Below are 57217 nucleotides of genomic sequence, written 5' to 3' on the forward strand. Positions count from 1 at the left end.
GCTCTCGCTCACCTGCGCAACGGCGACACCTACACCCGCCTCGCCGCAGGCTTCGAGATCGGCCTCGCCACCGCCTGGCGCTACGTCCAAGAGGCGATCGCCCTGCTCAGCGCGGCCGCCGAAGACCTCGACACCGCCATGCGGCGCATCCAGCTCCTCGCGTACACGATCCTGGACGGCACGCTGATCCCGATCGACCGGGTCGCCGACCAGAAGCCGTACTACTCCGGCAAGCACCAACGTCACGGCGTAAACGTGCAGGTCATCGCGAACGCAGCCGGTCGGCTCGTCTGGGCCTCAGCAGCACTGCCCGACTCGACGCATGACCTGACCGCCGCCCGAACTCACGGCATCATCGCCGCTCTGACCAGAGCAAACGTGATGACCTTCGCGGACAAGGGCTACCAGGGCGCCCGTGGCAGCATGCGCACCCCGTTCAAACGACGCCGCTACCGGCCGAAGCTGTCTCACGCCGGCAGAAAGCCGTCAACCGGGCACACGCGAAAATCCGCGCCCGCGGTGAACGCGCGATCGCGACCCTCAAGACCTGGAAAGTCCTGATCAAGCTGCGCTGCTGCCCGCGCCGCGCGACCGCGTTCGTGCAGGCCATCCTCGTGCTGCACGGCGTCGAAGCCAACCGCTACGCAGGATGAAAAGGCTCATGAATGAGAATTTTGTTCGGCATTCCAGGGTGTTGGCGAGTTTCGGTACTACCTGCCCGGCGGGGTGCTCTACGCCGCGCCGGCGATGGTCGTGCACTACGTCGAGCAGCATGGCTATCGGCCGCCGGCGGATTTGCTGAATGGCTTGTCCGCGGCGATACGGCCGCGATGGGACTGGCGTGCCGAACGCTTGTGCTCGATCCTGCTCGACGAGAATGCGGACTGCGGCTGGAGAGCTGACGCGGCCATCGATCTGGCGCGCTGGGATGATCCTCGGGCGCACGAAGCGTTGCGGAGCGCCCTGATCGACGACGAACTGGTGGAGTGTGCGGGCGATGACATCGGACGCTCGCTGGCCGCCTTCACCGGGCGCGCCCATGCGGGTGATCTTGACGAAGAAGACCTACATCCGATGATGCGTCACGGCATTGAGAAAGCGTTACAAATCGACTGTCAGGTCTTCATCCGGCTTGTTCCGCCGTCGCGAATGTGACCGGCTGCGCACATCTGTACATCGACACGTGACGCGTCTTGGGCGCCACGAGTTCGACGCCTTACGGACCGCGTACGGCTGCCGATGCGTCCTGGGAGCTTTCGGCAGCATGCGTGCTCGGCCACCGACCATGTCCGAAGCGGGCAGCCGGTGCCGGGGTACGGTGTATCGCCCCTCGGCAGTCTCCGAGACCGACCCGAGACCGTGCTCGCCCAGTACGCCTCGGGGTGGTGGTCCTGGCGGCCAGATCTATCGCTGGACCTACATGGCGGGCACCTTGGCGGCCAGCACATCGGCCGGCAGGATCTCCGGTGGCGCGGCGAGCAAGCGGTCGGCGTTGGCCATCAGCGCCTTGGCGATCGGGCCGTTGAGGTGTGCTTGACGGGCGTCTTCGTTCGGAAAGGCGTCGACGATCCAGAACGTCGACGCGTCGGTCCGTAGAGCGAACCAGACGATCGTGCCGGCCTCGTCGTTGGCGAGCCCGAGAGCGCCGGTGAGAAGGTCGGCGACCTCCCGCTCGAGCCCGGACCTGGCGACAAGCTTGACGACGAATGCAAGGCTGGTGCTGGAAGTGGTCACACCAAGGACATTAGGCTGTCAGCGGGCGCTTGACGGCAGAATTGCCCACATCCAATACCGCACGACTCGCGATCTCGGAATTGCTGCGGTCCGCGGGGCGATCGCAGCACGGAATCGTCGTCGGCCGGCCTCGTTACGGCCCCTCTCCTCACCGCATCCGGAATCCGTCTATGGCTGTTCCGGCTGGAAGACGCGTAATGGACAGCTATCCAGTCGGTCGAACCCGGACCGCGAAGAACGCGGCCCCTCGAATCCGAAATCCGACCAGGCGGGTCTGCCGGAAATCGTGTGCCCTCTTCCGCCGTCCGGGCACGCCGGTCCGCGCGGGCGTCACCTTCCGCAGGGCAGGGTCCGGCGGTGCCGCTCTTTCCTGTAGTGCATAGGTGATAAGGAAGGCCGTGCTGCGCAGGAACATCGGACCGGAGGACGTCCTCGACCGGCACGCGAGCCGGCATTACCCGGCCCAGGGTCATGGCGTAGTGACGACGAACGACAAGGCCGGCCGGCTCTGGCGAAGGAGGCAGCCGGGACGAGGTGAACCGCGCCCTGCCGGTCGGGACGCCGGGCCGCCAGGCCCGCTCGGGACCGAGGCCGCCCGACGTCCCGGCACCACGGTCAGTGGCAACGCATCCAGGAAAAGTGGTAGATCGTCTCGATGCTGCCGTCGGTGGAGTCCATCGTCAGGTAGCTGACGTCGGTCGAGGTGCCCTTGGTGACCCGCAACTCGGTGTTGATGTTGAGGTTGCGCTGCTCGCCGCAGGGACGGAAGACCTGCGACGCGATCGGGATCTCGTCCGTGGCGATCCAGTTGTCATCCAGGGGCGCGGCGATCGGGTGGTTGGCATAACTGCCCATCGACATGCCCTGGAAGTAGTAGTTCGCCCGCTGCTGGGCGGTCGCGCCGCGCTGCAGGAATCCGTATCCCCGGTAGTCCACCTTGGCGATCGCGAAGGTGTACCCGGACGGCGCGTTGACCAGCACGTTGAGCTGGCAGTTCTTGCGGTTTTCGGTGACCGGGACGCTGGGGCCGGCCTGCGCCAGGTAGGCACTGTAGATCGCGGTGAACGCGGAGTGGTCCGGCGAGATCGCGACGTCGGCGGTCCCCGGCGCGCAGCCCGAGCCCGCCATGGCGACCAGTTGGATGGAGATCTCGTCGGTGGGCGGCGGGTCGGTGAGAATGAGCCCCGCGGACGCCGGCGATGCCATGAGCAGCGAAGACGTGAGGACCGCGAGCGCAAGGCCGGCACGAGTTAACAAATCTTTCATTCTTTATCCCTTCGAGTTCGAGGCTGGCCGGAGTCAAGCTATTGATTGGCTTCAATGTAAGTCAATAGCCACCGCCTGGGTCGGCGAGGTTCTTGATGCCCATCGAGAAAGAGGTCGACGAGGCACGAACCCGGCCATAAGCCGCTTAAACACTGACTCGTTGCCGTGTATATCCACTTTTGGACGAGATCTCGGCCCACCGGCGGCCACCTGCACCGCACGCTTCACAGTTCGATATAGATCAATACAAAATTGATGCTTGTGTATGACTGATCAGCGCTACTACGGTTGTCGCGGATGTGACGGCAGCCGTTCTGGAATGACTCAAGAGTCAATGCGGTCGTCCCTGATAAACCCATGCCCGGAAGGATTTTTATGAAAAACAGCAACCGCGTCTTGGCGGCCGCGCTGGCCACGGCCCTCGCGCTCCCGCTCGGCACCCCCGCACACGCCGCCACCGGAGCCGCCGCGGCCAGGATCACCGTCGAGGTGATCGCCGCCAGCGGATCGGGCTGCGCCCCGGGCACCGCCTCGGTCTACAGCAACGGCGACGACACCGGGTTCCGGGTCAGATATAACGACTTCGTCGCCGCGGCGGGCGGGGACGCCGACGTCGTCGACCGGCGCAAGAACTGCCAGCTCGGCGTCCTGGTGACCGTCCCGGACGGCTGGACCATCGCCATCGCCTCGGCCAACTACCGTGGCCGGGCGAACCTGAAGTCCGGAGCGAGCGCCCTGCAGCGCACCAGCTACTACTGGCAGGGCTCCTCGGCGACCGAGCGCAAGGACGTGACGTTCAGCGGGCCCTGGTCCGGCCTCTGGACGACCTGGGACGTGGCCCCCGTGCTGACCTACACCGAGTGCGGCGCACAGAGCGTTCTCAACGTCAATACGGAGTTACGGGTCAACGCCGGCTCCTCCACCGGCACCAGCACGATGTCGATGAACACCACCGAGGGCGATGTCGACACCCTCTTCAACTTCAGCCTTTCCTCCTGCTGACCTCGATGAGCGGGCCTTCCCGGAGACGGAGGGCCCGCTGAGTCGACCGCCCCCGGCGGACGAAGCAGCAGGCGGCCAGTCGCGCCGCTGTCAGCGGCCGGCGGCGGGCCCATCACCGACAGTTCGCCTACGCGCCAGCGCCCCCGGCCGCGCAGGGTGGCGGCGTCGAGAAACGCCGCGCTGGTCCCCACCGGCATGCGGTGACAAAAACCCAGATTTTGTACGACATAGCCGTTCGCAAATGAGTCGCCTGTCGGGGCGGCCCTGATCGGCGGGGTGGTCAACCGCCTGGCACTGGTGCAGGCGACCCGATGACGAAACCGCGGCGGTTACCGGCGCTGCCGGACGATCGCCTCGGCCAGGACCTCCTCCAGGCTCTCGTACCAGGTGTTGTCGTAGTTGCTGATCTCCAGGTAGATCGTGCCGTTCGGGGACGTCACGAACGGCTGTGATGTCCCCGAACCGGAGGGGGGCGAGAAACGCGCGTCGCCGTAGAGGTACGGCGGGAGCTCCGTCGGCGAGGCGTACATCTTGCTGCGCAGATCCACTTTTTCGAAGTACTTTCCGACGCCGGAGCCCAGAACAATGACCTGGTCGCCGGGGACAAGCCCGAGCTTGAGCAAGCCTCGGACGGCCGACGGGGTCGGCGCCCGCTTGGCGTTCCTGGCTTCCTCCAGCGAATGAATCTGGTACTGCTGCTCGCCGCTCACCCGGTAGACATGACCGTCGGCGCCGAGGAAATACCGGTCGAACCGCCAGGCGTGTATCGCCTTCTCAAAACGGTCTTCCGGCGGATCGAGCTTTTCCCTCAGGCTGCCCCACATCCCGGGACTGGGGGTCCGCCAATCGCTATGGAGAACACGAAGGATGTGTGTCGGCGGCGCGCCCACCGCCTCGAATTGCCGTGCGGCCTCGCGGAACAGCCGCTGCGCGGTCTCGACACCGCGCGGCAGGTTGGCCGCCTGGTAGGCGGCCGCCGGCTCGGAACACCGACCCTGCCCGAGTGCGCCCGGGACCACAATCGGCGGATGGGACGGATCAGGGACGGTTGCCTGGTCGCGCGGCCAGGCCACGCCTAATCTCACCGATACGACAGGCACGTACGGCGAGGGAGGAGACCGGTGACTTACACGTTGCTGCAGGGAAAGTTCGTCATCCGGTATCCCGACCTGCCCCGGCAGGGCCCGGAGCCGGACGGCGACACCGTCAAGTTCCTTCCGGACACCCCGGCACTGGTCCAGACGCTGCCGCGCCGCTCGGGCGCGCCACCGGACATCAACCGCCGGGGCATCTCGGTGCGGCTGGAGGCGGTCGACGCCCTGGAGACGCACTTCGGCGCGACACATCAGGAGTTCGCCGGGGCGAACGCGGCCCGGGACCACTTGCTGAACCGACTCGGCTTCACCAGCGTCAGGTTCTTCCCCGACCTGCCGAACAAGATCGAATCAGCCGACCAGGACACCGTACGCGGGCACGTGCTGTCCAACGGCATCGACGCCAACGGTCGAATGATCGGGTTCGTGCACGCCGGCGAGCACAGCGACCCGGACGGATCGAAGATCTTCGTCGACGAGGCGGGGGTCGACCGCTCGATCAACGCCGAGTTGCTCGGCATCGGTCTCGCCTACCCGGCCTTCTACACCACCTTGCCGACCACGCTGCGCACCCACCTCGCCCAGCAGTCGATCACGGCCCGCGCCAAGGAGTCGGGGCTCTGGCCGCGAGCCAGCGCCGACCGTGACGGGGCGGCCACCGTCACCGGCCTGGACACCCTGCAACAGCTGGTCATCTGGCCCAAGCTCTTCCGCCGGATCGTGCCCTACCTCGCCGCCGGCCATACCGGCTTCGACGACTTCGACGCGTGGCTGCGTGACGACCCGGTCAACCGCGATGACCGGGTGTTCCGGCTGGACACACTCGAGGCCGCCCGCCTCCACGACATCATCGAGGGCTACGGCGACACCGTCCGGATGACCGTGTGGCCCGAGGACTTCGTCATCGACCCCGACCCCACGCCGGCCCCCGGCGTGCGCTGAGACGCCCAGCCGGTCGTCGCTGACCGGCTGGGCGCCCGCCTCACTTGCCGGACTTGTACTTGTCGTACGCCTGCTGGTTGAGCTCGAGGTACCGCTTCATCCCGACCCCGTCCAGGCCGCCGACCCAGGTGTCCCACTCGGTGTCGATGTTCTTCGTGCCGGTGATGAAGCCCAGCTCGCCCTGGCTGACGTAGCTGTCCAGGTTCGTCTTCAGGGTGCTCAGCTCCGAGACCGTGCTCGGGTCGGCCCAGACCTGCGCCTCCGGGTAGACCTTGGCCTTGTCCACGTGCGGCTCGTAGATCTTCGACGCCTCGAACAGGCGCCGTTCGAGGCCGGTCTCGTCGTAGATGTCCTTCGGTACGGCCTGCGCGTTCCGCAGCGCGAGCGTCATGTTGTACTGCCCCAGCGAGTCCCAGGTGACGTTCTTCGGCACGTCCGCCGACGGCAGCGACTTCCAGGTCGGCTTCACGCCCTCGTCGAGCGCGATGTCGGTGGCGCTGGGCTTGACCCAGCCGACACCCTCCGGCCCGGCGTTGACGACCAGCTGGCCCTCGTCGGTGTAGATGTAGTCGAGCATCTTGATCGCCGCGATCCGGGCCTCTTTGCTGGACTTGTTGGTCAGCATGAAGGTGTAGCCGGTCGAGGTCGGGTTGTTGTACGCGGTGTAGCTCTTGCCGGCCGGCCCGGTCAGCGGCGGTGCGGCGTCGTACTGCTTGTCGCGCCCGTCCTTGGAGCCGAGCTGGACGAAGATGCCGGGGTAGAGCACCGGCGAGGAACCGACCCGGACCGCGGCCGGGTTGTTGCCGGTGGCCTGCAGCGCCTCGGCGTTCTGGGTGAAGGAGGCCTGGTCGATCAGGCCCTCCTTGTAGAGCGAGTTGATGTACTTGAGGCCCTCGCGCCACTCCGCCTTGTCGACCGGCGTCTCCACCGTGTCGCCGTTGAGCTGCAGCAGCGACGGGATGCCGTTGCTGGCACCGAACGGCGCGTAGGCGAACGCGCCCATCAGGTACCCGATCAGCGTGCTGTCCTGCGTGTCGGTGGTCAGCGGGATCTCGTCGGCCTTGCCGTTGCCGTTCGGGTCCTTGGTCTTGAAGGCCTGCAGGACGGTCCGCAGCTCCTCGGTGGTCTTCGGCATCTCCAGGTTCAGCTTCTTCAACCAGGAGGAGTTGATCCAGAGCTTGTTCCAGTAGGTGCAGTGGTAGCAGTCGGACCACTGCGGCAGGGCGTAGATGTGCCCGTCCGGCGCCGTCGACATTCCTTTGAGTACGGGGTTGGCCTCCAGCGCCTTCTGCAGGTTCGGCGCGTTCTCCTTGATCAGATCTTCCAACGGTACGGCGACACCCTGCTGGCCGAGCTTCTGCACCTCGGTCTTGGTGAACGCGTCGACGTACGGGATCAGCAGGAACATGTCCGGATAATCGCCGCTGGAGATGGCGATCTGGCGCTTCTCCTTGGCCGGCCCGCCGTCCATCGTGGTGGTGTCGAACTGGAACTTGATCTTGAACTTGTCGCTGAGCATCGTGGTGATCGCGTTGGTGTCGAGCTTCTTGTCCGGGTCGGCCGGGGCCAGCGCCGTGATGACGACCTTGTCGCCGTCCATCTTCGCCGCGGGGGCGCTGTCCTTGTCGGCCGAGCTGCAACCGGCCGCGACCAGGGTCGTGGCGACCGCCATGGCGCTGACTGCTCTTCTCAGGGAACGGGTTGCCATATCTGCTCCAATCGTGAAATTGCGACTAGCCCTTGACCGCGCCGACCATCACGCCCTTGGTGAAATGGCGCGCCACGAAGGGGTAAATGATCAGTACCGGCAGGCTCGAGATGACGATGAGCGCGTACCGCAGCACGTTTGCCAGCTGCTGCTGGCGCATCGACTCCGCGAGGTCGATGGCACCGGTACGAGGGGTGTTGAGAATGAGGATGTTGCGCAGCACGATCTGCAGCGGGAACAGATCGGGGTCCTTGAGATACACCAGCGCGTCGAAATAGGTGTTCCACTGGTAGATCGTGTACATCAGCGCGAGCACGGCCAGCAGCGGTTTCGACAGCGGCAGCACCACCGAGCGCAGCACCCGCAGGTCACTCGCCCCGTCCAGCGCGGCCGCCTCGTAGAGCTCGTCCGGGATCGAGTTGGCGAAGAACGTGCGGGCGATGATGACCTGCCAGACGCCGATCGCGCCGGGGATCAGCAGCGCCCAGCGGGTGTTCAGCATGCCGAGGTCGTGGACCACCATGTAGGTCGGGATCAGGCCGCCGGAGAACAGCATGGTGAAGATGAGCAGCGTCATCACCACGTTGCGCCCGTAGAACGTGGTGCGCGACAGCGGATAGGCGATGGCCACGGTCAGCGTCACGCTGATCGCCGTGCCGGCCACCGCGTAGATCAGCGAGTTGTAGTACCCGCTCAGGACCTCGGAGTTGCTCAGCGCCGAGCGGTACGCCTCGAGCGAGAACTCGACCGGCCAGAAGCTCACCCGGCCGGCGTTGACCGCGGCCGGGCTGCTGAACGAACTGGCCACGATGTAGACCAGCGGCAGCAGGACCAGGCCCAGCACCACGGCGAGCATGACCTTGATGACGATCAGGGAGAAACGGTCGCGGAACGGCTCGCGGATCTTCGTCGTGCTCATCGCCACAATCCGTTCCCGGTGACCCGCTTGGCGACGAAGTTGACCGCCAGCAACAGGCAGAGATTGACCACTGAGTTGAACAGCCCCACCGCGGTGGCCATGCTGAAGTCCGCGTTGATCAGGCCGGTCTTGTAGACGTACGTCGGGATGATTTCCGATTGGGCGAGGTTGAGATTGTTCTGCAGCAGATAGGCCTTCTCGAACCCGATCGCCATCATGTTGCCGACGCCGAGGATCAACATGATCACCGCGGTCGGCATGATGCCGGGCAGGTCGACGTTCCAGATCCGCTGCAGCCGGCCGGCCCCGTCGATCTTGGCGGCCTCGTGCAGCGCGGGATCGATGCCGGCCAGCGCGGCCAGGTAGATGACGGCCGAGTAGCCGGCCGTCTGCCAGACGTCGGTCCAGACGTAGATGTGGCGGAAGAAGTCCGGCTCGGCGAGCAGGTTCATCGGCTCGACGCCGACCAGCCCGAGCCCCTTGCTGACCAGGCCGACCTGCGGGGACAGCACCAGGATGGTCATCGAGACGACCACCACGGTGGAGATGAAGTACGGCGCGTAGGTGACCATCTGCACGGTGCGCTTGAACCACCCGGTGCGGATCTCGTTGAGCGCGAGCGCCAGCAGGATCGGGATCGGGAAACTCGCCAGCACCAGGTAGAAGGCCAGGATGAAGGTGTTCTTCAGCAGGGAGCCGAAGACCGGGTTGGTGAACAGCAGCTCGAAGTTGCGCAGGCCCACCCACTCGCTGCCCCACGGGCCGAGGACCGGGCTGTATTCCTTGAACGCGATGACGTTGAAGGCCATCGGGATGTACTTGAAGATGACGAAGTAGGCCATCGGCACGCTGACCAGCAGGTACAGCTGCCAGTGCGTTCGCCAGGCCTGCTGCGCCTGGGACCAGCGACTGCGCCGCGGCGCCGCTGGCGGTGACGGCGCCGCCGACCGGCCGCCGATCTCGGGAAACATGGCCGAAACCTAGGCTCAATAATTTCCTTCGTCAAGTATTGATTTTCGCCGAAGCGCTGTCCTACCGTTCGGCCATGTTCGCCGAGCCCGAAACCACCGCACCGGCGATGACCGCCGTGCTGGCGGCCGTGCTGACCGGAGGTCCACTGAGCCGGGTCGCGCTGGCCCGCCGGCTCGGCCTGTCGCAAGCCGCCATCACCCGGGCGGCCCAACCCCTGATCAAGCGGGGCTACCTGCGGGAACTGGCCGCCACCGAACGCTCCGGGCCCGGCGCCGGGCGACCGGCCAGCCCGCTGGCCATCCGGCCGGACCGGGAGTTCTTCCTCGGCGTGAAGATCACGGCCGACGAGCTGATCGGCGTGGTCTGCGATCTCGGCGCGCGGGTCCGGGCCGCCGCCCGCCGGCCACTGACCGGCACGGACGTCGAGCACGTCCTCACCGAGCTGGGCGCGCTCGTCGACGAGCTGCTCGACGGCCCCGGCAACCTGCGCGCCCGGACCCGCCGGCTCGGCCTGGCCGTCTCCGGCGACGTGCACCGCCCCACCGGCCTGGTCCGCTACTCACCGTTCCTGCGCTGGCACGACGTCGCGCTGCAACACCGCGCCGAGCAGCTCACCGGACTGGCCGTCACGGTCGAGAACGACGTGAAAGCCCTGACCATCGCCGAGCACTGGTTCGGCGACGGCGCCGGGGCGGAGTCGTTCGCCCTGGTCACCGTCGGCACCGGGATCGGGTGCGGGCTGGTCGTGGACGGCAAGCTGGTCTCCGGCGCGCACGGGGTGGCCGGCGAGATCGGGCACCTCGGCGTCGACGTCAACGGGCCGCCGTGCCACTGCGGCGGGCGCGGCTGTGTCGAGGCGATCGCCGGCACCGACGCGATCGTCGGGCGGGCCCGGGAGCGTTCCGGGCGGCCGGATCTCACCTTCGACGACGCGGTGGCCCTCGCGCGCTCCGGGAACGTACGGATAAATGCAGTTTTTGCCGAAGCGGGCCTAGCCATCGGCTGCGGTCTCGCGGCCGTCGCGAACCTGGTCGGACCGGCCCGGATCGTCGTCTCCGGCGAGGGCCTGGCCGCCTACGACCTGTTCGACGAGCACATCCGCACCGGTTTCGAACGCCAGGCGTTCGGCGCCGCCGCATGCCCGCTGACCATCCGGCCGCTGCCCTTCGAGCAGTGGGCGCGCGGCGCGGCGACGGTGAGCATCCAGACCTTTGTCACGTCCTGACAACTCTCCCCCGCTCTCGTTCACCAGGAGGTTCGACCGTGCGGTCACCGATACGTTCCATCGGCGCCCTGGGCGCCACGATGCTCATGCTGCTGGGAAGCCATCCGGCACAGGCGGCTCCATCGCCGAAGCCGAGTCCGCCGCGGGTCCCGGCGCCGCTGGCCACCTCGGGCGACACGCCGTCGGCGTCCACGCCCGACCCCTGGGCGGTGAGGCCCTACATGGGCTGGAGCAGCTACAGCATGCAGGTCTACTCCGGCAACGGTAAGTGGATCACCGGCGACCAGCTGATCAAGCAGTCCGACGCGATGCACGCCAAACTGCAGAAGTACGGCTACAACTACATCAACGTCGACGCCGGCTGGAACGACGGGGTCGACGCCAACGGCCGGCCCACACCCAGCGCCACCCTCTACCCGAACGGCCTGCAGAAGGTCATCGACCACGTGCACAAAAACGGTCAGAAGTTCGGGCTCTACATGATCCCGGGCATCTCCCCGGCCGTCTACGAGGCGAGCCTGCCGATCGCCGGCGCGCCCGGCTGCACCACGCACGACATCGTCAAGCAGCCGGTGCAGCAGGCCGACTACTGGAAGATCGGCTACCGGATCGACTTCGCGAACCCCTGCTCGCAGAAGTACATCGACTCGATCGTCGACACGTTCGCGCAGTGGGGCGTCAACTTCGTCAAGTTCGACAGCGTCACGCCGGGCTCCGGGATCAGCGACCTCTCCCTCGACGCCCGCGACGACGTGGCCGCCTGGTCGTCGGCGCTCAAGAAGCACAAGATCTGGTTCGAGCTGTCCTGGGCGCTCGACCCCACCTACGCCGACTACTGGCGCAGCAAGGCGAACGGCTGGCGAATCGACTGGGACGTCGAGTGCTACTGCGCCAACGAGGCGCTGACCCAGTGGCAGAACATCGCCCGGCTCTTCCCGGACGTCGCGACCTGGTGGCGCCACGCCGGCAACGGCGGATGGAACGACCTGGACTCGCTCAACATCGGCAACGGCGCCATGGACGGCCTGACCCAGGACGAACGGCGCACCGCGATGACCCTGTGGGCGGTCTCCGCCGCTCCCCTCTACCTCGGCAACGATCTGACAAAGCTCGATGCGTACGGACTGAGCCTGCTCACCAACCCCGAGGTGATCGCCGTCGACCAGGCCGGCACCCCGGCGCGCCCCGTCTCCGCGACCGCGCAGCAGCAGGTCTGGTACGCGCTCAACGCCGACGGCAGCTACACCGTCGCACTGTTCAATCTCGGTCGCACCGACAAGGACATCACCGTGAACTGGTCGGACATCGGCCTGACCGGCGCGGCCACCGTCCGTGATCTGTGGGCCCGCAAGGACCTGGGGCGGTTCCCGGGCACGTTCACCGCGGCGACCGTCCCGATCCACGGCGTACGCCTGCTCAAGGTCACGCCGCAGCCCGGCGCCGCGATCGCGGTCAACGACGACGCGCTGCGCGTGAACTACCAGGGTGAATGGACCCGCAACGGCGGCACCGAGGTCGCCGCCACCACCCAGCCGCTGAACCTGACCCTGACCGACACCGGCACCACCGCGCTGCCGTCCACCACCGGCCCGGTCCGCACCGTCACCCACGACGACACCGACCAGGGCATCGCCTACGCCGGGACGTGGTCGCAGAGCACCGGCCGCGGGCTCGGCGACTACCAGGACAACGTGCACTACACCGAACGTGACGGTGACTCGTTCCAGTACACGTTCCAGGGCACCGGCGTCTCCTACGTCACCGAGCTGGACACGTCGCAGGGTGACGTCGACATCTACCTCGACGGCCAGTTCGTCAAGACCGTCAGCGCCGCCCGCGAGCAGGGCCAGCCGCGCCTGGCCCAGCAGACCGTGTTCACCGTCAACGACCTGCCGAACGGCAGTCACGTGCTGATGGGCGTCAAGAAGTCCGGTTCGTACCTGCTCGTCGACCGGATCGACGTGCTGCAGCCGAGCCTGCTCGACCCGCCGGCGGCGACGTTCGACCGCAAGGCGCCCGCTGACGTACCGGTCAAGCTGCTGCGCGACGGCAGCGAGTTCACCGGCGTCGCGCTCGCCGGCACCGCCCTCAAGCCGGGCACCGACTACACCCTGTCCGGCTCGACGGTCACGCTGCGTGCGGCCTTCCTCGCGAGCCTCCCGCTCGGCGCGGCGCAGCTCGACTTCACCTTCCGCGGCGACTATCTGGACGACGTGCACACCACAAAAATCAACGGCAATGCGATTTCGTACGCCTTCGTGGGCACCGGCGTCGACTGGATCACCGCGACAGGTCCCGACCAGGGCCTGGTCGACATCTACATCGACGGCACGTTGGCGCGCCGCGTCGACACGCACAGCACGGTGCGCGCCACGCAGCAGCTCGCCTTCAGCGTGTCAGGCCTGAAGAACAAGCAGCACACCATCAAGGCGGTAAAGGTGTCCGGCGACATGATGCGCACCGACGTCCTCCGCTACCGCATTCGCTGACGAGGAGAGGTGGGCCGGTCCGCCGGCCCACCTCTCCTCGTGGGCACACCGTCATTTCGCCCGTGGCCCTTCGAGAGCGTGATCCTCCTGCTGGCCACCGGGGCGGCCCTAATCTGGGGAGGCTCGATGCTGCTGCGTGTACCAGGCTGACGGTTCTACAGGTAGTCGAAGAACCGCCGGAACCACGTCACCGCGGAAGGCCCGAACACCCATTGATTCGGGCCTTGATAGAGCCCGTCGAGGATGTGCTCCGGGACGAGCCGGAGCTGCAGCTCGGCCGACACCCGCTCGACACGGCGGTAATCGTCCTGATCTACCGGCGGTGTCCGGCCGTAGCCGGGCGCGGTCCGGTACGACAGGCAAGCGGTCAGGTCACCGAAATTACTCACCACGACTGCCAGCGGAAGCCCGTCCCCACTCCGTTCGTCACGGATCCGGATGATGCCGAAGCGAGCGGCATCCTCCTGCGGACCGCGCCCTCCGGCCAGCGGACAGTCGAACTCGTGACTCAGACCCTCAACCAGCTGATCGAACCGACTCTGCGTCGCCGCACGATCGAAATTTACCCGGGAAGTACAGGCCTTCGGCCCGGCCCGATCTGCCCGGCTCGTCCAGAGCACGCAGCACCGACGACCAATCCGCATCATCCGCCGCCATGGTGGACCCGACACCGGCGCCCGGAGGCGGGATCGGGTCGACCAAGGCGGCGTGCACGTCGCCGAGCTCCCGTCCCGCCGCGGGGGTTCGCGGATGGCGCAAAGCGTTCGTTCGCACGCTATGGTCCGCGTCCTGTAGCAGTAGTCCGAGGGCATCCGGCGGCGTGTTCGCATTCCGAGCGACCCACAGCCGCACCGCCCGAATCGGATCGACCGCCAGCTCCCGAAGGCGCTGCACCGTCGTCTCGGCGGACCGCGCCTCATACACCCGAAGAAGCCCAGGCTCACGTTCGGCAGCAGTTCGCACCGCCGCATGGTCTCAACAACGAGCTAGCCATGCACCGACATATCAGCGCGCGTCCCGGCGGATCGCCGCGAACAGGTCAACCTTCGACATCGGCAGCATCGTTGTCCCCGTCCAGGCCACCCCTCAAGGTGGGTCCGAAACTGGCGAACATCGAATCCACCCGAACGAGGTGGGACCCGAACCGGTGGACACATCGCAGGCCAACGCCGGTCCCAGCGCCTGTCTTTGACCGTCATTGCCTCAATCTGCTCTCCATGGCAGAGTTCTCCCCCATGGAGAGTGTTTTGTACGATGAACGCCGTGAGCTCGATCAGCTGCGCGACCGCGTGCGTGCCACGCGCCGGGCTACCTCCGGGCCGCTACTGGTGTTCGGGGTGCCGATCACGGTCTTTGCCATCTGTGACGGCACGGTCAACTACGCGTTCGTGCCGTTGCCGCTCTACTGGCCGCTGTGCACGCTTGTCGCGCTTCTCGCGCTCACTGGCATCGACCGGATGCGCCGCGGGCGCACGGGGGTGGGTGCGGGTCCTTTCTCGTATGGGAAAGCGGCCGTCCTCCTGGCGGCGGTCGTCCTCGCCGGAGGCACCGTGTGGTTCTTCCCGTTCGCGAAGTTACTGCTCTGGCCCGCGACAGTGCTGACCGTCCTGGCTGTGCGGCAGGGTAACCGGCCACTCGCGGTCTGGTCCGGCATCATCGGCGCCGTGATGATCGCCGGGTGGGCCTTCGACGGCCCGGTGCCCGGCGGCTGGTTGCACCCCTTCGTGATGGGTGCCGGCGGAGTAGCGCTGATCGTGCTGGGTCTCGTGTGGCGCGGACGCGAGCGGACGATCGCATGATCGAGCACACTCAGCGGCCCCCCTCGCTGCTCGAGCCAGGACCGCCGGCCGCTCCGCTGCGACGTTCCGAGTCCGGGGCGCTTCCTGTTCCTGAGTCGCTTCCCGCTTCCGAGCCGGCGTCGCATCCTGCGCTTGAGCTGGATGAGCTGGTGCATCAGAAGACCCGGCTCGCTCTGCTCACCGTGCTTGACGAGGCGGGCCGTGCCGATTTCCCCTATCTCAAGCGGCTGCTCGGCCTTACCGACGGCAACCTCGGCCGGCACCTGGAGACCCTCGCCGGTCAGTCGCTGATCGCGATCGAGAAGGGACACGAGGGCAAACGGCCACGCACCTGGGCGGCGATCTCTCCGGCCGGACGGGCGGCACTGACCGCCGAAATGGACCTGCTGGCCGCGATAGTCGAGCGTTTCCGCAACGCCCGCGACTGACGGCCGGCACCATGCCGGGCGCGGTCCGGTGCGTGCGGTGAGGCATCGTGGGCGGCAAGCCAGGACGTCTGCAGTTGATCACGGCATCGCCCAGGGCTCACCGGTAGGGGAAACCGCTGGTCGCTGGTCGCGCTCAGTGACACAAGGCGGAGGCTGATTCCGCCTCCGCCCACGTGTACAGCTACCGCAGAGCCGGCAACACCTTGGCCCCGAACGTCTCGATGAACGGCATCAGATCCTGCCCCACATGATGCAGATAGATACGGTCGAAGCCCAGCTCCGCGTACCCCCGCAACCACTCGACATGAGCCTCGAGGTCGGCCGAAACGTTCACCACCTCGCGCACCTGCTCGATCGTGACGTTCTCGCCGATCACGTCGAACTGTTCGACCGTCTCCAGGTCCCAGCAGACCGGCGGCCGGAAGACGTTGCTGCGCCACTGGTCATGAGCGATCGCCTCGGCCTCGTCCTGCGTCGGCGCCCAGCTCAGATGCACCTGCAGGCAAACCGGCCCCTTGCCACCCGCATCCCGATACGCAGCGATCATCGCCTGCAGCTGCTCGGTCGGCGCGTTCACCGTGACCAGCCCATCAGCCCACCCCGCGCACCACGCCGCGGTCTTCGTGCTCACCGCGGCGCCGATCAACGCCGGCGCCTCAGCAGGCCGGGTCCACAACTTGGCCCGGTCCACGGTGACCAGCCCGTCCCGGGTGACCTCCTCACCGGCCAGCAGCGAACGGATGACGTCCACCGACTCCAGCAGCCGCGCCTCCCGCACCTCTTTCCGCGGCCACGGCTCACCGGTGATGTGCTCGTTGCTGTACTCCCCGCTGCCCAGTGCCGCCCAGAACCGTCCCGGGAACATCGACCCGAGCGTCCCGATCGCCTGCGCGATGATCGCCGGGTGATAGCGCTGTCCCGGAGCGTTGACCACACCGAACGACAGGTTCGTGGCCTGCAGCGCCGCACCCAGCCACGACCAGGCGAACGCGGACTCACCCTGCCGGCTGCTCCACGGCGAGAAATGGTCGGAACACATCGCGGCTTCGAAGCCGTGCCGTTCCGCCGCGATCACCGCGGCGAGGAGGTCGGCGGGCGGGATCTGCTCGTGCGAGGCATGGATTCCGTACTCCGTCATGACCCTGGCGGTACCCCGCCGTCCCCTTCCGCAACCAACCACCCGCACGACCGGCGAGCCGTGGCGCGTATGGTTCGGGCGGTGAATCCCGCTGACCTGCAGGGCCTTCGATCGGGATCTCTCGAGACCCGCGAAGCCCACCTCACTCTTCTGCTCGACCGGGCGCGCACGCACGGTGACGAGTCAGCGATCGCGGCATTGCACGCGCTCGTCCGCGACTACCGGGATTTCCACCGCTCGCTGTATTCGCGGGCGATGAACCACGCGGACGTCTTCGCGGACGCGAGCCTGCAGGAGCCGCTGCTGGCCGCGCTCGCCGACACCCGTTACAACTGCCAGGCCTGGGCCGTCATGGGTTGCACCGCCATGGAGATCCGCGCTGCCGTCCCCCAGTTGGTCACCCTCCTCGACCACCCGCAGTGGCTGGTCCGCGGCGAGACGGTGACCGCGCTGTCCGCTCTGGGCGACGCCTCGGTAGTTCCCGCACTGCGCCCGCTGCTCAGCGACGAGGCCGACTGGCTTCGCCAGCGAACCGCCGACGCCCTGGCCCACATCGGCGGCGACGCGGCGCTGGAAGCCCTCTGGTACGAGTTCGAGCACCGCCAGTTCCCCCGGATCGGCTACATCGCCAGCACCCTGGCCTTGTTCACCCCGGAGGTCGTCCCCCGCCTGCTGACCGCCGCCGACAGCACCGACCCGGACCAGCGTTATTGGGCGGCCGTGGCCCTCGGCTCAACCGGCGACGACCAGGCAATCCCGACCTTGGAACGCCTGATGGCCACCGACCGCGGCGTGACCGTCTTCGACGGCGAAGTCCGCACCGCGGCCAAGAAAGCCCTACGCACCCTCCGCCGCATCAAGGCCGCCATCGCCGAACGAGACGCCGCCAAACCCGAGCCCGCCCCCCACTGACATCCCCACAACCAGATCAAAAACCCCACTTTGGTACGAAGGAATCACCGCGGCGGGGGCAGTCGCAAGCCCGACATCCCCCCGTCCACGGCCAGGGACATGCCTGTGGTCGCAGCTGAGGCGGGGGACGCCAGATACGCGACCGCGCCGGCCACCTCCGCGGCCGTCACCAGGCGGCCGATCGGCTGACGGCCCGACAGCCGGGCGCGCTCCCCGACCGGATCGTCGGTGCGGGCCAGCAGTCGCTCCACCCACGGCGTGTCCACCGTTCCCGGAGCGACACAGTTGACCCGGATGCCCTCGCCGACCAGGTCCGCGGCGGTCGAGAGGGTCAGAGCGTGCACCGCGCCCTTCGACGCCGAATACAGCGCCCGCTGCACCAGCCCAGCGGTCGCCGCGATCGACGAGACGTTGACGATCGAGGCGGCCGCGGACGAGCGCAGATACGGCAAGGCGGCCGTCGTCGCGCGGGCGATGCCGATCACGTTCACGTCCAGGACGCGGTGCCATTCGGCGTCGTCGTTGGTGTCGATGCCGCCGACCGCGCTGATGCCCGCGTTGTTGACCAGGATGTCGATGCCGCCGAACTCCTGGGCCACGGTGGCCATCGCCGCGGTCAGCGAGTCCCGGTCGCCGACGTCGGCGATCACCGGCAGCAGGCCGTCGGCCGGGTCGCCGGGGTTGAGGTCGAGCACGCCGACCCGGGCGCCGCCGGCCCGCAGCTCGGCGGTGACTGCCGCGCCGATGCCCGAGCCGCCGCCGGTGACGACCGCGACCAGGTTGGTGAACGATGTCATGTACGAACCTTTCGAGAGGTCAGGCCCACGCCGGCCCGTCCGGATAGGCGAAACGGTGCAGGGTCTCGGGGCGGATCTCGGCCGAGAAGCCCGGTGCGGTGGGCAGCTGGTAGGCGCCGTTGCGGATCACCACCGGGTCGAGGAAGTGCTCGTGCAGGTGGTCGACGTACTCGATGGTGCGGTCCTGCAGGGAACCGGAGACCGCGACGAAGTCGAAGACCGACAGGTGCTGGACCAGCTCGCAGAGGCCGACCCCGCCGGCGTGCGGGCAGACCGGGCGGCCGTATTTCGCGGCCAGCAGCAGGATCGCCACGTTCTCGTTGACGCCGGCGACCCGGCAGGCGTCGATCTGCACCACGTCGACCGCGTCGGCCTGCAGCAGCTGTTTGAAGACGATGCGATTCTGTACGTGCTCGCCGGTCGCCACCCGGATGCCGGCCGGGCGGAGCTGCCGCCGGATCGCCGCGTGCCCGAGCACGTCGTCGGGGCTGGTCGGCTCCTCGATCCACCACGGCCGGTACGGGGCGAGCGCGGTCATCCACTCCACCGCCTGCGCCACGTCCCAGCGCTGGTTGGCGTCGACCGCGATCCGTACGCTGTCGCCGACCGCGCCCCGGGCCAGCCGCAACCGGCGGATGTCGTCCTCGAGGTTGTCACCGACCTTGAGTTTGATCAGGGTGTAGCCGTCGGCGACCGCCTCACCGGCCAGCCGGACCAGCTTCTCGTCGCTGTAGCCGAGCCAGCCCGGTGACGTGGTGTACGCCGGATAGCCGTGCTCGCGCAGCAACGCGATCCGGTCGTCGCGGCCGGGGCGGGCCGCTTCGAGCAGGTCGATCGCCTCGGCCGGGGTGAGCGCGTCGCTCAGGTAGCGCCAGTCGACCAGGTCGGTGACCTGCTGCGGGGTCATGTCGGCGAGCAACTGCCAGACCGGTTTGCCGGCGGCCTTGGCGGCCAGGTCCCACGCCGCGTTGATCAGCGCGGCCGCGGCCAGGTGGACGACACCCTTCTCCGGGCCGAGCCAGCGGATCTGCGAGTCGTGGGTGAGCCGGCGCGCGAACTCGCCGAGGTCGTCGATCGACTGGCCGATCACGAACGGCACGAGCGCGTCGATCGCCGCCCGGCAGATCTCGTTGCCGCGCCCGATGGTGAACGTGAACCCGTGTCCGGCCAGGCCGTTGTCGGCGCGCAGGATCACGTACGCGGCCGAGTAGTCCGGGTCGGGGTTCATCGCGTCCGAGCCGTCGAGATCCCGGGAGGTGGGGAACCGGATGTCGTGCGAGGTGACCGCCGTGATCTTCACTCGGTCACCACGCTGCGCTGCCGGCCGAGCCCGGTGATCTCCATCTCGACCACGTCGCCGGCGCCGAGGTACGGGAACCGCCCGCTCAGCGCGACGCCCTCCGGTGTCCCGGTGTTGATCAGGTCGCCGGGTTCGAGGACGGTGAACTGGGACAGGTGCCAGATCAGGTACCCGACGTCGAAGATCATGTCCGCGGTGCTGGAGTCCTGCCGGGGCGCGTCGTTGACCCAGGAGCGCAGCCGCAGCGGGAAGCCGACCTCGTCCGGGGTGACCAGCCACGGCCCGAGCGGGTTGAACGTCTCGCAGGACTTGCCCTTGGACCACTGCCCGCCGGACCGGTCGAGCTGGTATTCACGTTCGGACACGTCGTTGGAGAGCACGTAGCCGGCAATGTGCGCGGCGGCGGAGGCGGGCGAGTCCAGATAGCGGGCGGTCCGGCCGATCACCACGCCCAGCTCGACCTCCCAGTCGGTGCGCCGGGAACCCCGCGGCAGCCGGATGTCGTCGTCCGGGCCGATCACGGTGTTCGGCGCCTTGTAGAACAGGATCGGTTCGGCGGGTGGCTGCGCGCCGGACTCGGCGGCGTGCGCGGCGTAGTTCTGCCCGACGCAGAGCACCGCACCGGGCCGGCTGATCGGCGCGCCGCGGCGCTCACCGGTGATGTCGATGTCGGGCAGTCCGTCGACGGTGGTGATACCGCCCGCGGCGAGGAACGCGCCGGTGATGTCGGCGGTCACCGCGGACAGGTCGTAGAAGCGGCCGCCGCTCTCGGCGATCGGCCGCTCGTGCCCGGCAGGGCCGACTCGCAGGTACTTCACATCGTCTCCAGGTGGTAGGTGTCGATCGCGGTGCCGCCGAAGACGTCCGCTCGCAGGCCGCCGAGCAGGCCGGCCAGTGCGTCCTTGACCTGCGGGTAGGTCGCGGCGACCCCGAGGACGGGCCAGTCCGAGCCGAACATCAGCCGGGTGGTGCCGAACAGCTCGACCGCGGTGTGCACGTAGGGGCGCAGGTCCTCGGGCGTCCAGGTGTCCCAGTGCGCCTCGGTGACCAGGCCGGACAGCTTGGCGACCACGTTCGGCCGGGCGGCGACCGGCGTGATCAGTTCGCGCCACCGGTCGAACTCCCCGGCGGCGATCGGCGGCTTGCCCAGGTGGTCGAGGACGAAGGTGGCCTCCGGCAACGCCGCGGCGACGCGGGCCACCGACGGCAACTGCGCGCTGCGGACCACCAGCTCGTTGACCAAGCCGGCGGCCGCGACCGCGGCCAGCCCGGCGCGCACGTCCGGCCGGTCCAGGTGGTCGTCCGGCGCGGCCTGCACCTGGTCGCGGATGCCGACGAGCAGGTCGCCGCCCGGGGCGGCCCGGTGGCCGGCGATGGTCGCGGACAGATCAGGATCGGTCAGCGCGGCCCAGCCGACCACGCCGGCGATCTCCGGGGTCTGCTGCGCGAGACGCAGGAACGACCGCGTCTCGTCCGCCGTGCAGCGGCCGGCTTCCACCAGTACGGTGCGGTCGACGCCCGCACCCCGGATGACGGTGCGCAGGTCGTCGACGGTGTAGTCCCGGCGGATCCGGGTCAGCGACGGGTCCTGCAGCCAGGGGTAGTCGGCGGTCCACAGATGATGGTGCGCATCGACGATCATGCGAGCAGCTCCTCGGCGCGCAGGTCGGTCCAGAGTGCGGCCGGGATCGGGGTGGCCGCCATCCGTACCGCGTCCTCGACCTCGGCCGGGGTGCGCGCGCCGACGAGCACGCAGGTCACCGCGGGGTGCTCGGCCGGGAACTGGATCGCGGCGGCGCGCAGCGGCACGCCGTGGCGGTCGCACACCGCGCGTATCGCCAGGGCCCGATCGAGCAGCGCCGGGTCGGCCGGCAGGTAGTCGTAGCGGGCGCCCGGCCGGGGATCGGCCAGCAGTCCGGAATTGAACACTCCGGCGGCGATCACCGCGACACCCCGCTCGGCGCACAGTGGCAGCAGCTCGGCGCCGCCGGACTGGTCGAGCAGCGTGTACCGCCCGGCCAGCAGCACCGCGTCCAGCAGCCCGGTGCGTACCAGGTCGGTGAGCATCCCGGCCTGGTTCATGCCGGCCGACACCGCGCCGATCCGCCCCTGCTCACGCAGCCGGGCCAGCGCCGGCAGCGCCTCGGTCACCGCTTGGTCGAGATGGTCGTCCGGATCGTGCAGATGCAAGATGTCCGCCCGATCAAGACCGAGACGGATCAAACTCTCATCGTACGAACTGAGCACGCCGTCACCACTGAAGTCGAAGACCGGAGTCACGTCGGTGGGCTCGGCCCAGATGTCCTGGGTGTCGGCGCCTCCGCCGCGCAGCAGCCGCCCCACCTTGGTGGAGAGCGCGAACTCGGTGCGTGGCTTGCCCGCCAGCACCGTGCCGCTGCGCCGCTCGGACAGGCCGGTGCCGTAGAGCGGCGCCGTGTCGAAGTAGCGTAGTCCCAGCTCCCACGCGCGTTCCACGGTCTGCCGGGCCTGCTCGTCACCGACCGGCTCGAACAGCCCGCCCAGCGGCGCGAGCCCCAGCCCGAGCCGGGTGACGGACACGCCGGTGCGGCCGAGCCGTACCCGCTCGGTCGGATTCATCCCGCTCACTGGACTCTCCGGTCGTCGATGGCGTCGTGATCCCAGGCGATGCCCAGCCCGGGTGCGGAGGGGGCGAGCGCGTGGCCCTCGACGACCGTGATCTCGTCGTGGGTGATCGTGCGCAGCTGCGGGATGTGTTCGAGGTACCGGCTGTTCGGCACCGCGCAGCACAGGCTGACGTGCAGCTCCATCAGGAAGTGCGGGCAGACCGTCAGGTTCGCGGCCTCGGCCAGGTGGGCGACCTTGAGCCACGGCGTGATGCCGCCGACCCGGGCCACGTCCACCTGGATCACGCCGGCCGCGCCGCGCCGCACGTACTCGGCGAACTGGCCGGCGGCGTAGAGCGACTCGCCGACCGCGATCGGGATCGAGGTGGCCGCCGCGACCTGCTCGTGCCCGGCCACGTCCTCGGCGGGCAGCGGCTCCTCGAACCAGAACGGGTCGTACGGCTCCAGCAGCCGGGCGCGGCGGATCGCGTCGGCGGCGGTCAGCGACTGGTTCGCATCGAGCATCACGTCGAAGTCCGCGCCGACCGCCGCGCGTACCGCGCCGAGCCGCTCGGCGTCCTGCGCCGGTGACCGGCCCAGTTTCATCTTGATGCCCGGCCAGCCGGCGGCCTGGCTGGCCCGGGCGCCGGTCACCAGCTGCTCGGTGCTCAGGTGCAGCCAGCCGCCTTCGGTGTCGTACAACGGAATTTGGTCCTTGGCGCCGCCGGCCAGGACCCACAGCGGCTGCCCGGCGGCGCGGCAGCGCCAGTCCCACAGCGCGGTGTCGACGGCGGCCAGGGCCAGCGAGGTGATCGGGCCGACCGTGGTGGCCTTCGTCGTCAGGAACAAATCCCGCCAGACCGCCTCCACCCGGTGCGGATCCTGCCCCGGGAGCCGGGCCAGCAGGGTGTCGCGCAGCAGCGCGAGCACCGCGGTCCCGCCGGTGCCGATCGTGTAGCTGTAGCCGAGCCCCTCACCGCCGTCGTCGGTGCCGATCCGCACGAAGATCGTCTCCTGCTTGACGAACGTCTGCAGCGCGTCGGTGCGCACGGTTTCCACGGCCAGATCAACCAGGTACGCCTCGGCGTGAGTGATGACGGGCATCGGGCTCCCTCCCTGCCGGCGCTCCTTTTCGTAGATCCTATAGGATCCAGGTAGATGTTTACTGGCTCACATCCGCGTGCGTCAAGAGGTGACCACGAAACTCCGGATCACAGCAGCGTGGTCAGGACGCCGCCGTCGACGCGCATCGCGGAGCCGTTGATGGCTGACGCGAGCGGGCTGGCGAGGAAGGTGACCGCGGTGGCGATCTCGGCCGGTTCGATGAAGCGTTCCAGCAGGGACGTCTGGTTGGTGCCGATGATCGCCGCTCGCATCTGCTCCTCGGGGAGCGACTGCGCGGCGGCCAGCGCCCTGACCGTGTCGGCGACGCCGTCGGAGTAGGTCGGGCCGCCCAGCACCGAGTTGACCGTCACCGCGGTGCCCTTGGTGAGCTTCGCCAGGCCGTTGCCGACCGCGAGCATCGCCGTCTTGGACGTACCGTAATGGATCATGTTGGCCGGGATGTTGACGCCCGATTCGCTGCTGACGAACACGATCCGGCCCCACCCGCGCTCGAGCATCGCCGGCATCAGCCGCCGCGCGAGCCGGACCCCGCTGAGCACGTTGACCTCGTGGTACCGCCGCCAGTCGTCGTCGGAGATCAGGTCGAACGCCTTGAGCTCGAAGAGCCCGACGTTGTTGACCAGGATGTCGACGCCGGGGAGCTGGTCGCACAGCCGGTCGACGTCGTCGGCGACCGCGAAGTCGGCCGGCAGGCCACTGACCGAGACGCCGGGCACCTCGCGGCGCAACGCCGCGACGGCGTCGGCCAGTCGCGCCGGGTCCCGGCCGTTGAGCACCACGTCGACGCCCTCGCCGGCCAGTGCCCTCGCGGTCGCGTAGCCGATGCCGCGGCTGGATCCGCTGATGAACGCGGTCTTGCCGGTGAGCTGCAGGTCCATCTGTCCTCCTGGTGAGTGGGCGCCGGTAGCGGCTGGTTCTGATCGTGCCGGGAGCCGATGAGCGTTGGATGAGCAGACGGACCCGCGCGAGCCCGCCGAGACGCTGGCTTAAACAACAGAGACGGCAGAGCATTTCGCGTCTCGTCGGCGCTGCTTACGGTCGATCGGTGCAGACAATCGTTCTCGGTAATGTCGAGGTCACCCGGGTCGTCGAGTGGCAGGGCGCGTTCGGCGCCACCGACGTGTTGTTCCCGTCCGTTCCCGCCGACTTGTGGCAGCGGCACGAGTCCTGGCTCGCGCCCGACTTCCTCGACGCCGCGACCCGCGAGTGGCAGACGACCGTGCAGACCTGGGTGCTGCGCAGCGCCGGCCGCACCGTGCTGGTCGACACCGGGGTGGGCCACGGGCTCGACACCGGCGGTGACTTCCTGGAGAGGCTCGCGGCGGCCGGCGTACGGCCGCAGGACGTGGACCTCGTCGTCAACACGCACCTGCACAGCGACCACGTGGGGTGGAACACCCGGCTGGTCGACGGAGTGTGGGTGCCGACGTTCCCGCGGGCGCAGTACCTGATCAGCCGGGCCGACTTCGACTACTGGAATCCCGACAACGGCCACGTGCCGGTGTCGCCGTTCCACTCCGCCGACGCCACCGGGGCGATGTTCGAGGAGAGCGTCCGGCCGGTTCATCAGGCCGGGCAGGTCGTGCTGTGGGAGGGCGACAGTCACCGCGTCGACGAGGATCTGGTGCTGCAGCCGGCGGCCGGGCACACACCCGGCTCGGCGGTGCTGCGGCTCGAGTCCGGCACGGATCGGGCGCTGTTCGTCGGCGACATCGTGCACACCCCGCTCCAGCTGATCGAGCCGGATCACGAGATCTGTGTGAGTGAGGACCAGGCCGAGGCGACCCGGGCCCGCCGACGGGTTCTGGAGCAGGCAGCGGCGACGAACAGCCTGGTAGTGCCGGCGCATCTGGGCGGGGCTGGGGCCGCTGAGATCGTACGATCGCAGGGAAGTTTTTTGATCAAGCAGTGGGCGGCGTTTCTCCGAGGGTTGAGCCGGTAGGGGACGATCCGGTGATGGACCTGCTCAGCGACGTGATCGGCGTGATGCGGGTGGGGCGGCCGGCCCTGTCGCTGGAGGTCGCGGATCCGGGGTGGCAGACGGCGGCGCCGGTTTTCGAGGGCGCCCGGTGCTACGTGGTCACCGCGGGGTGCGTCCGGGTGACCGGGCCGGGCTTGCCGAAAACCGGCTCGTCTTCGATCACGGGGCCGGGCGACGCGACCGTGACCTTGCAGGTGGGCGATGCCGTGCTGGTGCCGCACGGCACCGCGCACACACTGGTGAACCCCACCGACGGCGTGGCCCGGTTCCTGTCCGGCGCCTACCGGATGGACCAGGCCCGCCCGCACCCGCTGTTCCACGATCTTCCCGACCTGGTCGGTCTGCCCTCGCGGCCGGACCGCTACCCGAGCCTGCACGCCTCGATCGAGCTGGTGCGTGGCGAGCTCGACGAGCAGATGTACGGCCGGGACGTGGTGCTGCCGGCCCTGCTCGACGTGCTGCTGGTCTACCTGATCCGCGCGTGTCTCAGCGAACGCGCCCAGTCACAGGCCACCGGCTGGTGCACGGCCCTCACCGACGAGGTGATCGCGCGCTCGTTGCGGGCCGTGCACGAACGCCCCGCCGAGGCCTGGACCGTCGCGTCGCTGGGCGCGTTTGCGGGGCTGTCGCGAGCCGCCTTCGCACGCCGGTTCACCGCGATGGTCGGGCAGCCGCCGCTCACCTACCTGACCTGGTGGCGGCTCACCCTGGCGGCACGCCTGCTGCAGACGACCGACCTGCCGCTGTCCGCGGTGGAGCAGCGCAGCGGATACGGCTCCGCCTACGCCTTCGCGAACGCCTTCAAACGCGAATACGGCATGTCCGCCGGCCGGTATCGGCATCAGTAGTAGAAGGTGACCAGGTCGACGCCCTCCCCCTCGGAGTAGGCCAGCCACTGGAACAACGCATACGACGGCCGGCCGAACTCGTCGTCGTTCAGGCTGGTGTTGGGGGCGGTCGCCAGCAGGTCTGCCGGGGCGAGCAGCTCGGCGTTGACCATGTGCCCGATCGCCGGGAAGTCGGCGTGCGGCAGCGGCACCGGCGAGCCGCTGGAGATCAGGCCCTCCAGGGAGAAGCCCGGAGCGAGCAGGCCCGCACTCTCGTGCGCCTCGTCGACCACCCGCAGATAGTCCCAACCGGAGAACGAGGGGAACCCGTGGTCGTGCAGCCGCTCGCCGGTGCGGTCGCACAGGTGCTCGAGGAAATAGCCATACGCCGAGCCGAGCCGCTCGTCGTATGGCTCACCCATGATCACCTGCCGGGCGATGTCGGCGAGCGTGACCGTGTCGTCGCCGCGCAGCTCGTTGATGTGCTCCTGCACGTGCTGCCGGTGCTCCGGGAAACTGGCCGCATACTGCTCCGCCAGCTCGGCGTCGCCGCTGCCGACCTGGCTTCGGATCTTCTTGATATCGACCGCGTAGGCAGCAATCCCGTAACTCATGCGCGAGATGCTAACGGCGACCCCTGACAGTTTTTCCGGGCCGCAGATCAGAACGCGAGGTAGGTGTAGCTATAGGAGCGACCCCGGTCGTAGACGGCCCGCAGCCAGGGCTGCCGAACCTCGGGCAGCCGCGACAGCACGCTGAGGAAGATCTGGCCGTCCGGCATGAGCCGACAGCCCGGGATCTGTTCCGGCAGGGCCTCCGGCAGGATCGGGACCGACCGCCCGACCGCCTTCGGATCACGGTGGACCCAGCCCGCAGTCGTCGATCCGGATGGCCACCGGCGTGCGGCAGGCGGCACAGACCATGTTGGGTACGTCGCCGGCGACACCGCAGCATCGGGAGTCGAGGACCAGCGCCAGGTCGATGACGGCACCGTGGACGTCCCCCGGGGCGACCAGCACGTGGCCGGCCGGTCCGCCCGAGATGCCGGGTCTCGGCGCGTACCAGCCGAGCGCCTCGGCCTCACCGGCGCCGAGCTCGTCCCACCGGCGCCCCGGCGGCCCCAACGGCAGCGGATCCACCGCGAACGTGCCGGGCTCCAGCACCGGATCGAGCGAACCCTGCGCGCCGCCGGCCTCCTGATTCGCGTGGACCGGAAGCGCCACCCTCGACACTGCGACAGTCAGCGCGGCCCCACAGACCCGGCACCCGAAAACCGTCACACAACCCCCAGATGTCGACTGAGGCCAATCTAGATCACGGCACGGTGATGGGACCGATGGCCTCAACACCGGCATCGGGTCGAACATGTCGAATCAGACGACAAATCTCGGACTTCCATGCACCACAAAACAGGACTAAACACCCAATTGGCAGATTCTTGCACCTCGATCCCTCCTAGGATCCGCTTATGAATAGGTCAGAGTCAGGAGAGCCATCGAAAAACCGTCGGGCGATCATGCTTAGTAACGTTCAAAGATCCTTGATCGGCCTGGTAGGCGCCACGGTGATCAGCGCAGGAATAGTCGCCATTTTTGTCCGCGAAGGCCAGACAGGCGCAACCACCAACCGTGTGTAGTTACGGCGCGGAGCGCACCCAAAGTCCCCACACAGCAACTCGAGCCCGCCGGGCTACACGGCGACTCGGGCGGGTGTGTGGGCGGCTCGCCGCAGGGCGTACCCGGTGATGGCGGCCGCCACGACCAGGGGTGCGCCGTCGCGGATCAAGCCGTCCTCGCCCAGCAGGATCCCGCACAGCGGCAGGTCGAAGGCCAGCACCGCCAGCGTGGTCGAGGTCAATGCGGCGCGGGCGCGGTGGCTGCCCCGGCCGATGAAGTAGGCGGACAGCAGGGCCACGTAACTCACCGCGATGCCGGCCAGGATCCAGAGGATCACGGCCAGGGTCCACTCCGGGCGGTGCCGCAGCGTGCCCACCGCGGTCAGGGCCGGGACCAGCATCAACGGGCTGTAGCTGAACGAGGCCAGCCGGGCGGTCAGCACCCACGGGTCGCTCGGCGGGGCCTCGCGCAGGCTCAGGCCCTCCCTGGTCAGGACCGGTCGGCGCGGCTGGTGGATCAGGTGCGCGTCGATGCCCGGGTGGCGGTGGAGCAGCACCACCACGGTCAGGCAGAGCAGCGCGAGCACGCCGAAACTGATCAGGCCGGGCAGCGGCGGGCGGCCCGAGGACGGGACGATCAGGCGACCGACCGCGAACAGCGTGGTCATGGTCAGAATCAGACTCAGCGGCTTGGCGGTGGCCCGAGCCCGGCGGACCTGGAAGATCAAGATCAACCACCCTAGGGTACGAACGAGCGCCCAGCCCGTCCGCACCGCGAAGCCGACGCCGCGCTCCGGTGCGTACCAGAAATTGAGCACCTCGACCACGACGGTGGCCGCAGCCGTGGCGATCAACAGTGCCGTGAGGACACGGACCGGGCGGGGAGTCATGGTGAACGCAGTACCCGGGCCGGGTCGTCGTCACGCCGTGCGGTGGCGGTGGCGCATGACGAGCCAGGTGATCCAGCCAGCGCCGATGATGAAGCCGAAGCTGATGATCCGGTAGAGGACGACGGCGGCGATCGCGGTGCCGGTCGGTACTCCCCCGCCGGCCAGGCCGAGGATCAGCGCGCTGTCGATGATGCCGAGCCCACCGGGTACGAGGGTCACGGTGCCGGCGGCCATTCCCGCGCAGAAGGCGAGCAGCAGCTGGACGGCGTTGACCGGCGCGTCGCTGACCGCCCGGACGCACATCCACAGGCAGGCGGCGTCGAGCCCCCAGTTGAGCACCGCGAAGACCGCGGCGGCGAGCCCACGGCCGGGGGTCAGGCGGGCGGCGCCGAGCTGGCCGACGAAGTGCCGGATCTTGTCCAGGCCCTGCTCGGCGGGGCGGCGGCGGAGCCGGTTGAACCGCGCCAGGACCGCCCGGGTCGCGGGCTCCAGCGCGGCGGGGCGGCGGCTGACCCGGCGGACGCCGAACACCAGCAGGGCGATGACGGTGACCAGGCCGGCCAGTCCGTACCAGTGCGGGGTGCCGCCGGCGAAGAGCGCACCGACCACGGTGACCGCCGCGAGCGCCGTGGTGGACAGGATGCCGGACAGCGCGATGCACCAGGCGGCGACCGCGGGCGTCGCGCCGAAGCGGCGCATCTGCTGGAAGTTGAACTTGGTGGAGAACGCCGGCCCGCCCGGCAGGGTCTCGTTGAGCGAGTGCGCGGCGTAGGCGAGCGCGATGTTGCGGTAGAGCGGCACCTTCAGCCCGGCGGAGCGCAGCAGGGTGTGCTGCATCCGCGCGTAGGTGCCCATCGCCGCCAGCTCGGCGATCACCGCGGCGGCGAGCCAGCCCAGGTGCGGCGCTCTCAGCTGGCCGAGCGCCGAGGACAGCGACGACCAGCCGAGAACGAGCTCGACAGCGAACAGGACGACCACCGCGGCGACGGCGGCGCGCCGGGCCCAGCGGCGCTTGCTTCCGGGTCCGGCGGCGGCACCGGGCTCGGCGGCGGCGCCGTCCTCGGCAGGCTGGGCCGAGTCGAGGGACACCGTCATGAGTGCGCTGCTCTGATCATTCGCTGCTGCATACCCCCACCTCGGGCAAATCACTCAGACCGTGGCAGGGGTGACAGCGCGGGATTCGGCGCCGGTCACCGGGGCGGTGGTGCGGGCGCGACCGGCGCGCACTCCGCTGACCAGGCAGAGAACAACACCAAGAACAAGCCAGGAGATCAGTACGACGGTGGCGTGCGCAGCGCCGTGGCCGTCGAAGAACGCGGTCGAGCGCAGCAGCTGTCCACCGGCACCCGGCGGGAGCAGCTGACCGAAAGCGCCACCCCAGCCGGGCAGCATCTCGGGCGCGCTGGTGAGGCCGGAGAACGGGTTGCCGACCAGCATCATCAGCACCGCGCCGAGCCCGAAGCCCGGGTAGCCGAACAGTGCCTCCAGCCCGAGCAGGGTCATCGAGATGGCGCCGATGGTCAGGGCGATCGCCCCGGCGTTGGCCAGGTAGGAGCCGTCGATCGAGCCGAACCAGAACTGCAGGATCGCGGCCATGGCCAGCCCGCCGGTGACCGCGAAGGTCAGCGCACCGGTGACCCGGCGGGTGGTGCCGCGCAGCAGGTTGGTGAGCAGCACCGCGGTGAGCAGGCCGCCCATGACGAGGGGCAGGGCCGCGGCGGCCAGGCCGGCGCCGCGCGGGTCGTCGGCGGGCAGGGCGACGACGTCGCGGGTGGTGACCGCCGGGCCGCTGCCCGGTGCCTGCGCCTGCGCGAGGGCGGTGCCGAGGGCCTGCAGGGACTGCGCGATCGAGGCGCTGCCGGCCGAGGCGGTCAGCAGGTGCGGGGTGCCGCTGCTGAGGTCGATCGCGCCGTACACCTCGCGGTCGCGGATCAGCTGCTCGGCGGCGGCGGTGTCGGCGACGCGGGTGACGTCGAACGCGCCGGGCATCTTCGTGTCGAGGGTGGCGATCACCTGGTCGGCCGCGGCGGCCGGGCCGGCCACGGCGATCGGCACGTCGTGCAGCGACGAGTGCACCGACGGCCAGGCGAACGCGGTGAGCAGCACGCTGATGATCACAGTGAGCAGAGCCACCGCGGCGGCGACCCTCGGCCAGGGCGACGGTGTGGCCGTGGCGGGCTCGGGTTGTACCTGGGTGGACATGAGCTTCTCCTTAGCGAACGACTGTTCGTTTTTGAGTCTGGAGGCGGCGGTGCCCCGTGTCAAGAACGAGCGTTCGCTTTATGATTCGGCTCATGCCCCGCGGCCCTGAGGAATAGCGCGCCGGCATACCAACAGCCCTCGATCGGCCTTCCCGGAGTGCGGGGATGATCGATCGAGGGCTGCTGTCGGGATTGGCCGGAGGTTATGTCTCCCCGACGTCAGTGAGAGATCGCATCAGCGGGTGCCGCCGGACGCGCCGCCGCCGGAGTGGCCGGAGCCACCACCGGACGAACCGCCACCCTGCTGACCACCGGACGAGCCGCCACCCGAGTGCCCCGAGCCACCGCCCGACGCGCCGCCACCGGACGAGCCGCCGCCGGGCTGGCCACCACCAGGCTGGCCACCACCGGACGAGCCACCACCCGAGTGGCCGGAGCCACCACCGGACGAACCGCCACCCTGCTGACCACCAGAAGCGCCACCGGACGAGCCGCCCGACGAGCCGCCGCCGCTGTGCCCGGAGCCACCGGAAGCGCCGCCGCCGGACGACCCACCGCCAGGAGCGCCACCACCGGACATGCCCCCACCCGAGTGCCCCGAGCCGCCCGACTGCCCGCCACCGGAGTGCCCCGAGCCGGAGCCCCCGCCGTGCCCGGAGTTGGACCCGCCGCCGTGACCGGAGTTGGAACCCCCCTGGTGCCCCGGGTTCCAACCACCCTGGTGCCCGGAGTTGTTACCCCCCTGGTGTCCCGGGTTCCAACCACCCTGGTGTCCACCACCAGCGTGCCGGGGGTTGAACCCACCGTGGCCGGGGTTGAAACCGCCGTGGCCCGGGCTGAATCCGCCCTGCGGGCCGACGAAGACGCTGCCCGGCCGTCCGCCGCCGAAGCCGCCCCGGTGTCCGGAGATGAAGCCACCCTGCGGCCCGACGAAGAAGGTGGCCGGGCGCAGGTGCCGCGGCCGGATCCAGCCCGGACGCCCCGGAAGCAGCGGGTACGCCGCGACCAGCGACGGGCCGTACGGCCGGAAGCCCGGCTGCAACCAGTCCCCGTCGGTGAGGATCCGCAGCGCCCACGTCCCGCGCCGCTCGCCGACCGTCACGTACGTGACGTCGAAGTCGCTCCAGTCGGCGTTGTTCCGGCCGAACTGGCCCGCGACCGTGCACGCCTGCTGAGATGTGTACCAGCCGACAACCTGTCCGGTGTCTCCGGAATCGTTGCAGCAACCGCCCGCTTGCTTGGTCACCGGCGCCTGGTTGGCGCCCGAGGCCTGGGCGGGCCCGGCTGCCGTGGCGAGTGCGGCGAGAACACCGAGGCCACCTACGGCCACCACACGAGCAATCTTCTTCATCAACGCTCCATCCTCAGGATAGCTTTGATGACGAAAACGGGCTTTTCTCCACATCGGAAGTCGCCCCTGAGTCCGTTGCCGGATGGCCGTTCAGAGGACCCATCACGAAGGGTGACGGCGGTCACTGGCCGGGGCGCCAGACCCTGCGTACCCCTCAGGAATTTTGCCGAAGCGGCGCTGACGCTGCCTGACGCTCCGGATGTGGAAGATCGCTCGCGTACCCTCGTCGGCATGCCGGCCCACGACGCCCTGAGCCTGGGGACCTGGCGGCGTGACCCGGCGACCGTGGTGCGCCGGGCCGTGTCGGTGCCGGCCGGTGACCTGGGGCCGCTCACGATCGTCGCCGAGTCGGAGGTGTCCGGCGTCGCCACCGACTGGCTGCCGCACGCGCATCCGATGCACGAGCTGGTGTGGGTGCGCGGCGGCACGCTGACCTCGCGGATCGGCAACCGGATCTTCACAGTCCCGGCCGGGTACGGCCTGTGGCTGCCCGCCGGCGTGGTCCACGGCGGCCGGCTGACCGCCGGCGCCGAGCTGCACGACGCGTTCTTCGTCCCCGAGCGCACCCCGGTCGCGTTCGCCGGACCGACCTCGATCACGATGACCCCGCTGCTGGAGTCGCTGCTGTTGCGCCTGGTCCGCACGGATCTCGACGCCGGGGCGCGGGCCCGCACCGAGGCGGTGGTGTTCGACGTGCTCGACCCCTCGGAGCGGCAGTTCGCGCTGGAGCTGCCCGGCGATCCCCGCATCGACGGCATCGCCGAGGCGCTGCTGGCCGACCCCGCCGACGACCGCGGGCTGCAGGAGTGGGCGGACCAGCTGGGCATCAGCGATCGGACGATCACCCGGGCGTTCCGCGGCACGACCGGGCTGTCGTTCGCGCAGTGGCGGCAGGCGTTACGCGTGCACCAGGCGCTGGCACTGCTCTCCGAGGGCGTGGACGTGCGCGGGGTGTCCGAACGGCTCGGTTATGCGCAGCCGAGCACGTTCATCGCCGCGTTCCAGCGGGTGATGAACGTGACGCCGGGCCTGCTCGCCCAGGCGCCCGCCTATCGCGCCTGATGTCCGGAATCCCGTATCGCCTGTCCTGAGGGCCGGATTGCCGACAATCTGATGATCATCTAGCCTCCGTAAGGCAAGGCAAACCTAACCTCGTTCCGGCCGACCAGCACGGTCACGCCGCCAGCGAGGCCGACGGCTGCCTCGACCGGGCGTGCCGCGCCTGCTGCCCTGCGAATTCGGAGCCGATCGATGTCCACGACGCCTGCGCCGTCCGCGGCCGTGCTCCGCGGTGACCAGCTCGTGCTCCGGTACGGCAAGACCGCCGTGGTGCACGGCGTCTCGGTGGAGCTGGAGCCCGGCCGGGTGACCGCGCTGATCGGGCCGAACGGCAGTGGCAAGTCCACCCTGCTGCGGGCGCTGGCCCGGCTGCACCGGGTGGACGGCGGCGAGGTGACCCTCGAGCACCGCGACGGCCGGCCGGCCCGGGCGGTGTCGCTGCTGAGCGCCCGGGACTTCGCGCGGGAGGTCACCCTCTTCTCCCAGTCGCGTCAGGCCCCGCACGGGCTGACGGCCGGCGAGGTCGTCGCGTTCGGACGGCACCCGCACCGGCGGCGCTTCGCCGGGCCGTCCCCGGCCGACCGGGAGGCGATCGCCGCGGCGATGACGGTCACCGGCGTGACCGAGATGGCCCAGCGGCCGGTCGGCGAACTGTCCGGCGGCGAGATGCAGCGCGTCTGGCTGGCCGCCTGCCTGGCCCAGCAGACCGGCGTGGTGCTGCTCGACGAACCGACGAACCACCTGGACCTGCGCTACCAGATCGAGACGCTCGACCTGGTCCGCGACCTCGCCGACGAGCACGGCGTCGCCGTCGGCATCGTGCTGCACGACCTCGACCACGCCGCCCGGGTCGCCGACACGCTCGTGCTGCTGCACGCCGGGCGCATCCACGCGGCCGGCGACCCCCTCGCGGTGCTCACCGCCGAGCACCTCAGCGAGGTCTACGACCTGCGCGTCGACGTCGACGTCGACCCGCGCACCGGGCGCCTGCGCCTCGACCCCGTCGGGCGGCATCCCGCCCGCAACCGTTACGCCGCCCCCGCGGCGCCCCCGATCCACCCAGGAGAAAAAGTCCGATGATCCTTGTCAACCGCCTCGCGGTCACCACGGCGGCCCTCGCCGCGGTCGCCGTGGCGCTCAGCGCCTGCGGCACCACGAAGGTGGACGAGCCCGCCGCCGCCGGCTCGGCCGCCCCCACGTCGCAGACCTGCGCCAACGACACCACGACGACCGCGACCGGCCCGGTGTCGATCACCGACGGCGTCGGCCGCAAGGTGGAGCTGGCCAAGCCGGCTCAGCGGGTCGCCGTGCTGGAGTGGCAGCAGACCGAGGACCTGATCACGCTCTGCCTCAACCCGGTCGCGGTCGCCGACGCCAAGGGCTACGCCACCTACGTCAAGGCCGAGACGCTGCCCGCGGGCGTCGTCGACACCGGCGAGCGCGGCCAGCCCGACCTCGACGCGCTCTACGCGACGAACCCCGATCTGATCATCGTGGAGGCGTTCAAGGCCGACGACGAGCTGATCACCAAGCTGGAGAAGCGCGGCGTGCCGGTGCTGGCCACCGTCGGCGCCGACGCCACCGGCCAGATCGCGAACATGAAGAAGGTCTTCTCGATGATCGGTACGGCCACCGGCCGCACCGAGCGCGCCGAGAAGGTGCTGAGCCAGTTCGACACGCACCTCGCCGAGGCCAAGACCACGGTCGCGGCCGCGAACGTCACCGCGAAGGACTTCCTGTTCTTCGACGGCTGGATCGAGGGCGGCAACGTCGTCATCCGCCCGTACGGCAAGGGCGCGCTGTTCACCGAGCTCGGCGAGCAGCTCGGCCTGGTACCGGCCTGGACCGACGCGATCAACAAGACGTACGGCAGCGGCGGCGTCGACCCAGCGTACGGTCTCGCGCAGACCGACATCGAGGGCCTCACCGCCGTCGGCAGCGCCACCCTGTTCTACTCCGACGACGACACCGCGGACAGCTACGTCAAGGAGCTGCGCAAGAGCCCGATCTGGTCGGCGCTGCCGTCGGTCAAGGAGAACCGTGCGTACGCGTTCCCGGCGGGTGTCTGGGGCGCCGGCGGCCCGCTCTCCAACGAGCAGGCCATCGACGCCTACGTGAAGATCCTGACCACGGCGTGAGCGACACCCGGGTACGGCCGGCACTCCCCGGTCTGGGACTCGGTCGCGGGATGAGCGGGGCGGCCGTGCTGGCCGTCCTGCTCGTCGCGGTCGTGGTGGCCGGGCTGTGGCACATCACCCAGGGCACCTCCGGCATCGGCGTCACCGACCTGGTGCGCTACCTGCTCGGGGCGCGTGAGCAGGTCGGTGGCGTACCGGTCGCGGACGTGCTGACCGGCTCGCGGCTGCCGCGGGTGCTGGCTGGTGTCGCGGTCGGGGTGGCACTCGGCGCTGCCGGGGCCCTGCTGCAGTCGGTCACCCGCAACGCGCTGGCCGCGCCGGACACCCTCGCCGTCACCGCCGGGTCCTACTTCGCGCTGTGCGCGGTCGCCGCGTTCGGCCTCGCCGTGCCACTCTGGGCGTCCGGCGCGGTGGCCTTCGCCGGTGGCCTGCTCGCCGCGGGCCTGGTGCTCGGGCTGGTCGGCACCGCCTCGGGCATCGGCTCGACCCGGCTGATCCTGGCCGGTTCGGCGGTCGCGATGGCGCTCGACGCGGCCACCGCGATGCTGCTGATCCTGTTCAAGGAGAGCACCACCGGCCTGTACGCCTGGGGCAGCGGCTCGCTCGCCCAGCTGAACATCGACGCCGCCCTGCGCGCCGCCCCGGTCATCGCCGTCGCGCTCGGCGCCGCCCTGCTGCTGGCCACCCGCCTCGACGTGCTCGGCCTCGGCGACGACGCGGCCGCCTCGCTCGGTGTGCCGGTCCGCTCGACCCGGGTCGTCGCGGTGCTCTGCGCCGTGCTGCTGACCAGCATCTCGGTGACGCTCGCCGGGCCGATCGCGTTCGTCGGGCTCGCCGCGCCGGTCGCGGTACGCCTGGCCGCCCACCGGATCAGCGCCCTGGCCCGGCACCGCTTCCTGATCCCGGCCTGCGGACTGGCCGGGGCACTGCTGGTCATCCTCGCGGACGCGGTGCTGCGGGCGATCCTCGGCGCGCAGGCGGCCGCCTCGATCCCCACCGGCATCCCGACCGCGCTGCTCGGCGCCGTGGTGATCGTGATCCTGGCGCTACGGCTGCGCGACGCCGGCGCCGCACGTGAGGCGCCCCGGGCGTACGTCGCGGTCCGCTCCCGCCGCCGGTTCGCCACCGTGCTGATCGTGGTGGCCGCGCTGCTGACCGTCGCTGCGGTGGCCGGTCTGCTGGCCGGCAGCCTGTGGCTGCGCACCGGCGACATCGTGCTGTGGCTGCAGGGCACCGCGCCGGACCTGATCGGCCGGGCGCTCGACGACCGGGCCCCTCGGGTCGCCGCGGCCGTCGTCGCCGGTGCGGCCCTCGCCCTGGCCGGCACGCTGGTGCAGGGCACGGTCCGTAACCCCCTCGCGGAGCCGGGCGTGCTCGGCATCACCGCGGGCGCCGGGCTGGGCGCGGTGATCGTGGTGACCTCGGCGCTGTCCGGCGGCCGTCCCACGCTGATCGTCGTGGCCGTCGTGATGGGCCTGGCCACGTTCGCGCTGATCACCGTGCTGGCCTGGCGCGGCGGACTGCTCCCGGACCGGTTCCTGCTGATCGGCATCGGCTGCGGGTACGCGCTCAGCAACGTCAGCACGTTCCTGCTGCTGCGCGCCGACCCGTGGGACACCCCGCGGATCCTGACCTGGCTCTCCGGCACCACGTACGGGCGCACCTTCGCCGACGTGCTGCCGGTCGCCCTGGTGCTGCTGGTCGCGATCCCGGCGGCGCTGGGCATGCGCCGCCAGCTCGACCTGCTGGCCATCGACGAGGACACCCCGCGGATCTTCGGGGTACGCCGGGAGGGCGCGCGCCTGACCCTGCTGACGGTCGCCGCGGTCGCCGCGGCGGTGAGCGTGATCGCGATCGGGGTGGTCGGCTTCGTCGGTCTGGTCGCACCGCACCTGGCCCGCAGCCTGGTCGGCGTCCGGCACGGGCGGATCATCCCGGTCGCCATGCTGCTCGGCGGCCTGCTGGTCTGCACCGCCGACACGCTGGGCCGCACGATCATCGCGCCGTCGCAGATCCCGGCCGGCCTGATGATGGCGCTGATCGGCGCGCCGTATTTCGTCTGGCTGCTACGCCGCTCCCGAACCTGACCCGGCGTCAGGTAGTCGGCTGGTTTTCCGGGGTGTCTCAGGATGGCTGAGACACCCCGGAAAACCTGACCCCGGCTGGTCGTGAGGGGTGTCTCGCGGGCGCGGAGACACCCCTGGCAGCCGGTCACCCGGCGCCGGTCAGTGGGCGACCATCTGACTGCCGACGCCGCCGGAGGCGAGCAGGTCGGCCAGGGCCGGGCCGGGCATCGGGCGGGCGAAGTGATAACCCTGGCCGAAGGTGCAGCCCATCTCGGCCATGCACCGGGCCTGCTCGGCGGTCTCGATGCCCTCGGCCACCACGTGCAGCCGGTACGCGCGGGCCAGCCGGACCAGCGCCTCGGCCACCGCGTACGTGTCCGGGTCGGTGTCGATGCCGTCGACGAACGAGCGGTCGATCTTCAGGATGCTGACCGGCAGGGTGCGCAGGTAGCTCAGCGCCGCGTACCCGGTGCCGAAGTCGTCGACCGAGATGCCGATGCCCATTTCGCGCAGCGTGCTCAGACGCGCCACGGTCTGCTCGTCGGGCTGCAGGATCACGCTCTCGGTCAGTTCCAGCACCAGCCGGTCGGCCGGGAACCCGGTCTCGGCCAGCACCTCGCGGATCGTGTCGACCAGGCCGGCCTGGGTGACCTGGCGGGCCGAGACGTTGACGCTCAGCCACACCTTCTCGCCGGTCGGGGTGGACCAGCCGACGGCCTGCCGGCACGCCTCGCGCAGCACCCACTCGCCGATCGGGATGATCGCGCCGGTCTCCTCGGCCAGTTCGATGAAGGCGCCCGGCATCTGCAGGCCCCGGACCGGGTGGTTCCAGCGCACCAGCGCCTCGACCGCGATGCCGTCGCCGCCGACCAGGTTGACCACCGGCTGGAAGTGCAGGACGAGTTCGCCGTTCTCGACCGCGTCGCGCAGCTCGGCGTCGCGCGCGCGGGTGTCCAGCTCCGGGGTGTAGACCCGGTAGTGGCCGCGGCCGGCGCGCTTGACCGCGTACATGGCGGCGTCGGCGTGGGCGATCACCTGCGCGGTGTCGGCGGTGGTCTCGTCGAGGAACGCGACACCGATGCTGGCCTCGACGCCCAGCAGCAGATCGCCGAAGATCACCGGCGTGCGCAGGGCTTCGACCAGCCGCTGCGCGATGCTCTCGGCGACCGCCCGGGTCGGCATCCCGGGCAGCAGCACGGCGAACTCGTCACCGCCGAGCCGCCCGGCGGTGTCCCCGGTCCGGATCACCGCGCGCAGCGCCGTCGCGACCGCTTTGAGCACGGCGTCGCCGGCCTCGTGCCCGTACACGTCGTTGATCGGCTTGAAGCGGTCGAGGTCGATCAGCAGCACCGCGCTGTGCCGGTCGTCGCGGTGCGGCTGACGGAGCATCTCGCTGAGCAGCTCGGCGATCAGGGCACGGTTGGACAGCCCGGTGAGCGGGTCGGTGACGGCCAGGCGACGGTTCTCCCGCTGCGCGAACATCTGCCGGACGATCACCAGGCTCGTGATCACGATCCCGCCGAGGATCATGCCGCCGAGCGGGTTCATCGACTGGTCCCGGGCGACGAAGGCGATCAGCGCGTACGCGAGCACCACCGCACCGTACGGAAGCCAGCCGAAGCGGCCGCGACTGCGCCGCTCACCGGAGGTCGCGGCGTTCTGGCGCATCCGGTGATGCACGGCGAGCAGCGCGAGGAAGGCACCGGCCGCCCACAGCAGGAAGGGCCAGCTGCCGGGCTGGAAGAACACCCCGAAATGCAGGTACGCGATGGTGTACGTGCTGTCCGCGACCACGTTGACCGCCATCGCCGCGCCGAGCAGCCCCACCGCGACCCCGGCTTTCGGGCGGCGCAGCAGCAGGGTGATCAGCGCGAAGACGAGCAGCAGGTCGAGGATCGGCACCGCGGCCGAGAACGCGATCACCATCGGATCCGCGCCCGGGATCTGCAGGATCGGCCCGATCTCCAGGTACCAGAGCGCCATGCACGCGCCGGCCACGATGATCAACGAGTCGATCAGCAGCTTGAAGCGTTCGGCCTGGCTGCGACGGTCGGCGGGCAGCAGCACCAGGCCGGCCACCATGAACGGGATCGCCGCCAGGTACAGGCAGTCGGAAACCGACGGGTACGCCGGCACACCGGGCTGGAAGTCCCGGACCAGCGACGTCATCCGCGCCGCGCCCTGTGCGGCGAACGCCACCTCGAGCAGGATCCAGGCGCGGCGCTCGTTGCGCGGCAGTCCGCCCTTCACGATCAGCCGCAGCCCCAGCGCCGCGGTCAGCAGCGTGACCGGGGCAAAGACCAGATCATTTATCGTCCGTATCTGGACCTCACTGCCCCAGCCGGTGACGACCTGGACGAGGACCACCCCGAGCAGGGCGCCCGATCCCCACACGGCCACCGTCAACAGCCGCGCGAGACGCGCCCCTGGTTGTGCCATGCCCTCCACCATGAAGCAATCCCCGGCGAGTTTCGGCCGCTTCCCGGTGCAAGCCGGTTGCAGCCGGTCACCGGGTCCAGCCCGGCCGGGGCGGCAGGCGACCGGCGAGCAAGGCGCAACCGGTCACCGGATCCAGCCGGGCCGGGGTGTCAGGGCGACCAGCAGCACGCCGAGGGCGACGGCCGCGACGGCCAGCCCGGCGGCGACGAGCGACCCAGCGGTCAGCATCGAGGCGAACGCGCCGATCGCCATCACCGACCCCGCCGACCCGGCCGACAGCACCGACGCGAACGAGCCGGCCGAGCCGACCGACAGCATCGAGCCGAACGACCCGATCGACAGGATCGACCCGATGGACCCGACCGAGAGCACCGAGTCCTTCGAGTAGACGCTCAGGATCGAGCCGCTCGACTTGTAGGAGAGGAAGTTGCGGGTGGGAGTCATGGGAAGAGCCTCGCCCACCGCGGCAGTGCCCCGCAGCCGTCGGCCGACGGGTTCGCGATCCGTCAATCGGCTGACTGCGGGCTCCGCCTCAGACCGCCTTGGTCAGCGTGGCGAACTCGTCGTCGGTGAGCTGCACGTCCGCGGCGAGCAGGTTCTCCTCGAGGTGGCCGACCGACGACGTGCCCGGGATCGGGACGATCACCGGCGAGCGCCGCAGCAGCCAGGCCAGGGCCAGCTGCCCGGTGGTGACACCCGGGTGCGCGCCGGCGACCTGGTCGAGCGGGCCGCCCGGGCGGGCCAGGGCGCCGGCGTCGACCGGGGCCCACGGGATGAACGCGATGCCCTGCTCGGTGCAGAAGTCGACGAGGTTCTCGGCACGGCGGTCACCGAGGTTGTAGCGGTTCTGCACGGACGCGACCGGCAGCCCGGCGGCCTGCGCCTGCCGTACGTCCTCGACGCTGACCTCGGAGAGGCCGACCTGCTTGATCAGGCCCTCGTCGAGGAACGCCTTGAGCTCGCCGAACTGCTCGTCGCGCGGGGTGTTCGGGTCGATGCGGTGCAGCTGCCACAGGTCGATCTGCTCGACACCGAGACGGCGCATCGACATCAGTACGCACTGGCGCAGGTATTCCCGCCGGCCCAGCGCGACCCAGCGGTCCGGCCCGATCCGGGTGAAACCGCCCTTGGTCGCGATCACCACGTCGCCGTAGCCGCTGCCGTCGTGCAGGGCCTCGCGGATCAGGTCCTCGGAGACGTCCGGCCCGTACGAGTCGGCGGTGTCGATGAACGTGACCCCGAGCTCGACGGCGCGCCGCAGCACCCGGATCGCCTCGTCGTGGTCCCGCGGCGGGCCCCAGATGCCCGGCCCGGTGATCCGCATGGCGCCGAAGCCGAGGCGGTGCACGCTCTTCCCGCCGAGGTCGATGCTGCCGCTGTCCGCGATCGTCATGGTGAATTTCCTCCGGTTCGGTGACGAATCGAAGCTACCCCGCGGTGGATCAATCGCAGCAGCAGGGTTCCGAGCACGTACCAGGGCGCGTGCACGTTCTTCATGTCGTTGCCAGAAATGCGCGCCACCCACCGTGCACCGTGATGTCCGGGGCGTCGGCGACCGCGGCCGCCTCGCAGAGGAACCCGGTGACCGAGGTCCCGTCGGCCAGCCGCACCTTGCCGAGGACCATCGGCGACGGCAGCGCGGCCAGGAACGGCCCCAGCGCGGCCGGCGGCAGCTCCCACAGCTCCCCCTCGACCGCCTGACCGCTCTCGGACACCCGCACCAGGCCGGGCTTCGGCGGGGTGCTGGGCAGCGCGTACAGCCGGTATTCGGGTGCGGTGGCGACCCGGCCCACGAGGCGGCCGCCGGCCGAGGTGAGCTGGTGGTTGAGCGGCTGGCCGCTCAGGTGCGCGCCGACCACGAGCAGCGGCAGCCCGTCGGTGTACCCGCCGGGTGACGGCACCCCGGTCAGCATCGCCGCGATGTCCAGGGCCACCGCGTCGGCGAACCCGCGCGTGATCACCTGCACCCCGATGCCGGCCGGCACGGCCACCGCGGCCAGGTCGAACAGGTTGCAGAAGTTCGTGTACGTGCCGACCCGCGCGTTCACCCCGACCGGGTCCGCGGCCACCTCGGCGATCGTCGGGTGGATCGGCGCGGTCGGCAGCAGCAGCGCGTCGGCGTCACCCCACTCGGCCATCGCCTCGCGGCGCAGCGCTTCCAGGCGCTCGGTGTCGGCGACGAGGACGTGCGCCGGGATGTCCCGAGCCCCGGTGATGATCGCGCCGACGACCGGGTCGACGCCGGCCGGGGCGGAGTCCAGGAATGCGCCGACCGCCGCGTAGCGCTCCGCGACGAAGCCGCCCTCGTACAACAGCTTGGCCGCGGCCAGAAACGGTCCGAGGCGGATAGGGCGCAACCGTGCCCCGGCAGTTTCCAGGGTTTTCGCCGCCTGCTCGAAGGCGTCGAGCCACTCCGGTGACATCCCGATCAGCTCGGAGCGGTCCGGCACCGCGACGATCGGGTGCGGCGGCGCGGCCAGCGGGGCGTCGGCCGGCCACACCGGGTCACTCATGATCGCGATCGCCTGGCGGCCCTCGGACAGCGTCCGGGCGAAGATCGTCACGCAGTCGAGGCTGCGGCAGGCCGGCACCACGCCGGTGGTCGGCACCAGCCCGAGCGACGGTTTGATCCCGACGATCTGCTGGAACGCGGCCGGGACCCGCCCCGAGCCGGCCGTGTCGGTGCCCAGCGCCAGGTCCACGATGCCCAGCGCCACCACGACGGCGGACCCGGAGCTGGAGCCGCCGGAGACTCGCGACGGGTCCCGGACGTCGCGGACCGCGCCGTACGGACTGCGGGTGCCGACCAGACCGGTCGCGAACTGATCCAAATTGGTCTTGCCGAGCACGATCGCCCCCGCGTCGACGAGCCGTTGCACGGCGGGGGCGGAGATCAACGGCAGATATTCGTACGATGGGCAGGCGGCCGTCGTCGGCAGCTCCGCAACGTCGATGTTGTCCTTGACCGCCACCAACCTCCCGGCGAGTGGCAGCTCCTCGCCCGCCGCGAGGCGGGCCTCGACCACGACGGCGTCCGCGAGCACCGCCTCGAGGGACCGCAGCGTGATCCATGCCTCCGGCCGCTCCTCGAGGGCGAGCTGATCGAAAGCGGCCCGGACACGGTCCTGTGGAATCATCAAGATGCCCTTCCGGCGAGAACAACGAGGGGACTCCCGGGCGCGACCTGCGCACCGGGGCTGACCAGAATCTGCGCGACCACCCCGGCGGTGGGCGCGGTGACGACGGTCTCGAGCTTCATCGCCTCCAGGGCGAGCAGCGGCTGCCCGGCCACGACGGTGTCGCCGGGCCGCACGTCGAGGCGCCACACGCTGGACGTGAACGGCGCCTCGACCAGCGTCCCGCCCTCCGGCACGGTCACCTCACCGGCCGGCGCTGGCACGGCGGGCTCCGGCCGCGGGTCGAACTCCCCGGCCGCCGCCCAGTCCGCGCGCTCCTGACCGAAAGCGGCCGCCTGCCGGGTCTGGAACTCCGCGATCGACGGGGCATTCTCGGTCAGGAACCGCTCGTGGTCGGCGAGCCGGAACGTGCCGTCCTCGATCCGCAGCCGGTGCCGTCCGGCGGCCATGTCGGCCCGCAGGTCGAGCAGCTCCTCGGCGCCGACCGGGTACCACTGGATCCGGTCGAAGTGCCGCAGCAGGTACGGCGTCTCGCGCTGCCACCGCGACCACACCTGCACGGTACGGCCGACGAACTGGTACCCGCCCGGCCCCTCCATGCCGTAGACGCACAGGTACGCGCCGCCGATCCCGACCGCGTTCTCCGGCGTCCAGGTGCGCGCCGGGTTGTACTTGGTGGTCACCAGGCGATGGCGCGGATCGAGCGGGGTGGCCACCGGCGCACCCAGGTAGACGTCGCCGAGCCCGAGCACCAGGTAGCTGGCGTCGAAAACGGTCCGGTACACGTCGTCGACGCTGTCGAGGCCGTTCACCCGGCGGATGAACTCGATGTTCCACGGGCACCAGGGCGCGTCGTCGCGGACCCCGGCCATGTACCGCGCGATCGCCTCCCGGGTGGCCGGGTCGTCCCAGGACAGCGGCAGGTGCACGACCCGGCTGGGCACCTCGAGGTTGTCCGGCAGTTCCAGCGACCGGACCACGTCGAGCAGGGTGCGCACCGGCAGCACCGCCGGGTCGACGTGGATCTGCAGCGAGCGGATGCCCGGGGTGAGGTCGACGACGCCGGGCAGGCCCTCGGCGCGCAACCGGTCCTGCAGGGCGTGCGCGCGCATCCGCAGGCCCAGGTCGAGGGTCATCGGGCCGTACTCGACGAGCAGGTTGTCGTCGCCGGAACGCCGGTAGGTGACCTCGTCGTCGCGGGCCAGGATGCCGTCGTCGACCGCGCGGATCAGCGGAGTGAAATCGATGTCGGACACCGGCACGAACCGCACGGTGTCGCCCGGGGTGAGCTGCCCGAGCTTCCAGCGCTCGGACGTGATCACGGTGGCCGGGCAGACGAAACCGCCGAGGCTGGGGCCGTCCGGGCCGAGCAGGATCGGCACGTCACCGGTGAAGTCGATCGCGCCGACCGAGTAGGGCGTGTCGTGGATGTTGGACGGGTGCAGGCCGGCCTCGCCGCCGTCGGCGCGCGCCCAGCGCGGTTTCGGGCCGATCAGGCGGACGCCGGTGCGCGCCGAGTTGAAGTGCACCTCCCACTGCGCGGCGTAGAACGCGTCGAGGTCCTCGCGGAGGAAGAATTCCGGGGCGGCGTGCGGCCCCTCGGTGACCCGGATCTGCCAGTCGCGGCGGATGACCGGCCGCTCGTCTCGACCCTGGCTGGGCCTCCGGGGTGTCTCAGCGGTGCTGAGGCACCCCGGAGAGCCAGCCGATTCCCGCACCCGGGCCGTGGTCCGGAGCACGTCGCCGACGTTTTCTGACGCCACGGTCCGGAGCACGTCGCCGACCCGCAGCGCCCGCCCGCCGTGCCCGCCGAACTGCCCGAGCGTGAACGTCGCCGCGCTGCCCAGGTAGGACGGCACGTCCAGCCCACCGGCGAACAGGACATAGGCCCGCAGCCCGCCGTCGACCGCCTTGCCCACCTCGAGCACTCCCCCGGCGGGCACGACGACCGGCTCCCACCGCGCCACCCGCGTCCCGTCCACGGTCACCGGCACGGCCGCCCCGGTCACGCACACCGTGGTCTCCGCGCTGAACCGCAGCACCGGCCCGTCAACCGTGCACTCCAACCCGGGTGCGCCCTCGTCGTTGCCGAGCGCCCGGTTCCCCAGCCGGAACGACAGGTCGTCCATCGGCCCGGACGGCGGCACCCCGACCTCCCACAGCCCGACCCGCCCCGGCCAGTCCTGCACGGTGGTCATCGTGCCGGGTCGCTCCACCACGATCCGGGGTTCCTCGTCGTGGACTCCGGCGAGGGTCGCGGTCGAGTGGGTCGCCGCCAGGACCTGCGGGTCCGCTGCCGCGGCCCGAAGAAGACCGAGGTTGGTCTCGATGCCGTCGATGCGGGTGGTTTTCAGGGCTTCGCCCAATTTCCGGTACGCGAGAGCGCGCGTCGGAGCGGCCACGATGATTTTGGCGAGCATCGGGTCATACGCCGTGGACACCTCGGTGCCGGCCTCGACCCAGCCGTCGACGCGCGCCTCCGCCGGAGACTCGACGTCGGCTCGCGGCTCGGCCGGGAACTCGGCGTTCGTGATCAGGCCGGCGCTCGGGCGGTGGCCCAGCGTCGGATCCTCCGCATAGACGCGCGCCTCGACGGCCACCCCGGCCGCCGTCAACGGCGTGTCCAGGAACCCGGAGTCGCCGCCGGCCAGCCGCAGCATCCACTCGACCAGGTCGATCCCGAAGATCTCCTCGGTCACCGGGTGCTCGACCTGCAGCCGCGCGTTCACCTCGAGGAACGAGGCTTGCTCCCGCTCCGCGTCGTAGACGAACTCGACAGTGCCCGCCGACCGGTACCGCACCGACTCGCAGAGCGCGACCGCTTTCGTCTGAAGCTGATCGCGGAGCGACGCCGGGAGCCCGGGTGCGGGCGCCTCCTCGATCACCTTCTGGTTGCGGCGTTGCAGGCTGCAGTCCCGGTCGCCGAGTGCCACGACCCGACCGGCGCCGTCCCCGAAGACCTGCACCTCGACGTGGCGGGCGCGCTGCACGAAACGCTCCAGGAACACCCCGCCGCTGCCGAAGCTGGCCACGGCCAGGCGCTCGACCCGGTCGTAGGCCTCGATCAACGCTGCTTGATCGGCGCAGGCCTGCATCCCGATGCCGCCACCACCGCCGGTCGCCTTGACCATGACCGGGTAGCCGATCCGCTCCGCCTCGGCCAGGGCCTGATCGAGACCGGACAGCAGCCCGGTCCCCTCGATCATCGGCACCCCGGCGTCGGCGGCCAGCGCCCGCGCCGTGTGCTTGGCCCCGAACGCGGTCAGCTGCGCGGGGGTCGGCCCGACGAACAGCAGTCCGGCCTGTTCGACCACGGTGGCGAACCCGGCGTCCTCGGACAGGAACCCGTAGCCCGGGTGCACGGCGCCGGCGCCGGTGGACAGCGCCGCGTCGAGCACCCGGTCCACCCGCAGGTAGCTGTCGCGGGCCGGCGCCGGACCGAGCCGTACCGCCACGTCGGCCATCCGCACGTGCGGCGCGGCGCGGTCCGCGTCCGAGAACACGGCCACGGTCTTGAGGCCCATCCGCGCGGCGGTGCGGATGATCCGGCACGCGATCTCACCGCGGTTGGCGACCAGCAGGGTGTCGAACATCTTCTCAGTCCCCCGTAATGATCATGCGGACCGGTGTCGGGTCGAAGCCGTTGCACGGGTTGTTGATCTGCGGGCAGTTCGAGATCAGCACCAGCACGTCCCGCTCGGCGCGCAGCGAGATCCGCAGGCCCGGCGCGGAGATCCCGTCCACGATGCCGAGGCTGCCGTCCGGGTCGACCGGCACGTTCATGTACCAGTTGATGTTGCTGACCAGGTCGCGTTTGCCCAGGCCCCAGCGACTGCCCTCGATCAGGAAGTTCTCCACGCAGGCGTGCTGGTGCTTGGTGTGCTGGCCGTACCGCAGGGTGTTCGACTCGCGGCTGCACGCCCCGCCGACCGTGTCGTGCCGGCCGACCTCGTCGGCGACCACGGTCATCAGCGGCCGCCCCTCGCTGGAGCGCAGCACGCTGCCGGTGGTCAGGAAGATGTTGCCCTGCGCCGCGATGGTGTCCGGCGCGGAGTACCGCTCGCTGGTGTCGTCGGCGTTGTAGAGCAGGCAGTCGACCGCCTGATTGCCCTTGAGGTCGACGATGTCCAGCACCTGCCCGGCCCGCACGATCGCCGACCACGGCGCCCGCGCGTCCACCTGCTCGTCCAGCACGGTCTTGCCGGTCAGCACGGCATGCCCCTTGCCTCCAGGTAGTCCGCGGTGTTGCGGAACGCGCGTTCGCCTTCCGGCGACCGGGTCCAGAGCGGATCGGTGGGCGCGGTCGCCGTTCCGCGCACGGCTTCCACCCGCAGAGCCGAGCAGGTGTACGCGTCACGCGGATCGAGCGGGTGCGGAACGTTCACGAGCAGCACCGTCACCGGCATCTCGGCGCGCAGCTCCACCACCGCCCCGGCGCCCGCCGAGCCCAGCCAGGTGAACCCGCCGTCCTCGCCGACGCGCAGGCCCTGGAAGAACGAGATGCTCGGCGGCAGGTCCCGGCGGGTCAGCCCGTGCTTCGCGGCGGCCAGGGTGAACAGCTCCCGGCCCGCCGGGGTGGGGCCGTGCGGGGTGCCGTCGCCGTACCGTGTGGTGTTGCTCGTCGCCGTGGACGTGCCGCAGAAACTGTCCGAGCGGTCGCCCGCCCCGGCGGTGACCGAGGCGAGCACCCGGCCCTGGTCGGAGAGGAGCAGGTGCCCCGCGCCGACGTAGGCCTGCCAGAGCACCTTCACGGTGTCGGCGACGTTGAGCCGCTCCCACGGTTCGTCCGCGTTGAAGAGCAGGACCGAGACGCAGGCGTCGCCGTAGAGGTCGGTCAGCCGCAGCGTGGTGCCGCGGGCCAGGCGCTTGCTGGCGTAGCCACCGCCCGGGATCGTCTCGGCCCAGGTCACGCCGTCGCCGGCGGTCGCCGCCGGTACGGTCGGCATGCACTCGACGACGGTGCCGTCCTGGGCGCGGGCGTGCTCACGGGCGCCGGCCGTGGTGGCCGTGCTCATACGGCTTCCCCCTCCGGGACCACTGGCGTGGGCAGTGCCAGGTGCAGCGACATCGCCCGGGTGCGGTAGCGCAGGTACGCCAGGCCGCCGGCGAGCAGGGCCGCGCCGACGAACAGCAGCGAGAAGTAGTGCAGGTACCAGTGGCCGCCGGCCGGGTCGTACACCTCCGGGCGGGGCCAGCCCAGGTTGACGATCATGCCGATGCCGTAGACCACGGCCAGGACGTTGACGACAAGTCCGAACCGGCCGAGTGAGAACAGCCGCCCGCCGCGCTCGGTCAGCGTCTCCTGCTCGCCGCGCGGCCAGCCCTTCAATCGGCGGAGCAGCAGGGGGATGGTGACCAGGGCGTACGCGATGTAGAGCATCACGATGCAGACACTGGTGATCGCGGTGAACAGCGCGGCCTGACCGATGTTGACCAGCAGCACGCCGGCCGCGCCGACCCCGACCACGATCGCCGGCAGGACCGGGGTTCCGGTGCGCGGGGACACCCGGCGCAGCGCACCGGAGAACGGCAGCACGTTGTCGCGCGCCATCGAGAACACCATCCGGCTGCCGGCCGTCTGGATGGCGAGCGTGCACACCGCGATCGCGATGGCCACGTCGACGAGCAGGATGCGGCCGCCGGTCTCGCCCAGGCGGCTCGTCAGGACGTACGGAAGGCCCTCGGTGGCCAACCGGCCATCGGTGAGCGACGGGGCCGCCATCAGCGCAGCGATCAGCATGAGCCCGCCGCCGATACCGGCCGCCGCGAGCGCGCGCAGGATCGTGCGGGGCGCGGTGTGGCGCGGATCGCGGGTCTCCTCGCTGAGCTCACCCGCACTGTCGAAGCCGACCACGACGTACGCCGCCATCAGCGCCGACACCAGGAACGGGCCGACATAGCCGAGCCCCTCGCCGGTCCCGCCGGTGTCGAAGACGACGCCCGGACCGCGTTCCGCGTGGGTCAGCAGCAGCACGACCACCGCGGCCACCCCGATGATCTCCAGCGTCACGCCGATGCTGTTCACGATCGACATCAGCCGTACGCCGATGATGTTGATGATCGTGGTGACCGCGATCAGCGCGGTGCCGAGGATGACCGCGTTGGTGGCGCCGGTCGTCGAGGTGAGCGACGGATCCCCGCCGACCAGCTGGAACCCGGACCAGATCGACGGCAGCACCACCTGCAGCGCGATCGCGGCCGCCGCCACCGTGGCGATCTGCGCGATGATCATGACCCAGCCGGCGAACCAGCCCACCGTGGCGTTGCCGAGCCGCCGCGACCACTGGTAGATGCAGCCCGAGATCGGATAGCGGGCGGCCAGCTCGGCGAAGGTCAGCGCGACCATGAACTGACCGGCGAAGACCAGCGGCCAGGTCCAGAAGAACGCCGGCCCGCCGAACGAGAACCCGAACGCGAAGAGCTGGAAGACCGTGGTGAGGATCGAGACGAACGAGAACCCGGCCGCGAAGCTGGCGTAACTGCCGATGCTGCGGCGCAGCTGCGGCTCGTACCCGAAGCCGCGCAGATCGGCGGCGTCGGCGGTGTCGTTCGCGTCGGGCGGGGCAGGAGCGAGGGACATGCCGCCTCCTATGGACAGGGCGGCTGACCTGCCGCCCGTCAATTTCTGTCAGTTGACAGATTCCGGGAGCGGGCATCGACGACGGTTTCTCGGTGGTAAACCTTGGGTTGCCGGGTGTGTCGTCGGCGTTACGGCCGCTCCGGCCGCGGGTGCCCCGGCGCACCGTGACCCACGGCCCGCCCGGCCCCGGCGGATCCGGCGGTCGCCCGGGCGCGTGGAACGATGGACCGGTGAGCTCCGCCCCTTCTGTCGGACGACCCCGTTCCGGCGCCCGCCGCCTGCCGGCTGCGACGGCCCGCGAGGAGATCCTCGACGCCGCCGCCGAGCTGTTCGCCCAGCGCGGCTACGCGGCCACCTCGACCCGCCTGATAGCCGAGCGGGTCGGCATCCGGCAGGCGTCGCTGTACTACCACTTCAACACCAAGGAACAGATCCTGGCCGAGCTGCTGGAGGCCACGGTCCGCCCGTCGCTGGCGTTCGCCGCGGAGCTGGCCGCCCAGGGCCTCCCGCCGGCGGACGCGTTGCACGCCCTGGTCCGCTACGACGTCGGGGTGCTGCTCGGCGCCCGCTGGAACATCGGCATCCTGTATGCGCTGCCGGAGATCGCGTCCGAGCCCTTCGCCCTGTTCCGGCGCGAACGCGAGGAGCTGCGCACGGCGTACCGCCGCTTGACCGCGGCCTCGTCCCCGGACGGCCCGGCGGTGCTCGGCGACCTGGTGTTCGGTCTGGTGGAGAGCGTCATCGGCATGCGCCGCGACCTACCCACCCCGCCGGACGCCGAGTCCCTGCAGGAAACCGTCGCCGCCGCCGCGTTACGCCTCGCCCGGTCGAGATAAACCGGATGCCGGGGACATCCGGCTGCCGGCACCACTGCCCGCGACGGCCGCGCCGCTGGCGCCCGCCATCGACGGCGACAACCACACCGACCTTGCAGGCCGCCGACGCCGACGACAACGGCACCGCCGACCTCTGGACGGTGAGCGACGGCGCCGCAGCCACCGCTTGGCCGGTGTCCGACACCCGCCGCGTCGTCCTCGACGACACCGGCCCCACGATCACCTCGATGACACCGGCCGATCGGGCTCTCTGGCGGTGAAACCCAATTGCGTCGTCTCCGTGGTGTGGTTAGGTCGGCGCATGTCGGTCACGATGCAGCTTGCGACGCCGGATGCGTTGGGCGAGATCGTTGAGGCAGTAGCGGTCTGGCAGCACACCGGCGGGCCGGTCCAGCTTCATCCAGGCGACCTTGGGTGGCACTGGAGGTTCGGCCGACGGAAGGTGGCCGAGGCCGTCAGGGTGTGGGCCCGTAACGGGCACGTCCTGGCCGTTGGCATGGTGGACGACGGGGTGATCCGCATGGGCATCGCACCGGGCGTCGACGAAGACGCCGCGTTCGCGGCCCGGCTGCTGGCCGATCTGTCGGATCCGAAGCAGGGGGTGCTGCCCGACGGCACCGGGGCCGTCGAGGCCCGCTTCGGCACTGCTCTTCGAGATCTCCTGGATCGCGGCGGTTGGGCGGCCGACGAACCGTGGACCCCGTTGTCTCGCGAACTGATCGAGCCGGTGGAGGACTGCGGGCTCCGGGTCGAGGTCATCGAGGCGCACGATGTTCGGGATCGGATCGTTGATGATCGGGTCGCGGTGCAGCGGGCGGCGTTCGCCAACTCGGCGTTCACTGTGGAGCGCTGGCGCGCGATGGCCGCTGCACCGCCGTACCGTCGGGCCCGGTGCCTGGTCGGTTACGACGGCGACGGCGATGCGGTCGCCGCGGTGACGGCTTGGTCGGCGGGGGAAGGACGACCGGGTTTGCTCGAACCACTGGGCGTTCATCGGGATCACCGTGGCCACGGATACGGCCGCGCCATCACGGTGGCCGCGGCCGCCGCATTGCAGCGGATGGGTTCGTCCAGCGCGACAGTGTGCACCCCGAGCAGCAACGTCGGCGCCGTGGCGACGTACGTTTCGGCTGGTTTTCAGAAGTTCCCGGAGGTTACCGACTTCCGCCGCACGAGTTGACTGTGCCATCGCAACCGTGAAGTAGCGGAAGCTTCCCATGATGATCGACGCCTTTCGATGTTCGTTGGCCGGCTGGTGACGGTCGCGACCGTGTGTACCCGCTCCGGTCAGGGCAGACTGGCACCGTGGCGAACATTTTGATCACCGGCGCCTCGGATGGGCTGGGGCGCGCGCTGGCCCGCGCCCTGGCCGCTGCCGGGCACCATCTTGTTGTCCACGGCCGCGACGCCGACCGGTTGGCCGGTATCGCCCGGGAGACCGGCGCGGTGGCGATCCGGGCCGACCTGTCGTCGCTCGACGAGGTACGCGCGCTCGCGGCTCAGACCGCCGAGCATGCTGCCGGAATCGACGTGCTGGTCAACAATGCCGGTATGGGGTTCGGCGCCCCGGGCGCCGGCCGGGAGCTGTCCCGCGACGGGTACGAGTTGCGCCTGGCGGTCAACTACCTGGCGCCGTATCTGCTGACCCGGTTGCTACTGCCGGCCCTGCGGCAGTCCGGTTACGCCCGGATTGTCAACGTCGCCTCGGCCGGACAGCGTCGGGTCGACCTCTCGACGACCTGATGATGGAATAGGATTACACCGGGGTGGAGGCGTACCGCCGGTCCAAGCTTGCGCTGATCGCGCACACATTCGATCTCGCCGACGAACTGGCCGATTCCGGCGTCACCGCCAACTGCCTGCACCCGGCCTCACTGATGCCGACCGCGATGGTGCGCGAGTCCCGCTACGGCACCATCGACTCCGAGGCTCTGCTGTCCGCGCGGCACTCTCCGTGACCAGTATCAGGAACGGACAGGCCACTCGACGCCCTTTTCGGAACCCGCACGCCGAGCACGGATGCGGTGACTGAGGCCTGCCGCAACAGACGGACGGTCCGCCCGGACGTCGAAGTACCGGAAGACCGCTGACGCCACGCCCTACCCTTAGGCCGCGGTCAGCGGCCGGCCGGCCGCTCCCTCCCGAGCGGCTGGCCGGTTCCGTCCACTCGCCCGTATCCCTCCGGCAGTTCCGCGCACTCCGGCAACCTCGGCCGGTCCGGCCCCTCGCCGTCCGGCCTGCCGGTCTCGTCGAGCCAGCCTTCGGGATCGGGATGGTAGCCGTACGCCGCGGCCCGCACGGTCTCCTCGTGCTCCAGCCCCGAACCGATCGCGCCGCCGATGGTGGCCAATGAGCTGACGATCCAGGCCAGCGTGAGGTAGTCGGCGATCCCGATCGGCGGATGCAACGACTGCTGGAGCACCGACGGGGGGATCAGGAGCCATGCGGCGGCCGCCGTCCCGGCGAACAGCACCAGATAGGACACCGTGGTGGCCAGGCAGAGCGTGAGCACGGTGCCGATGTTGAAGAGCCGGGCCAGCTCCGGAGGTGTATCGCGGCCGGGTTTCTCCCAGAGATCGTGCGCGACGATGAGCCAGGCGACCAGCGACCCGATACCGAGCACCATGATCGCCGTCAGGCGCAGTGCACCCAGCGCCTCACCCATCTGCCAGATGGTGTTGGTGGTCAGCGCGAAGGCCGCGGTACCGAACGCGCCCACCAGCAGCTTCGACAACCCGAGCAGTGCCCGGCCGGGCCGGTTGGCCCGCACCATGCCGACCACCAGCCGCAACCCACCCCGGAAGCGGGAGGCGACCAGGCCGATCTCGCCATCGTCGCTGGTGTCGAGGATGCGATGGATGGCCGCTACCACGCCCACCAAGTCCCTCAGCGGTCCCGGGGCGCCACCCGTGCCGGACCGGTGGAGCAGTTCCTGCACCAGGTCGGGGACGACCGCCCGCACCGCCCGCCACTGACCGAGACCGAGCGCGGGCAGCGAGACCATGGCGACACGACGCGCGGCCGACGACCGCACCACGATCGGTACACGCTGCGTCTGAAACGGCAGGTCGGTCAGGCAGATCGCCACCTCCCAGCCCTCCTGCTCGCGACGGCGTGCCACATCGTCGAGCAGCGCCTCGACACCCCCGTCGCGGCGCGGCGCGACCGAACCCCACCCGGTCCGGACCTCCCACCGCACATCGTCGTCCACCCGCCGGGCGAGCAGGTCGGCAAGCTCGTCGGCAAGCCGCTGCGCGACTCGCGCGGGATAGTCGGGCGGGGTGGCGATCAGGCCCACCACGATCGACGTCCGGTCATCCTCGCGCTCGTCCGCGGTCTCGATATACGGGTTGCCGGTCATCAACCGCTCCTGCCAAGTGGTCCGGGCGGCGTCGTCCCACGCGGCGGATTCCGAGATGTGGTGGTCGGCGGCCCGGGAGGGCGGCCGCGTCCGCAGCACTCGCGCTACTGAGGAACAAGTTACACGGCAGGACGATCGCGATCCGGGCCACCGGCCGTCGCGGCGACTCGCGGCTCCTCGCCGACCGCCACGTCCCGGTCCGCGTGACGCAGGCCGGCGCCGGACGCTGCCGGCCGCTTGTGCAGGTGCCGGAGTGCGTTCAGCTCGCCGGTCCTGTCACGCACCCGCCATCGCAGGGTGCAGGACGACCTTCGTCCAGCCGTCGTCCCGGTTGTCGAAGTGCTCGTAGGCCTCCGGAGCGCGGTCGAGGGGCAGCTCGTGGCTGACGATGAACGACGGCTCGGCCTTGCCTGCGGCGATCAGGTCCCGCAACTGCCGGTTGTACTTCTTGACCGGGGCCTGGCCGCTGCCGATGTGCTGGCCCTTGAACCAGAACATGCCGTAGTCGAAGGCGAGTTTGCCCTGTTTGGCCAGTTCGTCGCTGGCTCCGGGATCCTGGGGTACGAAGACACCGACGTTGCCGATCTTCCCGGTGAAGCGTACCGAGGCGACCAACCGGTTCATCGTCAGGTTGGCCTGTTCCCGGCCGCTGGGCTCATGCGCCTGATAGCCGACGCACTCGCAGCCGTTGTCCGCGCCCAGTCCCATCGTGTGGTCCAGGACCGCCTGTACCGGATCGACCTTGGAGTCGTCGATGGCGATCGCGCCGATCGACTCGGCCAGGCGCAGCCGGTCGGGGTGCCGGTCGACGATCATCACCTTGCTCGCCCCTCGGATGGTCGCCGACAGGGCGGCCATCAACCCGACCGGGCCCGCGCCGTAGATGACGGTCTGGTCGCCGGGTTGCACGCCGGCCAACTCGGTGGCGTGGTAGCCGGTGGGGAAGATGTCGGCGAGCATGACGTAGTCGGTCTGACGCTGCTCGGCGTCCTCCCCCAGCCGCAGGCAGTTGAAGTCCCCCCAGGGCACGCGCAACAGCTCGGCCTGTCCGCCGCCGTAGGGGCCCATGTCGGCGAAGCCGTACGCGGCACCGGCCATGGTCGGCTCGGGCTGGGCGGTCAGGCAGTAGTTCGTGAGCTGACGCTCGCAGTTCTTGCAGTGTCCGCACGAGATGTTGAACGGCAGGACGACCCAGTCGCCCACCCGGATCTTGTCGATGCCGGCGCCGATCTCGACCACCTGGCCCAGGTTTTCGTGTCCGAACCAGCGGCCGGCCTCGAAGTCGGTTCGACCTTCGTACATGTGCAGATCCGAGCCGCAGATGTTCGCCGACGTGATCCGCACCAGAACGTCGGTCGGCCGCTCGATCCGCGCGTCCGGCACGTCCCTGACACTGACCTGCCGGGGTCCCTCGTACACCACTGCCCTCACGACTGCCTCCTCGTCGCAGCTACCTTCTCCGCCCAGGCTTGGACGGCATCTCATTACAGACCTCGACACACCTCCCCGGACCGGTATCGGCAACTGCGCCGACACCGAGCCGGGGGTGGCGATTTGACCGCCACGACGGCGTGCACCGGCTGTTGCGCTGGGCGGACCTGCGGGTCGGCGCGGATGGGTAGACTCAAAACGAGGCTCTAGCATCGCCTCGTGATCGAGGACTTTGCCGGGCGGTTGCTGCGTGATCTGGCCCGTCTCGACCCCTGCGCGAGCTGCACGCGGCGGCCACCGGACCGCTCCAGGTCATCCGCCAGTCCGTGGAGGCTGCGGTGCCGGGCCGCGACACCGAGGGCCGATGGTACGAACAGGGCTGGGCCCGGGTCGGCGCGCGCCTGGCCGCGATCCCGGCCGCGCTGGACGGGTACGCGCGCAGTCTCCGGCTCGCCGCCGACCGCGGCCACCTGCCGACGCGGCGTCAGGTGGAGACGGTGACACAGCGCTGCCGGCAGTGGGCCGATGAGGACGTCGCCCTAGTCGAGCGCTACGGCGACGGGCGGCAGCTGGCGTCGTTGCGGCGGCGGCGTCGAGCGCGCGGTGTGCGTACCAAAAATTTGCCGAGATGCTGACCGCGGACCTGGCACCGCGGACTCGTGGCGAGGAGGCTTTCGGACCACAACGGTACGCACTCTGGGTGCGGACCTTCCTGGGCGCCGAACCGGATCTGCGCGAGCTGCACGACTGGGGCTGGGCCGAGTTCACCGCGATCGAGGCGGAGCTGGTCGCGGAGGCCAAGTCGCTGGGCGGCAGCGTGCCCGCGGCGCTCGACCGGCTCGACCGCCCCGACGCGCCCGGCGTCCTGCACGGCCGGGACGCGACCGGCGGGCCTTCCACCGGCGGGCGCTGGAGGTCGGCTCACTGGGCCTGGACCCGCGGGCCGCCGCGCTCGCCGTTCCGGAACCTCGCCGCTAGACGAAGGCGCCCGCCGCCTCGGTCAAGCAGCTCAAGAACCGTTCCACCGCCGGTGACCGGGTCCGCCCCGCCACCGTCGCGGCATACACCTTGCGCACCGGCACGTCGTCCGGATGCAGCCGCAGCAGCGTGATGTCCGCCGGCGCGCCCCGCGCCGCCAGCACCGGGACCAGCGTCACCCCGAGCCCGGCCGCGACACACCCCAGCTTCCCGGTCCACTCACCCACCACGATGTCGATCCGCGGCCGGAACCCGGCGGCCGCGCTGTCCCCCAGCAGAGTCTCCTCGGCCCGCGGTGAGTTCGCGATGAACGACTCGTCGGCCAACTCGGTCAGCCGCACCGTCCGCCGCCGCGCCAGCCGATGCCCCAGCGGCACCGCGACCAACATCCGCTCATCAAGCAGATGGTGCAGCTCGAACCGATCAGAATCGGGCGGCCCGGCCGGCGCACTGCTGACCACCGCCACATCCGCGTCCCCGGCCACCAACCGCTCCAGCAGCCGCGGCGACATCCCCTCCACCAGCGACAACGCCACCCCCGGAAACTCGTCCCGGAACGTCGCCAGCGCCCGCGGCACCAGCGCCGCCACCGCCGTCGCGAACGCGCCCACCCGCAACCGCCCGGCATCGAGGGCCTCAAGGTCGCCGACCGCCTGACGGGCCGCGGCCACACGATCAAGAACAGCTTCCGCGTACGGCAGCAGCGCCCGCCCCTGCTCGGTCAACGCGATGCCCCGGGGCAGCCGGTCGAGCAACCGAGCCCCGACCTCCGCCTCCAGCGCGGCCACCTGCCGCGACACCGCCGACTGGGTGAACCGCAGCCGCCGGGCCGCCGCCGTGATCGAGCCGAGCCGCGCCACCGTACGGAAAACGTCGAGCAACTGGGTCTCCA

General features: G+C 70.3%; 53 protein-coding genes and 3 pseudogenes (1 of these 56 cut by a window edge). 22 read left to right on the forward strand and 34 right to left on the reverse strand.

Going from position 1 to position 57217, the window contains the following annotated elements; genetic code table 11:
* Positions 1-653, forward strand: a pseudogene (locus ADL15_RS18225) (transposase family protein); the annotation flags it as partial.
* Positions 654-696: 43 nt separating this feature from the next.
* A pseudogene (locus ADL15_RS18230) lies at positions 697-1155 on the forward strand (DUF7919 family protein); the annotation flags it as partial.
* Between the two features lie 261 nt (positions 1156-1416).
* Here the strand turns inward: ADL15_RS18230 and ADL15_RS18235 are convergent.
* Together ADL15_RS18235 and ADL15_RS18240 are read right to left on the reverse strand one after the other, a co-directional pair.
* On the reverse strand, positions 1417-1734 hold the full coding sequence (locus ADL15_RS18235; RefSeq protein WP_067692158.1) for a putative quinol monooxygenase: 318 nt from the start codon (positions 1732-1734) through the stop codon (positions 1417-1419).
* 615 nt (positions 1735-2349) lie between these two features.
* Positions 2350-2940 carry a DUF4360 domain-containing protein gene (locus ADL15_RS18240; protein WP_198170856.1) on the reverse strand — a complete coding sequence of 197 codons (591 nt, stop codon included), beginning with the start codon at positions 2938-2940 and terminating at the stop codon, positions 2350-2352.
* 435 nt (positions 2941-3375) lie between these two features.
* Between ADL15_RS18240 and ADL15_RS18245 the strand changes: the two genes are divergently transcribed.
* Entirely contained in the window at positions 3376-4002 is a 627-nt protein-coding gene (locus tag ADL15_RS18245; RefSeq protein ID WP_083971399.1) for a DUF4360 domain-containing protein, read from the forward strand.
* Positions 4003-4331: 329 nt separating this feature from the next.
* Here ADL15_RS18245 and ADL15_RS18250 read toward each other — a convergent pair whose 3' ends face one another.
* Complete coding sequence (locus tag ADL15_RS18250) at positions 4332-5075, reverse strand: hypothetical protein (protein WP_157441450.1); 744 nt, start codon at positions 5073-5075, stop codon at positions 4332-4334.
* A 48-nt stretch (positions 5076-5123) separates the two neighbouring features.
* Between ADL15_RS18250 and ADL15_RS18255 the strand changes: the two genes are divergently transcribed.
* Positions 5124-6038, forward strand: a complete 915-nt coding sequence (locus tag ADL15_RS18255) for a thermonuclease family protein (RefSeq protein ID WP_083971400.1) — start codon at positions 5124-5126, stop codon at positions 6036-6038.
* A 40-nt stretch (positions 6039-6078) separates the two neighbouring features.
* On the opposite strand, the gene ADL15_RS18260 is transcribed toward ADL15_RS18255, so the two are convergent.
* The 3 genes from ADL15_RS18260 to ADL15_RS18270 form a co-directional block, all read right to left on the reverse strand.
* Positions 6079-7710, reverse strand: a complete 1632-nt coding sequence (locus tag ADL15_RS18260; RefSeq protein ID WP_067692170.1) for a type 2 periplasmic-binding domain-containing protein — start codon at positions 7708-7710, stop codon at positions 6079-6081.
* A 61-nt stretch (positions 7711-7771) separates the two neighbouring features.
* Positions 7772-8665 carry a carbohydrate ABC transporter permease gene (locus ADL15_RS18265; protein ID WP_067692455.1) on the reverse strand — a complete coding sequence of 298 codons (894 nt, stop codon included), beginning with the start codon at positions 8663-8665 and terminating at the stop codon, positions 7772-7774.
* Complete coding sequence (locus tag ADL15_RS18270) at positions 8662-9636, reverse strand: ABC transporter permease (protein ID WP_067692173.1); 975 nt, start codon at positions 9634-9636, stop codon at positions 8662-8664. The genes ADL15_RS18265 and ADL15_RS18270 overlap by 4 nt, the downstream gene beginning before the upstream one ends.
* A gap of 74 nt (positions 9637-9710) precedes the next feature.
* On the opposite strand from ADL15_RS18270, the gene ADL15_RS18275 reads away from it, so the two are divergent.
* Positions 9711-10862, forward strand: a complete 1152-nt coding sequence (locus ADL15_RS18275; RefSeq protein WP_067692176.1) for an ROK family transcriptional regulator — start codon at positions 9711-9713, stop codon at positions 10860-10862.
* 38 nt (positions 10863-10900) lie between these two features.
* A complete protein-coding gene (locus ADL15_RS18280) occupies positions 10901-13351 on the forward strand; it encodes a X2-like carbohydrate binding domain-containing protein (protein ID WP_232344198.1) in 2451 nt (816 codons plus the stop codon).
* 155 nt (positions 13352-13506) lie between these two features.
* On the opposite strand, the gene ADL15_RS54245 is transcribed toward ADL15_RS18280, so the two are convergent.
* Both ADL15_RS54245 and ADL15_RS57085 read right to left on the reverse strand, forming a co-directional pair.
* Entirely contained in the window at positions 13507-13971 is a 465-nt protein-coding gene (locus ADL15_RS54245) for a hypothetical protein (RefSeq protein WP_198170877.1), read from the reverse strand.
* Positions 13868-14314, reverse strand: coding sequence for a hypothetical protein (locus ADL15_RS57085; protein WP_083971406.1), 447 nt, complete (start codon positions 14312-14314; stop codon positions 13868-13870). The genes ADL15_RS54245 and ADL15_RS57085 overlap by 104 nt, the downstream gene beginning before the upstream one ends.
* Positions 14315-14568: 254 nt before the next feature.
* On the opposite strand from ADL15_RS57085, the gene ADL15_RS18290 reads away from it, so the two are divergent.
* Together ADL15_RS18290 and ADL15_RS55385 are read left to right on the forward strand one after the other, a co-directional pair.
* On the forward strand, positions 14569-15150 hold the full coding sequence (locus ADL15_RS18290) for a hypothetical protein (protein ID WP_157441451.1): 582 nt from the start codon (positions 14569-14571) through the stop codon (positions 15148-15150).
* A gap of 149 nt (positions 15151-15299) precedes the next feature.
* Positions 15300-15578 (forward strand): transcriptional regulator, encoded by a 279-nt coding sequence (locus tag ADL15_RS55385; protein ID WP_232344199.1) that lies wholly within the window; start codon positions 15300-15302, stop codon positions 15576-15578.
* Between the two features lie 181 nt (positions 15579-15759).
* On the opposite strand, the gene ADL15_RS18300 is transcribed toward ADL15_RS55385, so the two are convergent.
* Complete coding sequence (locus ADL15_RS18300) at positions 15760-16716, reverse strand: TIGR03885 family FMN-dependent LLM class oxidoreductase (protein ID WP_067692185.1); 957 nt, start codon at positions 16714-16716, stop codon at positions 15760-15762.
* A gap of 81 nt (positions 16717-16797) precedes the next feature.
* On the opposite strand from ADL15_RS18300, the gene ADL15_RS18305 reads away from it, so the two are divergent.
* Positions 16798-17628 (forward strand): HEAT repeat domain-containing protein, encoded by an 831-nt coding sequence (locus ADL15_RS18305; protein WP_198170860.1) that lies wholly within the window; start codon positions 16798-16800, stop codon positions 17626-17628.
* A gap of 44 nt (positions 17629-17672) precedes the next feature.
* Here ADL15_RS18305 and ADL15_RS18310 read toward each other — a convergent pair whose 3' ends face one another.
* The 7 genes from ADL15_RS18310 to ADL15_RS18340 form a co-directional block, all read right to left on the reverse strand.
* Positions 17673-18425, reverse strand: coding sequence for an SDR family NAD(P)-dependent oxidoreductase (locus ADL15_RS18310; protein ID WP_067692201.1), 753 nt, complete (start codon positions 18423-18425; stop codon positions 17673-17675).
* A 19-nt stretch (positions 18426-18444) separates the two neighbouring features.
* A complete protein-coding gene (locus ADL15_RS18315; protein WP_067692204.1) occupies positions 18445-19725 on the reverse strand; it encodes an enolase C-terminal domain-like protein in 1281 nt (426 codons plus the stop codon).
* Positions 19722-20543 (reverse strand): fumarylacetoacetate hydrolase family protein, encoded by an 822-nt coding sequence (locus ADL15_RS18320; protein WP_067692206.1) that lies wholly within the window; start codon positions 20541-20543, stop codon positions 19722-19724. The genes ADL15_RS18315 and ADL15_RS18320 overlap by 4 nt, the downstream gene beginning before the upstream one ends.
* Positions 20540-21367, reverse strand: a complete 828-nt coding sequence (locus tag ADL15_RS18325) for an amidohydrolase family protein (protein WP_067692209.1) — start codon at positions 21365-21367, stop codon at positions 20540-20542. Before ADL15_RS18325 ends, ADL15_RS18320 begins: the two co-directional genes overlap by 4 nt.
* A complete protein-coding gene (locus ADL15_RS18330; protein WP_067692212.1) occupies positions 21364-22323 on the reverse strand; it encodes an aldo/keto reductase in 960 nt (319 codons plus the stop codon). The genes ADL15_RS18325 and ADL15_RS18330 overlap by 4 nt, the downstream gene beginning before the upstream one ends.
* A gap of 5 nt (positions 22324-22328) precedes the next feature.
* Positions 22329-23414, reverse strand: coding sequence for a mandelate racemase/muconate lactonizing enzyme family protein (locus ADL15_RS18335; protein WP_067692214.1), 1086 nt, complete (start codon positions 23412-23414; stop codon positions 22329-22331).
* Between the two features lie 107 nt (positions 23415-23521).
* A complete protein-coding gene (locus tag ADL15_RS18340; RefSeq protein WP_067692217.1) occupies positions 23522-24313 on the reverse strand; it encodes an SDR family NAD(P)-dependent oxidoreductase in 792 nt (263 codons plus the stop codon).
* Positions 24314-24480: 167 nt separating this feature from the next.
* On the opposite strand from ADL15_RS18340, the gene ADL15_RS18345 reads away from it, so the two are divergent.
* Both ADL15_RS18345 and ADL15_RS18350 read left to right on the forward strand, forming a co-directional pair.
* Positions 24481-25377, forward strand: coding sequence for an MBL fold metallo-hydrolase (locus ADL15_RS18345; RefSeq protein ID WP_067692220.1), 897 nt, complete (start codon positions 24481-24483; stop codon positions 25375-25377).
* A gap of 14 nt (positions 25378-25391) precedes the next feature.
* On the forward strand, positions 25392-26264 hold the full coding sequence (locus ADL15_RS18350; protein ID WP_067692223.1) for an AraC family transcriptional regulator: 873 nt from the start codon (positions 25392-25394) through the stop codon (positions 26262-26264).
* Here ADL15_RS18350 and ADL15_RS18355 read toward each other — a convergent pair.
* From ADL15_RS18355 to ADL15_RS54250, 6 genes are all read right to left on the reverse strand, one after another.
* Complete coding sequence (locus tag ADL15_RS18355) at positions 26258-26857, reverse strand: DUF7691 family protein (RefSeq protein ID WP_067692227.1); 600 nt, start codon at positions 26855-26857, stop codon at positions 26258-26260. The genes ADL15_RS18350 and ADL15_RS18355 overlap by 7 nt on opposite strands.
* Before the next feature lie 240 nt (positions 26858-27097).
* Positions 27098-27466 (reverse strand): hypothetical protein, encoded by a 369-nt coding sequence (locus tag ADL15_RS55390; protein ID WP_232344200.1) that lies wholly within the window; start codon positions 27464-27466, stop codon positions 27098-27100.
* Positions 27467-27932: 466 nt separating this feature from the next.
* A complete protein-coding gene (locus ADL15_RS18365) occupies positions 27933-28748 on the reverse strand; it encodes a hypothetical protein (protein WP_067692230.1) in 816 nt (271 codons plus the stop codon).
* A 30-nt stretch (positions 28749-28778) separates the two neighbouring features.
* Positions 28779-29843, reverse strand: coding sequence for a TIGR00374 family protein (locus tag ADL15_RS18370; protein ID WP_067692233.1), 1065 nt, complete (start codon positions 29841-29843; stop codon positions 28779-28781).
* A gap of 54 nt (positions 29844-29897) precedes the next feature.
* On the reverse strand, positions 29898-30950 hold the full coding sequence (locus tag ADL15_RS18375) for a hypothetical protein (protein ID WP_067692236.1): 1053 nt from the start codon (positions 30948-30950) through the stop codon (positions 29898-29900).
* Between the two features lie 234 nt (positions 30951-31184).
* Positions 31185-32300: a hypothetical protein gene (locus ADL15_RS54250; RefSeq protein ID WP_198170864.1), complete on the reverse strand. Its 1116-nt coding sequence runs from the start codon at positions 32298-32300 to the stop codon at positions 31185-31187.
* A 231-nt stretch (positions 32301-32531) separates the two neighbouring features.
* Between ADL15_RS54250 and ADL15_RS18385 the strand changes: the two genes are divergently transcribed.
* From ADL15_RS18385 to ADL15_RS18400, 4 genes are all read left to right on the forward strand, one after another.
* The gene (locus ADL15_RS18385; protein ID WP_067692242.1) at positions 32532-33362 is read left to right on the forward strand and encodes a helix-turn-helix domain-containing protein; all 831 of its coding nucleotides are present in this window, start codon (positions 32532-32534) and stop codon (positions 33360-33362) included.
* A gap of 189 nt (positions 33363-33551) precedes the next feature.
* Positions 33552-34439, forward strand: coding sequence for an ABC transporter ATP-binding protein (locus ADL15_RS18390; RefSeq protein ID WP_067692245.1), 888 nt, complete (start codon positions 33552-33554; stop codon positions 34437-34439).
* A complete protein-coding gene (locus ADL15_RS18395; RefSeq protein WP_067692249.1) occupies positions 34436-35497 on the forward strand; it encodes an iron-siderophore ABC transporter substrate-binding protein in 1062 nt (353 codons plus the stop codon). The genes ADL15_RS18390 and ADL15_RS18395 overlap by 4 nt, the downstream gene beginning before the upstream one ends.
* Positions 35494-37584 carry an iron ABC transporter permease gene (locus tag ADL15_RS18400; RefSeq protein WP_067692252.1) on the forward strand — a complete coding sequence of 697 codons (2091 nt, stop codon included), beginning with the start codon at positions 35494-35496 and terminating at the stop codon, positions 37582-37584. The genes ADL15_RS18395 and ADL15_RS18400 overlap by 4 nt, the downstream gene beginning before the upstream one ends.
* A gap of 138 nt (positions 37585-37722) precedes the next feature.
* On the opposite strand, the gene ADL15_RS18405 is transcribed toward ADL15_RS18400, so the two are convergent.
* The 8 genes from ADL15_RS18405 to ADL15_RS18440 form a co-directional block, all read right to left on the reverse strand.
* Positions 37723-40002, reverse strand: a complete 2280-nt coding sequence (locus tag ADL15_RS18405; RefSeq protein ID WP_232344201.1) for a putative bifunctional diguanylate cyclase/phosphodiesterase — start codon at positions 40000-40002, stop codon at positions 37723-37725.
* A gap of 123 nt (positions 40003-40125) precedes the next feature.
* Entirely contained in the window at positions 40126-40446 is a 321-nt protein-coding gene (locus ADL15_RS18410; RefSeq protein ID WP_067692258.1) for a hypothetical protein, read from the reverse strand.
* A gap of 88 nt (positions 40447-40534) precedes the next feature.
* Entirely contained in the window at positions 40535-41395 is an 861-nt protein-coding gene (locus ADL15_RS18415) for an aldo/keto reductase (protein ID WP_067692260.1), read from the reverse strand.
* A gap of 100 nt (positions 41396-41495) precedes the next feature.
* Positions 41496-43139: an allophanate hydrolase gene (atzF, locus tag ADL15_RS18420; protein ID WP_067692263.1), complete on the reverse strand. Its 1644-nt coding sequence runs from the start codon at positions 43137-43139 to the stop codon at positions 41496-41498.
* Positions 43139-46732: an urea carboxylase gene (uca, locus tag ADL15_RS18425; protein ID WP_067692266.1), complete on the reverse strand. Its 3594-nt coding sequence runs from the start codon at positions 46730-46732 to the stop codon at positions 43139-43141. Before uca ends, atzF begins: the two co-directional genes overlap by 1 nt.
* A 4-nt stretch (positions 46733-46736) precedes the next feature.
* Positions 46737-47351, reverse strand: coding sequence for an urea amidolyase associated protein UAAP2 (locus ADL15_RS18430; protein WP_067692269.1), 615 nt, complete (start codon positions 47349-47351; stop codon positions 46737-46739).
* On the reverse strand, positions 47345-48154 hold the full coding sequence (locus ADL15_RS18435) for an urea amidolyase associated protein UAAP1 (RefSeq protein WP_067692271.1): 810 nt from the start codon (positions 48152-48154) through the stop codon (positions 47345-47347). Before ADL15_RS18435 ends, ADL15_RS18430 begins: the two co-directional genes overlap by 7 nt.
* Positions 48151-49719 (reverse strand): amino acid permease, encoded by a 1569-nt coding sequence (locus tag ADL15_RS18440; protein ID WP_067692274.1) that lies wholly within the window; start codon positions 49717-49719, stop codon positions 48151-48153. The genes ADL15_RS18435 and ADL15_RS18440 overlap by 4 nt, the downstream gene beginning before the upstream one ends.
* 230 nt (positions 49720-49949) lie before the next feature.
* Between ADL15_RS18440 and ADL15_RS18445 the strand changes: the two genes are divergently transcribed.
* The 5 genes from ADL15_RS18445 (at position 49950) to ADL15_RS54255 (ending at position 52513) form a co-directional block, all read left to right on the forward strand.
* Positions 49950-50555 (forward strand): TetR/AcrR family transcriptional regulator, encoded by a 606-nt coding sequence (locus ADL15_RS18445; RefSeq protein ID WP_067692278.1) that lies wholly within the window; start codon positions 49950-49952, stop codon positions 50553-50555.
* A gap of 92 nt (positions 50556-50647) precedes the next feature.
* Positions 50648-50815: a hypothetical protein gene (locus ADL15_RS53025; protein ID WP_157441452.1), complete on the forward strand. Its 168-nt coding sequence runs from the start codon at positions 50648-50650 to the stop codon at positions 50813-50815.
* Positions 50816-50856: 41 nt separating this feature from the next.
* Positions 50857-51735, forward strand: a complete 879-nt coding sequence (locus ADL15_RS18450; RefSeq protein ID WP_067692281.1) for a GNAT family N-acetyltransferase — start codon at positions 50857-50859, stop codon at positions 51733-51735.
* A gap of 125 nt (positions 51736-51860) precedes the next feature.
* The gene (locus ADL15_RS18455) at positions 51861-52298 is read left to right on the forward strand and encodes an SDR family NAD(P)-dependent oxidoreductase (RefSeq protein WP_198170865.1); all 438 of its coding nucleotides are present in this window, start codon (positions 51861-51863) and stop codon (positions 52296-52298) included.
* Between the two features lie 23 nt (positions 52299-52321).
* A complete protein-coding gene (locus ADL15_RS54255; protein WP_067692286.1) occupies positions 52322-52513 on the forward strand; it encodes a hypothetical protein in 192 nt (63 codons plus the stop codon).
* Between the two features lie 158 nt (positions 52514-52671).
* On the opposite strand, the gene ADL15_RS18465 is transcribed toward ADL15_RS54255, so the two are convergent.
* The 3 genes from ADL15_RS18465 to ADL15_RS18470 form a co-directional block, all read right to left on the reverse strand.
* Complete coding sequence (locus tag ADL15_RS18465; RefSeq protein ID WP_232344202.1) at positions 52672-53916, reverse strand: hypothetical protein; 1245 nt, start codon at positions 53914-53916, stop codon at positions 52672-52674.
* 119 nt (positions 53917-54035) lie between these two features.
* A complete protein-coding gene (locus ADL15_RS53030) occupies positions 54036-54200 on the reverse strand; it encodes a hypothetical protein (RefSeq protein ID WP_157441453.1) in 165 nt (54 codons plus the stop codon).
* On the reverse strand, positions 54193-55347 hold the full coding sequence (locus tag ADL15_RS18470) for a glutathione-independent formaldehyde dehydrogenase (protein ID WP_067692289.1): 1155 nt from the start codon (positions 55345-55347) through the stop codon (positions 54193-54195). Before ADL15_RS18470 ends, ADL15_RS53030 begins: the two co-directional genes overlap by 8 nt.
* 338 nt (positions 55348-55685) lie before the next feature.
* Here ADL15_RS18470 and ADL15_RS56460 point away from each other — a divergent pair, with 338 nt between their 5' ends.
* Entirely contained in the window at positions 55686-55982 is a 297-nt protein-coding gene (locus ADL15_RS56460; protein WP_269748358.1) for a DUF885 family protein, read from the forward strand.
* Positions 55976-56167, forward strand: a pseudogene (locus ADL15_RS56465) (DUF885 family protein); the annotation flags it as partial. The gene ADL15_RS56460 and the pseudogene ADL15_RS56465, both read left to right, overlap by 7 nt.
* Before the next feature lie 154 nt (positions 56168-56321).
* On the opposite strand, the gene ADL15_RS18480 reads toward ADL15_RS56465, so the two are convergent.
* On the reverse strand, positions 56322-57217 hold the 3' portion of the coding sequence (locus ADL15_RS18480) for a LysR family transcriptional regulator (protein ID WP_067692292.1). 1 nt of this gene lie beyond the right edge of the window; the window shows 896 of its 897 coding nt (coding positions 2-897); its start codon straddles the right edge of the window (only 2 of its three bases are visible, at positions 57216-57217); the stop codon is at positions 56322-56324.

Source organism: Actinoplanes awajinensis subsp. mycoplanecinus, assembly GCF_001509495.1.
Classification (GTDB): Bacteria; Actinomycetota; Actinomycetes; order Mycobacteriales; family Micromonosporaceae; genus Actinoplanes; species Actinoplanes palleronii.

What these genes read in the sequence shown, in the direction of transcription:
- ADL15_RS18240 (WP_198170856.1), bottom strand. Translation starts at nt 2,940, where the DNA reads ATGGCATCGCCGGCGTCCGCGGGGCTCATTCTCACCGACCCGCCGCCC.
- ADL15_RS18245 (WP_083971399.1), top strand. Translation starts at nt 3,376, where the DNA reads ATGAAAAACAGCAACCGCGTCTTGGCGGCCGCGCTGGCCACGGCCCTC.
- ADL15_RS18260 (WP_067692170.1), bottom strand. Translation starts at nt 7,710, where the DNA reads ATGGCGGTCGCCACGACCCTGGTCGCGGCCGGTTGCAGCTCGGCCGAC.
- ADL15_RS18265 (WP_067692455.1), bottom strand. Translation starts at nt 8,665, where the DNA reads ATGAGCACGACGAAGATCCGCGAGCCGTTCCGCGACCGTTTCTCCCTG.
- ADL15_RS18270 (WP_067692173.1), bottom strand. Translation starts at nt 9,636, where the DNA reads ATGTTTCCCGAGATCGGCGGCCGGTCGGCGGCGCCGTCACCGCCAGCG.
- ADL15_RS18275 (WP_067692176.1), top strand. Translation starts at nt 9,711, where the DNA reads ATGTTCGCCGAGCCCGAAACCACCGCACCGGCGATGACCGCCGTGCTG.
- ADL15_RS18290 (WP_157441451.1), top strand. Translation starts at nt 14,569, where the DNA reads ATGGCAGAGTTCTCCCCCATGGAGAGTGTTTTGTACGATGAACGCCGT.
- ADL15_RS18300 (WP_067692185.1), bottom strand. Translation starts at nt 16,716, where the DNA reads ATGACGGAGTACGGAATCCATGCCTCGCACGAGCAGATCCCGCCCGCC.
- ADL15_RS18310 (WP_067692201.1), bottom strand. Translation starts at nt 18,425, where the DNA reads ATGACATCGTTCACCAACCTGGTCGCGGTCGTCACCGGCGGCGGCTCG.
- ADL15_RS18325 (WP_067692209.1), bottom strand. Translation starts at nt 21,367, where the DNA reads ATGATCGTCGATGCGCACCATCATCTGTGGACCGCCGACTACCCCTGG.
- ADL15_RS18330 (WP_067692212.1), bottom strand. Translation starts at nt 22,323, where the DNA reads ATGAATCCGACCGAGCGGGTACGGCTCGGCCGCACCGGCGTGTCCGTC.
- ADL15_RS18335 (WP_067692214.1), bottom strand. Translation starts at nt 23,414, where the DNA reads ATGCCCGTCATCACTCACGCCGAGGCGTACCTGGTTGATCTGGCCGTG.
- ADL15_RS18340 (WP_067692217.1), bottom strand. Translation starts at nt 24,313, where the DNA reads ATGGACCTGCAGCTCACCGGCAAGACCGCGTTCATCAGCGGATCCAGC.
- ADL15_RS18350 (WP_067692223.1), top strand. Translation starts at nt 25,392, where the DNA reads ATGGACCTGCTCAGCGACGTGATCGGCGTGATGCGGGTGGGGCGGCCG.
- ADL15_RS18355 (WP_067692227.1), bottom strand. Translation starts at nt 26,857, where the DNA reads ATGAGTTACGGGATTGCTGCCTACGCGGTCGATATCAAGAAGATCCGA.
- ADL15_RS18365 (WP_067692230.1), bottom strand. Translation starts at nt 28,748, where the DNA reads ATGACTCCCCGCCCGGTCCGTGTCCTCACGGCACTGTTGATCGCCACG.
- ADL15_RS18370 (WP_067692233.1), bottom strand. Translation starts at nt 29,843, where the DNA reads ATGACGGTGTCCCTCGACTCGGCCCAGCCTGCCGAGGACGGCGCCGCC.
- ADL15_RS18375 (WP_067692236.1), bottom strand. Translation starts at nt 30,950, where the DNA reads ATGTCCACCCAGGTACAACCCGAGCCCGCCACGGCCACACCGTCGCCC.
- ADL15_RS54250 (WP_198170864.1), bottom strand. Translation starts at nt 32,300, where the DNA reads ATGAAGAAGATTGCTCGTGTGGTGGCCGTAGGTGGCCTCGGTGTTCTC.
- ADL15_RS18385 (WP_067692242.1), top strand. Translation starts at nt 32,532, where the DNA reads ATGCCGGCCCACGACGCCCTGAGCCTGGGGACCTGGCGGCGTGACCCG.
- ADL15_RS18390 (WP_067692245.1), top strand. Translation starts at nt 33,552, where the DNA reads ATGTCCACGACGCCTGCGCCGTCCGCGGCCGTGCTCCGCGGTGACCAG.
- ADL15_RS18395 (WP_067692249.1), top strand. Translation starts at nt 34,436, where the DNA reads ATGATCCTTGTCAACCGCCTCGCGGTCACCACGGCGGCCCTCGCCGCG.
- ADL15_RS18405 (WP_232344201.1), bottom strand. Translation starts at nt 40,002, where the DNA reads ATGGCACAACCAGGGGCGCGTCTCGCGCGGCTGTTGACGGTGGCCGTG.
- ADL15_RS18410 (WP_067692258.1), bottom strand. Translation starts at nt 40,446, where the DNA reads ATGACTCCCACCCGCAACTTCCTCTCCTACAAGTCGAGCGGCTCGATC.
- ADL15_RS18415 (WP_067692260.1), bottom strand. Translation starts at nt 41,395, where the DNA reads ATGACGATCGCGGACAGCGGCAGCATCGACCTCGGCGGGAAGAGCGTG.
- atzF (WP_067692263.1), bottom strand. Translation starts at nt 43,139, where the DNA reads ATGATTCCACAGGACCGTGTCCGGGCCGCTTTCGATCAGCTCGCCCTC.
- uca (WP_067692266.1), bottom strand. Translation starts at nt 46,732, where the DNA reads ATGTTCGACACCCTGCTGGTCGCCAACCGCGGTGAGATCGCGTGCCGG.
- ADL15_RS18435 (WP_067692271.1), bottom strand. Translation starts at nt 48,154, where the DNA reads ATGAGCACGGCCACCACGGCCGGCGCCCGTGAGCACGCCCGCGCCCAG.
- ADL15_RS18440 (WP_067692274.1), bottom strand. Translation starts at nt 49,719, where the DNA reads ATGTCCCTCGCTCCTGCCCCGCCCGACGCGAACGACACCGCCGACGCC.
- ADL15_RS18450 (WP_067692281.1), top strand. Translation starts at nt 50,857, where the DNA reads ATGTCGGTCACGATGCAGCTTGCGACGCCGGATGCGTTGGGCGAGATC.
- ADL15_RS18465 (WP_232344202.1), bottom strand. Translation starts at nt 53,916, where the DNA reads ATGACCGGCAACCCGTATATCGAGACCGCGGACGAGCGCGAGGATGAC.